The sequence below is a fragment of the Ideonella sp. BN130291 genome (assembly GCF_036231905.1).
In the GTDB taxonomy this organism is placed as follows: domain Bacteria; phylum Pseudomonadota; class Gammaproteobacteria; order Burkholderiales; family Burkholderiaceae_C; genus CAMLIZ01.
Map to the genome: position 1 here is coordinate 173,015 of NZ_JAZARE010000010.1, position 56,665 is coordinate 229,679.

Here is a 56,665-nt window from a genome sequence, read left to right on the forward strand (position 1 = left end):
TGGCCTTGCAGGTACGCCGGATAAACGGCCGAGCCGTCCATGCCCAGCTTGCCGGGAAACCCGCACAGCTTGGCCATGGCGTCCAGCGGTGCATTGGCGCGCGGCTGGTACATCGCCAGCACGTCCATCAGGTCCAGGTGCCGCATGTGGTAGCGGCCGATGTAGTTGTTCCACTTGAACTCGCGGTCGTCCTCGCCGAGGTCCCAGTACTTGTTGGCCACCACGCCATGGCGCAGGCCGCGGTAGTGCAGCACCGGCAGGTCGAAGCCGCCGCCGTTCCAGCTGACCAGCTGGGGCACGTGCTTTTCCACGCTGTTGAAGAAGGTCTGGATCAGCTTGCCTTCCTGGCTGATGCCCTCGGGCTCGCGGTCGACGAAGGAATGCACCCGCAGGCCGTCCGCATTGCGGAACACGCAGGAGATGACGAGCACGCGCTGCAGGTAGTGCGGCATGAAGTCGCTCTTGCCGCCTTCGGCGCGCTCGGCGAGTTCGCGCGCATACACCTCGGCGTCGGTGAGTCCGTCGTCCGCGCCGCCACGCAGGGCGCGCAGGCCCGCCACGTCGGGAATCGTCTCGATGTCGAACACCAGGACCGGCCAGGCCATCAAAAGATCGAGTCCCGGTCGATGCCCTGGCGCAGCATGCGGCGCTTGAGCTTGAGCAGCGCTTCCTGCTGAATCTGCCGGATGCGCTCCCGCGTGAGCCCCATGCGCTCGGCCAGCACCTCCAGCGTTTCCGGCTCGCGGTCGCGCAGGCCATAGCGGCCGGCCAGCACTTCGCGCTCACGCTCGTTCAGCTCGGACAGGCCATTGGCCAGCAACTGCTCCACCTCGTGGTTCAGGGTCTGGCCCAGCGGGTCCATGGCCTGGTCGTCCGCCACGGTGTCAAGCATGGATTCGCCGGCTTCGGCGCTGCGCTCCAACGGCGCATCCAGCGACGCCGGCTGCTCGGCAAAACGCAACAGGTCGGCCACTTCCTGTACCGGGCGGCCCAAGACGGCGGCAATCTCGTCCACGCTCACCGGCCGGTCGCCCTGCACACCGCGCGCACTGTCGGCTTCGAGGGCGCGGCGCGCCTTCAGCACATGGTTGAGCTCACGCACCACATGCACCGGCAGGCGCACCAGGCGCGCCTGGTGCATGATCGCGCGCTCGATGTTCTGCCGGATCCACCACGACGCGTAGGTGGAGAAGCGGAAACCACGCTCCGGCTCGAACTTGCCGATGGCATGCATCAGCCCGAGGTTGCCTTCCTCGATCAGGTCGGTCATCGGCAGCCCGCGGCCGAGGTAGTTCTTGGCGATGCTCACCACCAGCCGCAGGTTGCGTTCGATCATGGCCTGCCGGGCTGCGAAGTCGCCAGCGCGCGCCTTGGTCGCGGTGTCGTATTCCTCCTCGGGGCTCAGCAAGGGCGCGCGGCGGATCTCACGCAGGTAGGTCTGCAGCGTGTTCCCGATGTCCGGCTCGCCCGCCGGCAGGTCGGCCATGGCACGCACGGGCTCCTGCTCATCGAGCGGCATGCCGGCGAAGTCCGGCGAGCCCGCGTCGGGTGTCAGCGACGGCAATGGCACGGCGCCTGCATGCCCGTTTCGCGTCTCGCGTTTTTTGGTCATGCATGCGCCTCGTGGATGGGCCGCCTGGTCAGCGTTGCGGCAGGAGCTTGGCCGGGTCGATCGGCTTGCCTTGTTTGCGGATCTCGAAATGCAGCTGCACGCGCTCGGCGTCGCTGGAGCCCATCTCGGCGATCTTCTGGCCGCGCTTGACCACCTGCTCTTCCTTCACCAGCAAGGTCTGGTTGTGGGCGTAGGCAGTGAGGTAGGTGTTGTTGTGCTTGACGATGACCAGGTTGCCATAGCCGCGCAGTCCGGAGCCGGCATACACCACGCGGCCGTCGGCGGCCGCATACACCGGGTCGCCCGCCTTGCCGGCGATGGCCAGGCCCTTGCTGCCGGAATCATCAAAGCGCGCCACCACCGGGCCGCTGGCCGGCCAGGCCCAGTTGAGGTCGTCTTCCGGCTCACGCGGCGTGGCGAGCGGGGCCACGATCTGCCCCACCGAAGGCGGGGCCGAAGCGGTCGCTGCAGGCGCGGAGGCTGCACTGGCCGGCGCGGACGCGGACAAGGGACGCGTTTCCACCTTGGGCGGCGTGACACCGCGCGCGGACGCCATCGTGGGGTCGGTGCCCGGCGCGACCACGCGCAGCACCTGCCCGACTTCGATCACGTTGGGGTTCTCGATGTTGTTCCACTTGGCGATGTCGCGCCAGTTCTGGCCGGTCTCCAGCCCGATGCGGATCATGGTGTCGCCCGGCTTGACCGCGTAGTAGCCCGGCTTGCCCAGGTTCTCGATGCCCGGCGGCGGCGGCTTCACCGGCTCGGCAGGGGCGGAAGCGGCGGCGGCCGGCGCACGGACCACGGCCGAGCGTTCTTCCACCGGCGCACGGCGGCTCGGCGATGCGCATGCCGCAAGCAACGCGGCCAGCATCAGGCAGGCCACGATGCGCAGAGCGCGCAAGGGTTGCACTCCCATCAGTTCTTCACCTTGTAGTTGAGTTCGCCCTCTGTCAGGCAACACCCGATTTTAAAGGGACGAAATGCACCGCCTCATGAACCTTTCGTATCCACTCCGACTCGGTGCGGTCCACCACCATGAGCACCTGGCCGCGCCCGCCCGCCGCCTGCATCGGCGCCACCAGCCGGCCGCCGACGGCCAGCTGCTCCAGCCAAGCCGCGGGCAGGTCGCCCCCGCCGGCGGCGGCGATGATGCTGTCGTAAGGCGCATTGGGCGGATGGCCAACCCGGCCGTCGCCATAGACCAGGCGCAGGTTGTTCCGGCGCAGCGGTGCCAGCAGGGTGCGGGCCTTGTCGTGCAGCGGCTTGAGCCGCTCGATGGACACCACCTGGTCGCCCAGTTGCGACAGCAAGGCCGCCTGGTAGCCGCAGCCGGTGCCCACCTCCAGCACGCGCCCCAGGCGCCCGGGCGCACGCCCCGGCGCGGCCAGCAGCAGCTCGATCATGCGGCCCACCACCGACGGCTTGGAGATGGTCTGGCCCAGCCCGATCGGCAGGCTGGTGTCTTCATACGCCTGGGCGATGAGCGCCGTGTCCACGAAGGCGTGGCGCGGCACGCTGGCCAGCGCTGCGAGCACCGCCTCGCTGCGCAGCCCGTCGGCGCGCAGGCGGGCCACCATGCGCTCGCGCACACCCGCGGAATCGAGGCCCAGCCCGGTGGGTGCGGCGCGGCGCTGTGCGTCGGCGGCGGCCTCGTGCACCGGGCGCTGCGGGCGCAGGGTCGCAGCACGCGCCGTGCGGACCACCGGCGCCAGGCGGTCCAGCGCGAGCGGGAACTTGGGCGGACGCTGCCCGCTGCCGCTCAAGGCGCGTTCCCCAGGCGCTGGGCCCAGCCGCTCAAGCCGGCATGGTCGGTGAGGTCGACCTGCAGCGGCGTGATGGAGACGGCGCCATTGGCCGTGGCATGGAAGTCGGTGCCCTCACCGCCTTCACGCGCATCGCCGGCGGGTCCGATCCAGTAGATCGGCTCGCCGCGCGGGTTGGCCTGGCGGATCACCGGCTCGCTGGCGTGCCGCCGGCCCAGCCGGGTGATGCGCCGCGGCAGGCGGTCGGCATCCGGCCGATTCGGGATGTTGACGTTCAGCAGCCACGGTGCGGCGGGCGGCCGCGCGGCGAGCACCTGCTCCACCAGCTCGCGCGCCAGGCGCGCCGCGGCATCCAGGTGGGCCCAGCCCTTTTCCACCTGCGAAAACGCGATCGCGGGAATGCCGAAGAGGTAACCCTCCATCGCGGCAGCCACGGTGCCCGAATAGAGCGTGTCGTCGCCCATGTTGGCGCCGTTGTTGATGCCGGAGAGCACCAAGTCGGGCCGGCGCTCCAGCAGGCCGGTGAGCGCCACATGCACGCAGTCCGACGGCGTGCCGTTGACATAGCGGTAGCCGTTGGCCGCTTCGTACACCGACAGCGGCCGGTTCAGCGTCAGCGCATTCGAGGTGCCGCTGGCGTTCTGCTCGGGTGCGATGACTTCGATGTCGCCCAGGCCCTGGCAGGCTTGCACCAGCGCCTGCAGCCCGGGAGCCAGGTAGCCGTCGTCGTTGGCGATGAGGATTCGCATCGGCGCGATTGTAGGGAGTCGTCACCTGTGTGACGCGATGTCGAGCACCCGCTGCCTATCATGCAGACCGATCGCGAGACATTGAGCTCGCACAAGGAGATGCGATGAAAGCCTGGCTGTGCGAAAACCCGATCGGCCCTGAAGCATTGCAGTGGCGCGAGCTGCCCACGCCCCAGCCCCAGCCCGGTGAAGTGCGCATCGCGGTGCGCGCGGCGAGCCTGAATTTCCCGGACCTGCTGGTGGTGCAGAACAAGTACCAGGTGAAGCCGCCGCTGCCCTTCGTGCCCGGAGCGGAGTTCTCCGGCACGGTGGACGCGCTGGGCGAAGGCGTCAGCCACCTCAAGGTGGGCGACCCGGTGGCCGCCATCGGGGTGGCCGGCGGATTTGCCACCCATGCCTGCGTGAACGCCAGCCAGGTGATGCCGCTGCCCGCCGGGTTCGACCTGGAGGACGGCGCCGCCTTTGCCTTCACCTACGGCACCTCCCACCACGCGCTGATCGACCGGGGGCAGCTGAAGGCCGGCGAAACGGTGCTGGTGCTGGGCGCGGCCGGTGGCGTCGGCACGGCGGCAGTGCAGATCGCCAAGGCGGCGGGCGCGCGTGTGATCGCCGGCGTGTCCAGTGAGGAAAAGGCGCAGCTGTGCCGCCAGATCGGCGCCGACGAGACGCTGAACTACGCCACCGAGAACATCCGTGAGCGCCTGAAGGAGCTCACCGCCGGCAAGGGCCCCGACGTGGTGTACGACGCCGTGGGCGGCGACCTCGCCGAACCGGTGTTCCGCTCCATCGCCTGGCGCGGCCGCTACCTGGTGATCGGCTTCGCAGGCGGCGGCATTCCCGCCCTGCCCTGGAACTTGGCGCTGCTCAAGGGCGCCTCGGTGGTCGGTGTGTTCTGGGGCGATTTCGTTCGCCGCGAACCCAAGGCCAATGCCAAGGCGCTCGCCGAGCTGGCCGGCTGGTACGCCCAGGGCAAGGTCAAGCCGGTGATCGACACCCGCCTGCCGATGAGCGCGCTGATGGACGCCTATGCCCGCATGGGCACGCGTCAGGTCAAGGGCAAGCTGCTGCTCGTCAACGAGTAGGGCGCCCGGCAACCACCCCTGCGCAAACGAGGGGGGCAGGCCCGAGGCGCGCCGGCTATGCGCTACGATGCGACCCCGCATGTCGGTACCGTTCCCAGGCATCGGCATACGAGGGGAGAACACATCATGGCCGTCAAGGTCCTCATCCTGGAAGACAACCCTGTCGCGCGCAGCTTCCTGTGCCGCGTCGTGCGGGAAAGTTTCAGCGATGCCATCGTCATCACCGAAGCCGGTGATCTGGAAAGTGCACGCCGGCACATCAGCCTGACCGGCGGGCCCCGTGGCCTGCATGGGGTGGACCCGTTCAAGCTGATCCTGGTGGACCTGGAGCTGCCCGACGGCAACGGCATGGAGCTGCTTACCGAGCTGGCCCACTACCCGGCCACCAAGATCGTCACCACGCTCTATTCCGACGACGACCACCTGTTCCCGGCGCTGCAGCGGGGCGCCGACGGCTACCTGCTGAAGGAAGACCGCTTCGAGGTGCTGGTGGAGGAGCTGCAGAAGATCGTGCGCGGCCAGCCGCCCTTGTCGCCAGCCATCGCGCGCCGCCTGCTCACCCACTTCCGCAGCGGCTCCGGCGGTGAGGCGCAGGCGCCGGACTCCGGCTTTGCGTCGTTGCAGGGCTTCCAGACCAGCCGTCCGGTGCCGATGGAAAAGCCGCTCGACCACGAACGCCTGACACCGCGCGAGAGCGAGGTGCTCACCTACCTGAGCAAGGGCTTCACGATCAAGGAGATCGCGAGCCTGATGGGCATCAAGTGGTTCACCGTCAACGACCACATCAAGTCCATCTACAAGAAGCTGAACGTCTCCAGCCGCGCGGAAGCGGCGGTGCTCGCCAGCAAACAAGGCCTGGTCTAAGGCGACGCACCGGCGCAGCGCGACGCCGTTTCCGCCATGGCCGCGCATCCGTCCCCCGCCAGCGAATTCGCCTCCACCGGCGCGGATTCCGTCTTCGATGCCAGCACGCTGGAGCGCACGCTGGGGCAGCGCCTGCATCCCGCGCGCTGGATCGGCTGGCGCCTGCGGCTGCTGCTGGCCGCTGCGCTGCTTGGTTCCGTCGGGCTGTTCCTGCTGATCCGTGATCTCACGGCAATCGCCCATGTGGACGCGGTGTGGCGCGCCAACTCCCAGGGCCAGCTCGAACTGGTGGCGTCCAACGACCCGCGGCTGCAGGCGCTGGAAGGGCATCAGCTGCTCGGGATCGCCGGTGCCGATGGCGCCGTGCTGGTGGTGGATTCCCTTGCACTGCAGCGCTCGCCGCGCTGGCTGATCGACGACGCACAGCGGGTGCGCCATGCCCAGCTGCAGGATCGCCTGGCGCAGCTGTTCAGCCAACCCGAGGTGCGCCTGTTCTTCCGTGACGGCGCCATGGTGGAGATGAAGCCGCAAGCCCGCGGCGCCGGTGGCCTGGGGGCGCTGTTCTGGCTGCTGTGCGCGCTGGCGCTGGTGCTGTACCTGATCGGCATGGTGGTGGTGCTGGCACGGCCCACCGTGCGCAATCTGATCTATGCGCTGATGGCGCTGTGCCAGTGCGGCAACCTGTTGTTCATCGCGATCGAGTCCGCGCCCGGCCTCGGCATGCCGGCGGGCTTTGCGCGCTGGGACCTGCTGGCGCGCATTGCGTTCGACCTCGTCACCGGAGCGGCGCTGGTGCATGCCACTTCCGTGCACCCCCGTGTGCTGCCCGGCCGCCGCATCGTCAGCGGGCTGGCCTGGCTGGTGGCCCTGGTGCTCATCAGCGCCACCGCGGCCGGCGTGGTGCCGCAGCTGTGGTGGCAGGTGCAGGGCGCCACCATCGGCTACGGCGTGGCCGCCATCATCCTGCTCAGCTGGTCGTACCGCATCGAGCCGAATCCCTTCGCCATCGTGTTGCGGCGCTTTGGCGTGGTGGGCCTGGGCACGCTGATGCTGCTCACGGTGGCGATCTGGGTGGCCGACCGCCAGCCGGGCATGCAGTTCAACATCGCAGCGGTCGGCTCGGTGATCTGGTACGTGTTCCTCGCGTCGCTGCTGCTGCTGGTGCCCTTCCTGTCGCGCTCGCAGCAGGTGATGCGGGAGTTCTCGATGCTGGCGGGCATCAGCACGGTGGCCACCTCGCTGGACCTGCTGTTCGTCGCCGTGTTCTCGCTCGGCCAGTTCGCCTCGCTCACGCTGTCGCTGTTCCTGTCGCTGGGTGTGTATGCCGGCGCGCGGCAGTGGATCCTGAACCAGATGCTCGGCAACCACATGCTCACCACCGAGCGCATGTTCGAACAGCTGTACCGCATCGCGCGCGAGGTGGAGGCCCATCCCGAGAAGACCGGCGAGCTGCTCTCACGCCTGCTGCGCGAGCTGTTCGAGCCGCTGGAGGTGATGCAGATCGAGCGCTTCTCGCGCCACACCCGGGTGGTGGGCGACGGCTCCACCATGCTGGTACCGGTGCCCGCGCTGGCAGAAGACGCGGACACCCAGCCGCGCGCGGTGGTGCTGCGCTTTGCGCACCGCGGCAAGCGCATGTTCACGCTGGAGGACGCACGGCTCACCGACCGCATCGTGGAGCAGCTGCGCCGCGCCGTGGCCTTTGACAAGGCGGTGGAACAAGGCCGCAGCGAAGAGCGGGCGCGCATCGCGCAGGACCTGCACGACGACATCGGTGCCCGCCTGCTGACGCTGATGTACAAGGCCTCCAATCCGGAGATGGAGGATTACGTCCGCCACACGCTGCAGGACCTGAAGACGCTGACGCGGGGGCTGGCTGCGTCCAGCCACCGGCTCACGCACGCGGCGGCTGAGTGGAAGGCCGACATCACGCAGCGGCTGTCGGCCGCGCACTGCGACCTGCACTGGTCCTTCAGCTGCGACCGCGACCTGGTGCTCACCGTGGTGCAGTGGTCGGCGCTCACGCGCATGCTGCGCGAGCTGGTGAGCAACACGATCTCGCATTCGCAGGCCAGCCAGGTGGACATCGACATCCTGTTCGAGGGCGACGTTTTCACCCTGCGCGTCAGTGATGACGGCATCGGCCGCAATCCGCAGAGCTGGTCGCACGGACTGGGCCTGGGTGGCGTGCGCAAACGCGTGAAGCTGCTGGGCGGCGAGGTGGAATGGCGCGACAACCAGCCGCGCGGCATCTGCTGCTCGGTGCGCATCCGCGAGCTGTCGGCGCAGAAATGACAACGCGCCCGGGAGGGCGCGTCGTCAAGGGTGTTCGGTGGGGTGGCTGATGGGACTCGAACCCACGACGACCAGAATCACAATCTGGGACTCTACCAACTGAGCTACAGCCACCGCAGCGGAGTCCGCGATTATAGCCTCGGATTGGCCCGGTTTGTCGTGTTGCGTTGCGATGCTGGCGCCCGGCCATCGCGCACGCCGATTGCCGAGGGAAGGCAAGCCCCGCCACTGATGGAGTTCACCATGCCTTCCCCGTCCCGCGATCCGGCCCGGTGCCGGCAAGGAGGCCGACGATGGCGCAGATGATGCCTTCCCTGCCCCGCACACCGTGGATCAACCTGTGCGCGCTGCAGCTGATCCGCTTGCGGCCGGACGTGCCCCCCGAGACCTTGCTGCTCGTCGCCACGCTGCTGTGGAACGAATCGCCCGAGCTGCCGCCGCAGGAGGCGGCTCTGCAGGAAGCCCGGGAGTGGACTGCCCTGCACTGAGGAAGGTGGACGCCGCGGCGTAGCGCGGCGCACCGGTCAGCGCAGCGCGTCAGCGTGATGCTGCGGATGCGGCGCTGTCCGCCGAGCCGGCCTTGGCCGTGTCAGCCTTGATCTCCGTCTTGTAGCGCGCCTTTAGCGCGGCCAGGTAGGCTTGCGTTTCCGCGTTGGCCCAGGCTTGCGCGTAACGAGGCTGCAAACCTTTCAGCTCTTCCGACGCCGCGTCAGGCGCCTGCACCTTGTTGAGCCGCACCACCGCATAACCCTGGTCCCCCAGGTCCACGCCCAGCGGCGCAGGCAGCTTGGCCGCATCGGCCTTCATCACCGCGTCCACCACCGGGCGGGGCAGGTTCTCGGGCTTGATGCGCGACACGGCCACCGGCTGGCCCAGGCCTGCCGTATCGCTGCCTTGCTTGAGCTGCGCCAGGCGTGCCTCGCCGTCCTTGCGCGCCAGGGCGGCGGCTTGGGCTGCGGCCACGCGTTCACGCACCCGGTCCTTCACCTCGGCCAGCGGCAGCACGTGTGCCGCGGTGTACTGCACCACCCGCGCCGCCGCCAGCTGGTTGGGCCCCACCTCCACCGCCTGGGTGTTGCGCTTGTTGCGCAGCGCGTCGGCACTGAACACCGCCTCCACGAACTTGTCCGAGGACAGCGGGCCGTTGCCAGGCGGCAAGGTGGCATGCTGGATGGTGGCGGTCTTCTTCTCGAGCTTGAGCTTGTCGATCACCGGCTGCAGGGTGTCGGGCTGCTCGTACACGGTGTTGGTGAACTGCTCCGCGGCTTCGGCGTACTTGCGCTGCGCGAGCTGCTTCTTCACCTCGTCCTCGATGCTGGCTCGCACGGCCTCCAACGGCTTCTTGTCGCCGCCGCGCACTTCCTCGAGCTTGATGATGTGGAAGCCGAAGTCGCTTTCAACCACGTTGCTGATGTCGCCCGGCTTGAGCGCAAAGGCCGCATCGGAGAACGGCTTGACCATGGCTTCGTGGTTGAAGAAACCGAGCTCGCCGCCCTGCTCCCTGGAGCCCGGGTCTTCCGAATTCTTCTTCGCCACGTCCGCGAATGCAGCCGGGTTCTTGCGCACTTCAGCGAGCAGGCTTTCGGCCTTCGCCTTGGCCTTCGCGCGGTCGGCGGCAGGCATGTCCTTGTCCGCCTTGATCAGGATGTGTGCCGCGCGGCGCTCTTCCGGCACGGCATAGCGCTTCTCGTTCTGCTGGTAGTAGTCCTGCAGCTCCTTGTCGGAGACCGTGACGCCCTTCTTCAGCGCTTCCAGGTCCAGCACCACATATTCGATGGCGGCCTGCTCCGGCGCGCGGAACTGCTCCTGGTTCGCCGGGTTCTTGTAGTAGGCCTCGATGTCCGCATCAGTGGGGTTCACCTTGGCCAGGTAGTCCTTGGTGTCGAAGCGCTGCACCTGCACCTCGCGCTGCTGCAGCAGGGCATCCAGGCCGGTCTTGGAGACGCTGGAGGGCGCGAGCACCGTGGCGCCGATGCCATCGATCACCTGGCGCAAAGCGAGGTCTTGCCGCATGCGCGACTCGAAGATCGCGGGTGTCATGCCCTGTGCGTTCAACAGCTGTTCGTAGCGCGCCTTGTCGATCGAACCGTCCGGGTTGCGCAGCGGTGCCAGCTCCGGCATGGTGCGCAGCGCGTGCAACAGGCGCTGGTCGGTGGTGGCCAGGTGCAGGTCGTTCGCCGCCGTGGCCAGCACACGCTCGCGCACCAGCTGCTCCAGCGTCTGCTGCTTCATCTCCGGCGTGTCGAACATCTTCACGTCCAGGGTGGGCATCTGCGCGCGCATGCGCTCGATCTGGCGCTGGTGGGCCGCGTCCCATTCGGTCTGCGTGATGGCCTGGCCGTTCACCTTGGCCACCGTGGCGTTGCCGCTTTCGGTGAAACGGTTGTAGCCCTGGACGCCGAAACCGATGACGAAGGAGGGAACAATCACCAGCAGCAGCAGGAACTGCAGCAGCTTGGTGTGCGTGCGAACGAATTCGAACATGGAGACCTCAGATGCGACAAAGGCGAACCAGGGTTCGCCTTGTGTCTTTGATGGGGCTGCAAGAGTGCCCCGTTGGCGCGTCGGCCGCGGATTCTAGCGGAGCGACGGCCGGCTGCGAGGGGGGTTCGGGTGGTGGGTGCTGACGGGTTCGAACCGCCGACCTACGCCTTGTAAGGGCGCCGCTCTACCAGCTGAGCTAAGCACCCGTGTGTCGATTCCAGAGAATGGAAGCGCCGGGTACCCGAGTGCGCTTACTTGAGCGCGTCCTTCAGCGCCTTGCCGGCGCGGAACTTGGGCACCTTGGCGGCCTTGATCTTGATGGTGTCGCCGGTGCGCGGATTGCGGCCGCTGCGGGCCGCACGCTTGGTGACGGAGAAGGTGCCGAAACCGACCAGCGACACGGAGTTGCCTTTTTTCAGCGTCGCTTTCACACCGCCGATGACGGCTTCCAAGGCGCGGCCAGCCGCTGCTTTGGAGATGTCCGCCTGCATCGCGATGTGGTCAATCAGTTCACTCTTGTTCACGTAGGTACCCCCTCTCAAGGTGTCTCGACGAAGTGTTCGGTGGAGTGCCGGATGGCGCGGTGCCGCGGGGCAGTTCTGCTCGATTCATTACAGCGGCGCGTCCTGGCAGTGTCAAGCGCGGAAGCGGATTCTATGCGGATTCACCACCCCCTCCGGGGGGCAAAAGTGCACGCGTTATCTCGCTTGACAGCCTGCAGGGCGTGGGCTGCTTTGCGGCACCGATACGCTGTTGCGCAGCGACGCCCTCATGGGCCTGCGGGTGCCGATGACGTCGCCGCCGGCTCGCGCACGACCAGGGCCACGCCGATCGCGGTGAGCGCAAGCCCCGCAAGCACCGGCGCCGACAGGGCTTCGCCGAACAGCCACCAGGCCTGCAGCGCGGTGCAGGGTGGCACGAGGTACAGCAGGCTGGTCACGCGCGTGGCCGCGCCGCGCTGGATGAGCAGGAACAGCAGCGAACTGCCGCCCAGCGTGAGGCACAGCACCGACCATGCCAGCGCACCCACCAGCTCGGGATGCCAGCGCATCGGCTCGTCCTCCAGCAGCGCCAGCGGTGCTGTCACCGCCAGTGCGGCGACGAGCTGCACGAGGGTCGCAGTGCGCACGTCGTTGCTGCGTACAAAGCGCTTCTGGTACAGCGTGCCGACCGTGATGCTCACCAGCGCAAACACCGCCAGCATGAGGTTGCCTCCGGTCACCTCGCCGGCACCGAGCTTGCGCCACACCACCAGCAGCAATCCGGAAAGGCCAAGCAGCAGCCCCAGCCATTGCACCGGCCGCACGCGCTGCTCCTGCCCGGTCCAGGACACCCACAGCGCGGTGAGCACCGGCTGCAAGCCGACCACCAGCGCCACCGTGCCCGCCGACAGGCCAGCCTTCACCGCCGCCCACACGCCACCGAGGTAACCAGCGTGGATGAGCATGCCGGTCACCGCCAGGTGCAGCCATTGCGTCGCACCGCGCGGCCACGTGGGGCGGCTGAACGCCACCCATACCAGGAACACCAGCACCGACAGCGCATAACGCAGGCTGAGAAACCCCAGGGGCGGCGCATGCGGCATGCCGTATCGCGCCACAATGAAGCCGGTGCTCCAGATGAGCACGAACACAGCCGGCATGGCGCCCAGCAGGCGGGCGCGCGGGCTGGCCTGCGCCACCTACCTGGCCTTGGCCCGGATCTCGGGCAGCGCCTTGCGCAGGTAGTACACCATCGACCAGATGGTGAGCACGGCGGCGATGTAGATCAGCACGGTGCCCCACATGCGGGTGTCGATGAGGCCCAGCACGGTGCGGTCCAGTAGCAGGAAGGGGATAGCGATCATCTGCACCGTGGTCTTCACCTTGCCCAGCATGTGCACCGCCACGCTGCGCGAGGCGCCGATCTGGGCCATCCATTCGCGCAGCGCGGAGATGGCGATCTCCCGGCCGATGATCACCAGTGCCACCAGCGCGTCCACCCGCTGCAGGTGCACCAGCACGAGCAGGGTCGAACAGACCAGGAACTTGTCGGCCACCGGGTCCAGGAAGGCACCGAAGGACGAGGTCTGGTTGAGCTTGCGCGCCAGGTAGCCGTCCAGCCAATCGGTGAGCGCGAACACGACGAACAGCACCGTCGCAATGAGGTTGCGCATGCCGGGCCCCAAGCTGTCGAGGGGCAGGTCGTACACCCCGACAATCAGGGGAATGCAGACGATGCGGGCCCAGGTGAGCAGGGTCGGGACGGTGAAGAACATCGGCCGATTATGGGGTGGCTTCACTCGTCCAGCGTTCGGGGCTTGAAGCGCCGGTCTTCGTCGAACAGGAACACCTCGGCAAACTTCCACGGTTTTTTCAGGTGCCGCATGTCGCCATACGGTGCGGCCCGGCGCACGGCATCGATGGCGATCTGCGTGGTGTCCTTGGCCTGGCGGGGCTGGCGCAGCACATGGATGTTGCGCACGCTGCCGTCGCTGTTGAGCTCGATCTCCAGCACCGGGATCGCCAGCAGCGGATCCGGTGCCGCCGTGGTGTAAGTGATGCCCGGGTTGGCGGCCACCATGCGCACCGCGGCCTGGCGCCTGAACTCGTCCCAGTTGCGCGCGGCCACCGGAGAGGCCAGTGCCACCGTAGCAGCTGTGCCGGACGACGACGGTGCAGCGTTCACCGGGGCCTGCGGCGCGTCCATCGGCGGCAGCGGCGAGGAGCCACAACCGGCCAGGAGCGCGGCGGCGGCCACCACCATGCCGGCCAGGCGAAGTTCAGTGAAGCGCACGATAGATCTCCTCGGCCAGTTCACGCGAGATGCCGTCGACGCCGGCCAGGTCGTCGACGCCCGCATTGGTGACACCCCGCACGCCGCCAAAACGCTGCAGCAGGCGTGCACGCTTCTTCGGGCCCACGCCGGGAATGTCCTCGAGGCGGCTGCCGCCGGTGCGTACCTTGGCGCGGCGCGCGCGCATGCCGGTGATGGCGAAACGATGTGCCTCGTCACGGATCTGCGCCACCAGCATGAGCGCCGCGGAGTCATGGCCCAGGTACACCTTGGGCCGGCCATCCGCGAAAACAAGCTCCTCCAGCCCCACCTTGCGGCCCTCGCCTTTTTCCACGCCCACGATGAGTGAGAGGTCCAGGCCGAGCTCCTCGAACACCTCGCGTGCCATGGACACCTGACCGCGGCCGCCATCCACCAGCACCAGGTCCGGCATGCGCGCCGACCCCGTGGCCACGCCCTCGGCCAGCTTGGCATAACGGCGCGTGAGCACCTGGCGCATGGCGGCATAGTCATCGCCGCCGGTGATGCCGTCGATGTTGTAGCGCCGGTACTGCGAGCTCTGCATCTGGTGGTTCTCGAACACCACGCAGGACGCCTGAGTGGATTCCCCGGCGGTGTGGCTGATGTCGAAGCACTCGATGCGGAAGGCGTCCATGTCCTCGGGCGCCAGGTCCAGCGCCTCCACCAGCGCGCGGGTGCGTTCGCGCTGAGAGCCTTCTTCGGCCAGCAGGCGGGCCAGCGCGAGCTCGGCGCCCTTGATCGCCATGTCCTGCCAGATGCGGCGCTGCTCGCGCGGCTGGTGCTGCGCCGTGACCTTCACGCCGCTGTGCACGCACAGCGCGTCGATCAGCGCCTTGTCCACCGGATGGCTCAACACCAGTTGCGGCGGCACGGGGCTGTCCAGGTAGTGCTGGGCGATGAAAGCCTCCAGCACCTGCACCTCCGGCGAGACCTCGTCCGCACGTTCCTGGACCTGCTCCGCGCTGAGCGCCGTGGCTTCCTCCACATGGGTGGGAAAGTAGGCGCGGTCGCCCAGGTGCCGGCCGCCGCGCACCATGGCCAGGTTCACGCAGGCGCGGCCGCCCTGCACGCGCACGGCCAGGATGTCGACGTCCTTGTCTGTCGCGCTGAGCGAGCTGGCATCCACCGACTGCTGGTGCAGCACGCGCGACAGCGCGGCGATCTGGTTGCGCGTATCCGCGGCGCGCTCGAACTCCAGCGCTTCCGAATAGGCGAGCATCTGCGCCTGCAGGCCGTCGATCACCTCCTGCTGCTCGCCGAGCAGGAAGCGTTCGGTGTTGGCCACGTCGCGCTGGTAGTCCTCCGCCGAGATGAGGCCTACGCAGGGCCCCGAGCAGCGGCGGATCTGGTACAGCAGGCAGGGGCGGGTTCGGTTGTTGAACACGGTGTCCTCGCAGGTGCGCAGGCGGAACACCTTCTGGATCAGCTGGATGGTCTCCTTCACCGCCCAGGCGCCCGGGTAGGGGCCAAAGTAGCGGTGCTTCTTGTCCACCGAGCCGCGGTAGTAGGCCACCCGTGGGAAGCCATGCGACACCAGCTTGAGGTAGGGGTAGCTCTTGTCGTCCCGGAACAGGATGTTGAACTTCGGGTTCAACGTCTTGATCAGGTTGTTCTCGAGCAGCAGCGCCTCGGCTTCGGTGCGCACCACCGTCGTTTCCATGCGCGCGATGCGGCCCACCATGTGGCCGATGCGAGTGCCGCCATGGTCCTTGTGGAAGTAGCTGGATACGCGCTTTTTCAGGCTGCGTGCCTTGCCCACGTAGAGCACGCCGCCGGCCGCGTCGTAGTAGCGGTACACACCCGGCAGGCTCGGCAAGGCGGCCACCTCGGCCAGCAGGCGCTCGCGGGTGGCGTCGACCGGCGTGTCGGGCACGTCGGGGGCGGTGGACAGGGGCGTGTCGTTCATCTCGCTTCAATTGTGCCGCGCGGGCCCAAAACATAATCGCGGCATGCGCTGGGACCTCTTCTGCCGCGTGATCGACAACTACGGCGACATCGGCGTGTGCTGGCGCCTGGCCGCCGACCTGGGCGCACGTGGCGAAACAGTGCGTCTCTGGGTGGACGACCCCTCCGCCCTGGCATGGATGGCGCCGCAGGGCGCGGCCGGTGTGGAGCTGGTGAACTGGACCGCCGAGCCGCCGGGGCTGGTGCCCGGCGAGGTGGTGGTGGAAGCCTTCGGCTGCGACCCGCCGGCGGCGTTCGTGGCCCGCATGGCGCTGCAGCGCCCACCGGTGTGGGTGAACCTGGAATACCTGAGCGCGGAGGACTACGTGGAGCGCAGCCATGGCCTGCCTTCGCCGCAGCGCAATGGCCTGACCAAGTGGTTCTTCTATCCTGGGTTCACGCGACGCACCGGCGGCCTGCTGCGGGAGCCCGGGCTGATGGCGGCGCAGGCGGCCTTCGACCGCACCGCGTGGCTGCATGAGCACGGCATCCATCCCACTGCTGGCGAGCGGCTGGTCAGCGTGTTCTGCTACGACGACCCGGCGCTACCGCAGCTGCTGCAGGCGCTGGGGCAGGAGCCCACCCTGGTGCTGCTGGCGCCGGGCGCGGCGCAACGTGGCGCGGCGGGGATGCCGGCCCTCACAGGCGTGCGCATGCAGGCGTTGCCGTGGCTGACGCAAGCGGACTTCGACCGCCTGCTCTGGAGCTGCGATGTCAACTTCGTGCGCGGCGAAGACTCTTTCGTTCGCGCCCAGTGGGCGGGCGCACCCTTCGTCTGGCACATCTACCCGCAACGCGACGGCGCCCATGCGGCCAAGCTGGAAGCCTTCATCGACCATCTGCAACCGGATGCCGCGGTGCGCCAGCTATGGCACGCCTGGAACGGGCTGGCGCCATGGCCGGCGAAATTGCCGGCCGTGCAGGACTGGGCCTCGGTCTGCCTGGCCTGGCGTGACACCCTGCTCGCGCAGCCGGACCTTGCCACGCAGTTACTGAGCTTCGTCCAGCAAAAAGGTTAAAATCAGCGGCTTTGCGCATTCGCGCCGGCACGGTCCAACCAGTCGGTCGACGGAACGCGCACCCTCCCACGCGTTCCAGAACGCTCATCCTTTCGACATCCCGTTATGAAACTCGCTCAGGAAATCCGCGCCGGCAACGTGATCATGCAGGGCAAGGACCCGATGGTCGTGCTCAAGACCGAATACAGCCGCGGCGGCCGCGGCGCCGCCACCGTGCGCATGAAGATGAAGAACCTGCTCAACGGCGCCGGCGCCGAAGTGGTGTTCAAGGCCGACGACAAGATGGACCAGATCGTGCTCGATAAGAAGGAGTGCACGTACACCTACTTCGCCGACCCGATGTACGTCTTCATGGACAGCGAATACAACCAGTTCGAGGTGGAAGCCGAGAACATGGGTGACGCCATCAGCTACCTCGAGGACAACATGTCCGTCGAAGTGGTGTTCTACGACGGCAAGGCCATCTCGGTCGAACTGCCCACCACCGTGGTGCGCGAGATCGAGACCGAGCCCGCCGTCAAGGGCGACACCTCCGGCAAGGTGATGAAGCCCGCCCGCCTGGTGGGCACCGGCTTCGAGATCGCCGTGCCGCTGTTCGTGGAAAACGGCGACAAGGTCGAAATCGACACCCGCACCCACGAATACAAAAAACGCGTCTGATCCTTCAGGCGCCAACCGCAAAGGGCACTTCGGTGCCCTTTTGCCTTATGGTCGGCACGCCATGAAAACCGAAGCCATCCGGCCCGCGCGCATTGACTTCAGCGACGGCGCTGCGCCGGTGTCGATGGACTTCGGCGACGTGTATCACACGCGCACCGGCGCCCTCCCCCAGGCCCGGCATGTCTTTCTCGGTGGCAACGGGCTGCCGGAGCGCTGGCGCGGGCGGCGGCGCTTCGTGATCCTGGAAACCGGCTTCGGGCTGGGCAACAACTTCCTGGCCACCTGGCAGGCCTGGCGCGAGGACGTTCAGCGCTGTGGCCAGTTGGTGTTCCTCTCGATCGAGAAGCACCCGCCCACGCGGGACGACCTGCGGCGCGCGCACGCGCACTCGCCGTTGCAGGCACAGGCCGACGCGCTGGTTTCGGCCTGGCCCGCCCTCACCCCCAACCTGCACAGCCTGGATTTCGAGGGCGGCCAGGTGCGCCTGCTGCTCGCCCTGGGCGACGTGGCCGACTGGCTGCGCGAGCTGGTGGCCAGCGTGGACGCCTTCTACCTGGATGGCTTTGCGCCGGCGAAGAACCCCGCCATGTGGGACCGGCGCCTCTTCAAGGCCTTGGCCCGCCTGGCGGCGCCCGAGGCGACCGCCGCCAGCTGGACCATCGCGCGCCCCGTGCGTGATGGGCTCCACGAGGCCGGCTTCGTCGTGAATCTGGCGCCCGGCCTGCCGCCCAAGCCGGAGATGACGGTGGCGCGTTATGCGCCGGCCTTCACGCCGCGGCGCGCGCCCTCGCGCCTGACCACCCATGACCCGCCCACCGACGCGCTGGTGGTGGGCGCCGGGCTGGCCGGCGCCTGGGCCGCTCATGCGCTCGCCCGTGAAGGCGTGGCCTGTACGGTGATCGATCGCCACGCCAGCCCGGGCGCGGAAACGTCCGGCAATCCGGCCGGCCTGTTCCACGGGGTGGTGACGCCCGACGATGGCGCCCATGCGCGCTTCAACCGTGCGGCGGCGCTGTTCGCACAAAGGGCGCTGGCGCCGCTGATGGACAGCGTGCCCGGCCGCATGGAGGGCCTGCTGCGCCTGCATCCCGAAGGCGGCGGCGTCGCGGCCATGCAGGCGCAGCTGGCGCGGCTGGGGCTGCCGGCAGAGCATGTTCAGGCGCTGGACGCGGCCGCCGCCAGCACTCTCGCCGGGGTGCCGCTCGGCTCGCCGGCCTGGTTCTACCCTGGCGGTGGCTGGATCTCCCCGGCCGCCCTCACGCAAGCCCTTTTGCAGGGCATTCCGCTCGCCGCGCCGCACCAGGTGCAGGCCTTGCGGCCGCACGGGCTGCGCTGGCAGGCGCTGGACGAACGGGGCCACGTGATCGCCGAAGCGGCGGTGGTGGTGCTGGCCAACGCGGCCGACGCCCTGCGGCTGCTGGACCATCCCGCCTGGCCGGTGCAGCGCATCCGCGGCCAGATCACGCTGCTGCACACCGACGCGCCGCTGCCCCGGCTGCCGCTGGCCGGCGCCGGTTACGCCATCGCGCTCGGCCAGGAGCGGCTGCTCTGCGGTGCCACCAACCAGCCGGAGGATGCCGAGCCCCTGGTGCGCGAGGCGGACCACCGCAGCAACCTGGCGCAGCTGGCCCGCCTGCTCGGCACCGAGATCACACCGCGCGGCGAGCTCACCGGCCGCGTGGGCTGGCGTTTTTCTGCCGGCGACCGCCTGCCGGTGCTGGGGCCGGTGCCTGCAACCTTGCCGGAGAACACCCGGCTCGACCAGCCGCGCTTCGTGCCACGCCGGCCCGGGCTGTACACGCTCACCGCCCTGGGCTCGCGGGGCATCACCTGGGCGCCGCTGGCGGCGCAGGCGCTGGCCGCCTGGATCACCGGTGCGCCGATTCCGCTGGAGGCCACCCTGCTCGACGTGGTGGACGTCGCCCGGTTCACCAGCCGGGCGGCGCGCCGCTCAGCGGGCGGGCGCTGAGCCGGCAGCCGCCCAGCCACCACCGAGCGAGCGGTACACCGCCACCCGGTTCTGGATCAGCGCCAGCTGGCTCTGAAGCACCGCCTGCTGCGCCGCGAACAGCGAACGCTGGGCGTCCAGCAGTTCCAGGGAGCTTGCCACACCGTTCTCGAAGCGCAAGGTCGACAGTCGGTAGCGCACCGCCTCGGCGTCCGCCTGCGCCTGCTGCGCGCGCAGCTGCTCCTGCAGCGTGGCACGACCGGCCAGCGCATCGGCCACGTCGCGAAACGCCGCCTGGATGGCACGTTCGTACTGCGCCACCGCGATGTCGCGTGCCGCTTCGCTGCCTTGCAGGTTGGCGCGGTTGCGGCCGGCATCGAACAGCGGCATGAGCAGTTGCGGCGCGAAGGTCCAGGCGGTGCCATGGAACAGGCCGCTGAGCTCGTTGCTCGCGGTGCCGATGCTGCCGGTGAGCGAGATGCGCGGCCAGAACGCCGCCCGGGCCGCGCCGATGTTGGCGTTGGCGGCGATGAGCTGCTGTTCGGCCTGGCGCACATCGGGCCGCTGAAGCAAGACCTCGGACGGCAGGCCGGCGGGCAGGTCGGGCAGGCTGGTCGCGCTCCATGCCGCGGCCGGCGGCAGGCCGGCCGGCAGCGGCTGGCCCAGCAGCAGCTCCAGCGCGTTCTGGTCCAGCGCGCGCTGGCGCCGCTGCTGCACCAGGGCCACCCGGGCCGCTTCCACCAGGGACTGCGCCAGCTGCAGGTCCAGCTCGGAGATCACGCCGTTGTCAAACCGCAGGCGGGTCAGGCGCAGCGATTCTTCGCGCGTGGCCAGCGTGCGCTCGGTCAGCTGGATCAGCTCGTAATCGCCGGCAATGGCGTAGTACAGGTTGGCCACCGAAGCCACCAGGGCGATCTGCGCGGCCTTGCGCGCCTCTTCGCTGGCCGCCAGCTGGGCCAGCGCCGCATTGCTGAGCGAGCGCACGCGGCCAAACAGGTCCAGCTCGAAAGCGGCCACGGCAAAACCCGCGGTATAGGTGGTGCTGATGCTGCCGTTGGCTGCCGGCTGGCGCGTGGCTCCGGCGGCGAGGTTCACCGTGGGCCACTCGTCGGCGCGCCGCACGCCGGCCTGGGCGCGCGCAGCTTCGATGTTGAGCACCGCCACGCGCAGGTCGCGGTTGTTCGACAAGGCGGTGCTGATCAGCCGCTGCAGGCGCGCATCGGCAAAGAAGGCCTGCCACTCGCGTTGTGCGGCAGGTGTGCCACCGGCCGCTGCATCGGCGAACGGGAACTGCGCGGCCACCGGCGCAGCGGGCCGCTCGTAGGTTGGCGCCAGGCTCATGCAGCCCGCCAGCGCCGCCGCGCACGCCACGGAAAGAAGACGCGCGGTCATGCTTCGCCCTCCCCGCCCGTGGGTTTGCCGTTGCCGTTCAGCTCATGTGCGTACAGCTTGCGTTGGCGCTCGCTGCCGTGGAAGAACTTGCGCACCACCACGAAGAACACCGGCACGAACAGCACCGCCAGCAAGGTGGCCGTCAGCATGCCGCCCATCACGCCGGTGCCGATCGCGCGCTGGCTGGCAGAGCCGGCACCACTGGCCACGAAGAGCGGCAGCACGCCCAGCATGAACGCCATCGACGTCATCAGGATCGGCCGGAAGCGCAGGTGAGCCGCCTGCAGCACCGCCTCCACCGCGCCCTTGCCCTGGGCCTGCAGGTCCTTGGCGAACTCGATGATCAGCACCGCGTTCTTGGCCGACAGGCCGATGATGGTGATGAGGCCGACCTTGAAGTACACGTCGTTGCTGAAGCCGCGCAGGCTGGTGCCCAGCACCACGCCCAGCACACCCAGCGGCACCACCAGGATCACCGCCAGCGGGATCGACCAGCTCTCGTACAGCGCCGCCAGGCACAGGAACACCGCCAGCAGCGAGAAACCGAACAGCAGGAAGGCGGTGGAGCCCGACAGCTTTTCCTCGCGCGACTGGCCGGTCCACTCGAAGGCAAAGCCGGCGGGCAGCTGCGCGGCCAGGCGCTCCATCTCGTCCATCGCCTCGCCGGTGCTGCGGCCGGGCGCGGCGTCCCCCGAAATGCGCATCGCCGGATAGCCGTTGAAGCGCACCGACTGCATCGGGCCGGTGATCCAGCGCGTGGTGGCAAAGGCCGACAGCGGCACCGGCTGGCCGCGGGTGTTCACCGCGTTCAGGCGCAGCAGGTCGTCTGGCTGCATGCGGGCCGGCGCATCGGCCTGCACCACCACCCGCTGCAGACGGCCACGGTTGGGGAAGTCGTTCACATAGGTGGAGCCCAGCGCGGTGGAGATGGTGGCGTTGATCGCGTCAAAGCTCACGCCCAGGCTGCTGGCCTTGTCGCGGTCGATCTCCAGCTGCAGCTGCGATGCGTCCTCCAGGCCGTCGGGCCGCACGCCGGCCAGCACCTTGCTTTGCGCCGCCATGCCCAGCAGCTGGTTGCGCGCGGCAACCAACGCGTCGTGGCCGTTGCCGCCGCGGTCCTGCAGGCGGAAAGCGAAACCGGAGGCCGAGCCCAGCTCCGGAATCGGCGGCGGGCTCAAGGGGAAGATGAACGCATCGCGCACGCGCGACAGCGCACCGAAGGCGCGGCCGGCGACCGAGGCGGCGGAATGGTCGGCGCCCTTGCGCTCGTCCCAGGGCTTCAGGGTGACAAAGGCCAGGCCGGCGTTCTGCCCCTGGCCGGAGAAGCTGAAGCCCAGCACGCCCACCATGCTCTGCACTTCCGGCTGCTTGAGGATGAAACCTTCCACCTGCTGCATCACCTGCAGCGTGCGGTTGATGGTGGCACCCGGCGGCAGCTGCACGTTGACGATCAGGTAGCCCTGGTCCTCACCGGGCAGGAAGGACGACGGCAGGCGCGTGAACAGCAGCACCACCGCGCCGATGATGGCGGCATACACCACCAGCATGCGGCCGGTGCGCTGGAGGATACGTGCCACCGTGCCTTCGTAGCGCTTGGCGGTGCGGCTGAAGCCGCGGTTGAACCAGCCGAAGAAGCCGCGCTTCTCGTGGTGGTGGCCGGCTTCCACGGGTTTCAGCAAGGTGGCGCACAGGGCGGGCGTGAGCGACAGCGCCATGAAGGCCGAAAAGCCGATCGAGGCCACCATCACGGCAGAGAACTGGCGGTAGATGTTGCCCACCGAACCGGCAAAGAAGGCGAGCGGCACGAACACCGAGATCAGCACCACGGTCACGCCGACGATCGCACCCTGGATCTGCCCCATCGCCTTGCGCGTGGCGGCGCGCGGCGGCAGGCCCTCCTCGCTCATGATGCGTTCGACGTTTTCCACCACCACGATCGCGTCGTCCACGACGATGCCGATCACCAGCACCATGCCGAACATGGTGAGCACGTTGATCGAGAAGCCCAGCGCGTACAGCACGCCGAAGGTGCCCAGCAGCGCCACCGGCACCACGATGGTGGGAATCACCGTGTAGCGCCAGTTCTGCAGGAACAGGAACATCACCAGGAACACCAGCACCACCGCCTCGATCAGCGTCTCGGCCACCTGCTGGATGGAGATGCGCACGAAGCGCGAGCTGTCGTAGGGGATGCTGTACTTCACGCCCTGCGGAAAGTAGCGCGCCAGTTCGTCCATGCGCGTGCGGATGGCGGTGGCGGTGGCCAGCGCATTGCCGCTGGGCGACAGCTGTACGCCGATGCCGGCGGACGGCTTGCCGTTCAGCCGCGCCGAGGTGGCGTAGTTCTGCGCGCCCAGCTCGATGCGCGCCACGTCACGCAGGCGCACGGTGGAGCCGTCGGGGTTGGCGCGCAGCACCACGTTGCCGAACTGCTCCGGATTGGCCAGCTGGCCGTTGACCACCACGGTGGCAAAGATGCTCTGGCCGGGCACGTTGGGCAGGTCGCCGATGGTGCCGGACGACACCTGCGCGTTCTGCGCCCGGATGGCGGCGGTCACGTCGTTGGCCGACAGGTTGAAGCCCACCAGCCTGGCCGGGTCCAGCCAGATGCGCATCGCCCGCTCGGTGCCGAACAGCTGCGCCTGGCCCACGCCGGGGATGCGCTGGATTTCCGGCAGCACGTTGCGCGAGGCGTAGTCGCCCAGCGCGATCGGGTCGTAGGCCGGGTTGTCCGACGAGAGGATGGTGAAGAGCAGGAAGTTCGAACGCGCCTTGTCCACTCGCACGCCCTGCTGCGTCACCGCGGCGGGTAGGCGCGGCGCGGCGCGGCTGAGGCGGTTCTGCACGTCCACCTGCGCCAGGTCGGGGCTGGTGCCCGGCGCAAAGCTCAGCGTGATGGCGCCCGAGCCGTTGGCCTGGGTCACCGATTCCATGTACAGCAGGCCGGGCGAGCCGTTCATCTCCTGCTCGATGACGCTGATGACCGCGTCTTCCATGGTCTGGGCGGAGGCACCGGGGTAGAAGGCACTCACCACGATGGAGGGCGGCGCCACCGGCGGGTACTGCGACACCGGCAGCTGGGTGATGGCGACACTGCCGGCCACCAGCACGAACAGCGCGATCACCCAGGCGAAGATCGGGCGGTCGATGAAGAACTTCGACATCGTGGCGCTCGTTCAGCGGCTGGCGGCCGATGGGGGAGCCGACGCCGGCGCGGCGGCGGAAGCAGCGCCGCTCCACGGCACCGGCTTCACCGGCGCGCCCGGCCGCATCTTCTGGAAGCCGTCCACGATCACCTGCTCGCCCGGCTTCAGCCCTTCCAGCACCAGCCACTGGCCGCCCTGCGCGCCGCCCAGCTTCACCGGCCGCGGCGCCGGCTTGTTGTCCGCACCCACCACCATCACGGTGTCGCCCTGCGCGGTGCGGGTGACCGCCTGCTGCGGCAGCAGCATCGCCTGTTCCACCTGCGCCTGCGCCACCCGGCCCCGCACATACATGCCGGGCAACAGCTGGCCATCGGGGTTGGGCACCTCGGCGCGCAAGGTCACCTGGCCGGAAGTGGGGTCCACCGACAGGTCGGAGAACAGCAGCTTGCCGTTCTGGCGCAGCTCGGTGCCGTCGTCCAGCACGATGCGCACCGGCAGCGTCTTGCCCAACGCCTCCGCCTGGCCGCTCGCCATGGCACGGCGCAGCCGGCTCAGCTCGGTCACCGGCTGGGTGAAGTTGACGTACACCGGGTTGATCTGCTGCACCACCGCCAGCTGGGTGGCCTCGGCCTGCGACACCAGCGCGCCCTCGGTCACCAGCGCGCGGCCGATGCGCCCGGCGATCGGCGCGGTGACGGTGGCGTAACTGAGGTTGAGCTGCGCCGTCTGCAGCGCGGCCTTGGCGCCGGCCACGTCGGCTTCGGCCTGCGCCTGTGCCGCCTGCGCGTAAACGTAGTCCTGCTGGCTGATCGCATTCGCTTCGCGCAGCGGCTTGTAGCGCGCTGCCAGCGCTGCGGCCTGCGACAGGTTGGCCTGCGCCTTGGCCAGCACCGCGCGGGCGCTGTCGGCCGCGGCCCGGTAGGGTGCGGGGTCGATCTGGAACAGCGCCTGGCCGGCCTTCACGTCCGAGCCTTCGGTGAACAGCCGCTTCTGCACGATGCCGGTCACGCGGGCCCTCACCTGCGCAGCGCGCGACGCCTCGATGCGGCCGGGCAGCTCGGTGGCCATCGGCAGCGTGCCCGCCGTGACGGTGACGACGCCCACCTCCGGCGGCGGTGGCGCCGCGCCTGGGGGTGCGCCGGCTGGTGCCTTGTTGTCACCACCGCCACAGGCCGCGAGGCCCACGGCGATTGCACAGGCGGCCAGCGCACGGGCCGGAACGGGAAAGGCGGAGGCTTGCGGCACGTCGGGGTCCTCGTGGACGCGCCGGCTCGCGGCGCGGTCAAGCGCCGCAGTATTGCAAAGATCAGAAATCGATGCGGCGCACGCCCTGGGCGGTGCCCAGCAGGCAGACCTTGGCCTTGTGGCGGCCGAAGAGGCCCACCGTCACCACCCCCGGCCACTGGTTCACCTCGGCCTCCATGCCCAGCGGATCGCTGATCTGCAAGCCGCGCACATCGAGGATCTGGTTGCCGTTGTCGGTGATGACGCCGGCGCGCAGCTGCGCCTCGCCACCCAGCGCCTTGAAGCGCCGCGTGATCTGCGCGGCCGCCATCGGGATCACCTCCACCGGCAGCGGAAAGCGCCCGAGCACCTGCACCAGCTTCGATTCATCGGCGATGCAGACAAAACGCTCGGCCAGGTCGGCCACGATCTTCTCGCGCGTGAGCGCGGCACCACCGCCCTTGATCATGAAACCGGCATGGTCGATCTCGTCGGCACCGTCGATGTAGACGGGGATGCGTTCGACCGTGTTGCTGTCCAGCACCGGGATGCCCGCGGCCTGCAGCCGCTCGGTGCTTTTCACCGAGCTGGACACCGCGCCGGCGATCCGGTCCTTCATCGTCGCCAGCGCGTCGATGAAGCAGTTGACGGTGGAGCCGGTGCCCACGCCCACCACCGATCCGGGCACCACATGGTCCAAAGCGGCCCGTCCGACCAGCACTTTCAGTTCGTCTTGCGTCATTGTTCACTCCTGGGCCGGGCATTATCGGCAATGGGTGCCTGACAATTCACGGATGTCCATCGTCCCCTACGCGCTTGCCCGCCCCTTTCTCTTCGGCCTTGATCCGGAGCAGGCCCATGAGCTGACGCTGAACGCGATCGCGGGGCTGCAGAACACGCCGGCGCAGTGCCTGTGGTCGCAGGCGCGGGTGGACGATCCGGTCAGCGTGGCGGGCCTGAAGTTTCCCAACCGGGTGGGCCTGGCGGCCGGGCTGGACAAGAACGGGCGCTGCATCGACGGCCTGGGCGCCATGGGCTTCGGCTTCATCGAGGTGGGCACGGTCACGCCGAAGGCGCAGCCCGGCAACCCCAAGCCGCGCATGTTCCGCCTGAAGGAAGCCAACGCGCTCATCAACCGCCTGGGCTTCAACAACGAAGGACTGGACGCCTTCCTCGCCAACGTGCAGCGCGCGCGCAGCTTCCGCGCCGCCGGTGGCGTGCTGGGCCTGAACATCGGCAAGAACGCCGCCACGCCGATCGAGAACGCGGTGGACGACTACCTGATCGGCCTCGCCGGCGTGTACCCGCATGCCGACTATGTGACGGTGAACATCTCCAGCCCCAACACCAAGAACCTGCGTGCGCTGCAAAGCGACGAAGCACTGGATGCGCTGCTCTCCGCGCTGCAGCAGCGCAAGCAGCAATTGCAGACGGAGCACCGCCGCAACGTGCCGATGTTCGTGAAGATCGCGCCGGACCTGGATGAAAGCCAGGTGGCGGTGATCGCCACCACGTTGAAAAAGAATGGCATCGACGGCGTGATTGCCACCAACACCACGATCTCACGGGAGGCGGTGCAGGGCCAGCCCCATGCCGAAGAGACCGGCGGCCTGAGCGGTACGCCGGTGTTCGAAGCCAGCAACCGCGTGATCCGCCAGCTGCGCGCCGAGCTGGGCAGCGGCTACCCGATCATCGGCGTCGGCGGCGTGATGAGCGGCGCGGCCGCACGCGCCAAGCGCGACGCCGGCGCGGACCTGGTGCAGATCTACACCGGGCTCATCTACCGCGGCGCCCCGCTGGTGCGCGAAGCGGCCCTGGCGCTCAAGGCGCCGCGTTGAGCGCAGCACCCTGACGATGGAACAAGCCGACTTCATCCACCTCGTGCGCCTGTCGGAGCAGGCCTGCGAGAGCGACGCCAAGAGTTACCGCCGCAGCGTCTGGCTGTTCGCTGTGCTGGGATATGCGTTCATCGTCGGGCTGGCGGCGGTTGCCGCGGCCCTGCTCGGCTTCGTGTGGTCCACCTACCACCAGCATGGCTTCCGGGCCGGGCTGGCCTGGATGGCGTTTGCGGCGGCGGCCTTGCTGTGGGTGTGCGTGCGCGCCCTGGTGACCCGCTTCGACGAGCCGGAGGGTTTCAGGCTGGACCGCAATGACGCGCCGGAGCTCTTCAAGGCCATCTCGCGCATCCGCCGGGCGGTGAAGGGTCCCAAGATCGACGTGGTGCTGATCGACGACCGCTTCAATGCGTCCATCATGCAGCGCCCCCGCTTCGGGCTGTTCGGCCACACCAGCTACCTCACCATCGGCTGGCCGATGCTGTGCGCGCTGGAGCCGCGCCGCCTGCTGGCGGTGATCGCGCATGAATACGGCCACCTGCGCGGCGACCACGGCAAGTTCTCCGCCTGGGTGTACCGCACCCGCATGGCCTGGTGGCGGGTGTACACCGCCTACCACGGTGACCAGAGCCCGGTGTCCTGGCTGCTGCGCCGCTTCTTCGACTGGTACATCCCGCGCTTCAACGCCCGCACCTTCGCGCTGGCGCGCGAGGACGAATACGAAGCCGACCGCATCGCGGCCAAGCTGTGCTCGCCCGAGATCGTGGGCCAGGCCTGGAACGAGATCGAGGTCAAGACGCGCTGGCACGACGAGGAATACTGGAAGGACGTGTGGCGCCGCGCCTTCAAGCAGGAGAAGCCCGAGCCCATGCCGCATGCCGACATGCGGCGCAAGCTCAAGCGCCAGCCCGACGAGGCGTTTGCCCAGGAAGCCATGCGCCTGGCGCTGCAGCGCCTGCCGAGCTACGACGACACCCACCCGGTGGCGCGCGACCGCCTGGCGGCCCTGGGCGTGAAGCCCGGCATCCCGCAGTGGTCCACCCGCTCATCGGTGCAACTGCTGGGCGACACCGCCAAGCGCGTGGCGGCGCACTTCGACGGCCTCTGGTGGGAACGTGTGCGGCGCGACTGGGGCCGCCATCGTGAGCACCTGCAACGCTGCATGGAGCGCATCCAGGCGCTCAAGGCCCGCTCATCCCAGCTGTCCGCCGACGAATGGGTGGACTGGGCCGATTGTTTCGAGGCCCTGAGCAGCGACGACAGCACCCTGCTCTACGAACACGCGCTCAACGTGGACCCCAACCACGCCCTGGCGCTGCGCCGGCTGGGCGAGGCGCGCGCCCGCAGCCTGCATCCCCAGGCGCTCGACACGCTGGACCGCCTGCAGGCCCACCATCCGCAGCATGGCTACGCCGCCTGCAGCATCGCGCTGGAGCTGCTGGACCGGCTGCAGCATGCGGGGCAGGACATCACCACGCCGGTGCGGCGCCACTGGCGCGAACGGCGCGAACACTTCGACAAGCTGGAGCAGCAGGCCTGGCAGGCGTTCCTCCAGGAAGACCCCTGCGAGCACACCACCGCGCCGCAATGGAGCGATGCCGAACGCCGCCGCATCGTGGACGAGCTGATCCGCACGCCGGAGGTCAAGGCTGCATGGATCAGCGGCAAGAACCTGTCGGCCATGCCGCACCGGCCTTACCTGGTGCTCTTCGTGGAGCTCGCCAAGCGCGACGAATCGTTGGCGCGCGAAGTGAGCGAGCGCCTGATGCAGCGCCTGTCCTCGTTCAACGGCCGCCTGCTGGTGACGGTGGCGGGCGTGTTCGTGAAGGAACGCGACCTGGATGCCACCGGCGCACAAAGCATCTATCGGCGCCAGGGCAAATAAAGTCGCGCACCAGCAGCAAAAAGGCGTGCACGAGGCACGCCTTTTTTGTGGGATGGCAGCAGACTCAGCTGAGCAGCTTCACGCCGGTCTTGTTCTGCAGCTCGTCGAAGTTGACGCCGGGCGCCAGCTCCACCACCTTCAGGCCTTGCGGGGTCACGTCCATCACGGCCAGGTCGGTGATGATGCGGTTGACCACGCCCACGCCGGTGAGCGGCAGGGTGCACTGCGGCAGGATCTTCAGGTCGGTGCTGCCATCCTTCTTCTTGGCCACGTGCTCCATCACCACGATGCAGCGCTCCACGCCGGCCACCAGGTCCATGGCACCGCCCATGCCCTTGACCATCTTGCCGGGGATCATCCAGTTGGCGAGGTCGCCCTTCTCGCTCACCTGCATGGCGCCCAGGATGGACAGGTTGATCTTGCCGCCGCGGATCATCGCGAAGGAGTCATGCGAGCCGAAGATGGACGAGCCGGGGATGGTGGTCACCGTCTGCTTGCCTGCATTGATGAGGTCCGCGTCCACCTCGTCTTCCGTCGGGAACGGGCCGATGCCCAGCATGCCGTTCTCGCTTTGCAGCCAGACCTCGATGTCCTTCGGCACGAAGTTGGCCACCAGCGTCGGGATGCCGATGCCGAGGTTGACGTAGTAGCCGTCCTTGAGCTCGGCGGCGGCCTTGCTCGCCATTTGGTCTTGAGTCCAGGGCATGTCGTGTCTCCTTAAGCCGCCGTACGGATGGTGCGTTTTTCGATGCGCTTTTCAGGATGCGCGTTCACCACGATGCGGTGCACGTAGATGCCCGGCAGGTGCACGGCGTCGGGGTCGATCTCGCCCACCTCCACCAGCTGCTCCACTTCCACCACGGTGGTCTTGCCGGCCATGGCGGCGGCGGGGTTGAAGTTGCGCGCGGTGCGGCGGAACACCAGGTTGCCACTCTTGTCGGCCTTCCAGGCCTTGACCAGCGCCACCTCGGGCACCAGCGCCCGTTCCATCACGTACACGTGGCCGTCGAACTCCCGCGTTTCCTTGCCTTCGGCGACGATGGTGCCCACGCCGGTGCGGGTGTAGAAGGCTGGAATGCCGGCGCCGCCGGCACGCAGCTTCTCGGCCAGCGTGCCTTGCGGCGTGAATTCGAGCTCCAGTTCGCCGGCCAGGTACTGGCGCTCGAATTCCTTGTTCTCGCCCACGTAGCTGGAGATCATCTTCTTGATCTGCCGCGTTTCCAGCAGCTTGCCCAGGCCGAAGCCGTCCACGCCGGCGTTGTTGGAAATGACGGTGAGGTTCTTGACGCCCGACTCCTTCAGCGCGTCGATCAGCGCCTCGGGAATGCCGCAGAGGCCAAAACCGCCCACGGCGAGCAGTTGCCCGTCCTTCACGATGCCCTTGAGCGCGTCGGCCGCGCTGGGGTAAACCTTGTTCATGCGCTTGTCTCCTGCTGCTGGTCATTCAGCGAACGCCGAAGCGTACTACGTAACGCATTACGTAGTCGTTACGTAGAATTGACTAAGGCAGCGACGAGGAGACAAAACCATGACCGATGTTCACGCCCTTCAGCGGGCGATCAGCGAGATCTTTGCGCCCTGGGTGCAGCGGCTCAACCTGCGCGTGCTGGCGGCGCAGCCCGGAGAGATCGAGCTTGCACTCCCGGTGGGCGCCGAGCATGTGCATGCCGGTGGCGTGATGTGCGGCCAGACGCTGATGTCGGCTGCGGACACGGCCATGGTGCTGGCCATCATGACCCAGCTGGGCGAGTTCAAACCCATGACGACGGTGCAGCTGCAAACGAGCTTCTTGCGGCCGATTGCCGCCGGCACCGACTACGCCAAGGTGGTTGCCCGTGTGCTGCGCAGGGGCCGGAACCTGGTATTCGGCGAGATCGAGGTGAGTGATGCCACAGGCAAGCTCGCCGCCCACGCCACCACCACCTACGCCCTGTTGTGAAGCCGGCCACTGCCGAGAAGGCTGTCACGCTGGACTACCAGACCGCCTTCGACCTCGCACCCATCGGCCTGGTGCTGTCGCGCAACCGCCTGATCGTGGATTGCAACCGGCAGCTGCTGGCGATGTTCGGCGCGTCGCGCGAGGCGCTGGTGGGCCGCTCCTTCGAGGCGCTGTATCCCACGCACGACGAGTTCGAGCGCACCGGCCATCGCATCGTCGCCAGCCTGGACAAACAAGGTTTTTACGCCGACGAACGGGTGATGAAACGCGTGGGCGGGCCGAAACAGGGCGAGCTGTTCTGGTGCCATGTGTCGGGCCGCGCGCTGGACCCGGCGCAGCCGCACGCCGCCGGCATCTGGTGCTTCGAGGACCTGTCCTCGCGCCGCCAGCTCAAGGCGGAACTGACCGCGCGCGAGCGCGAGATCGCCGCCCTGCTGATCGATGGCCTGACCAGCAAGCTGATCGGCAAGCGCCTGGAAATCAGCCCGCGCACGGTAGACGTGTACCGCGCGCGCCTGATGAAGAAGTTCGGCGCAGCCACCACGCCGGACCTGGTGCACAAGCTGTTGGCTGGGTAGCTTCAGGCGTCAACCAGCTCGCGCAGCCACTGCGGCAGCGGCATCGACTTCTGCGCCTTGAAGTCCACCCACACCGTCTTGGCCCCGCCGGATGCATACACCACGCCCGGGTCGTCGGTACGCTCGAGCGTGATGTAGGTGTCGAAGCTGCTGCGCCCGGGGTTGGCCACGTAGTGCTTGGCCAGCACGTCGCCCGGGAACTCCAGCTGCTTGATGAAGTTGCAGAAGGCATTCACGATCACCGGCCCCTCGCCGTTGGGGTCTGGCGGCCCGCCGATCGCATGCATCCATTCGATGCGGATGGTTTCGAAATAGCGAAAGTACACCGTGTTGTTGACATGGCCCATGGCGTCCATGTCGCCCCAGCGGATGGGGATCACCATCTCGTGCACCAGCTTCTTTTCTTCCGGGATGTCGAAGCGCATGGCATCTCCTTGTTCGCGCTCAGTGACTGGACCGCGCTTGGCGTTTGACGACACGGCTGGAGCGCGCCAAGGCCAGCGGGTGGCCGACTTCGCTCATGTCCCCCGGCCCGGGCTTCGCCCGAGCCTCCTCCTTTACTTCGCTACGTCGGCCACCCGCCGTCCTTGGCAGAACACGTTGCTGGTTCGCATCTGTCGAACAGCCACGGCGGTGGAGGATCGGGACGGCGGGGTGTTCTGCGGAGCGAAGTAAAGGAGGAGGCGCTGGCCGCAGGCCGGCGCCGGGGGACATGAGCGCAGCAGAGCACCCCGGCGGCCCGATCAGCGCGCCAACCGGCGAGCGCTGGCACACGCTCAAGGCTCTGAGATACCGAGTTCCCGGGCCATGCGCTGCACCAAGCTGCGCAACTCCGCGAGTTCAGCCGCCATCCGAGCCTGCTCTGCCTTCAGCGCCTCGAACTCACTTGGCGCCACTGAATCAGCCGTTCCCCCAGCGGCAGCCGGCATCGCCACCTCTCCGCACAGCAAATGCGCCCAGCGCGATTCGCGTTCACCCGGCCGGCGCTGCAGCTTCACCACGAAGGGTGGCTCGTGCGCGGCCATCTCGTCGAGGAAGGCTTCTACGGAAGAGATGTCGGCGAACCGGTGCAGGCGTTCCGTGGTCAGGCGCAGCTCGGCGGCCGTCTGCGGCCCGCGCAGGATCAGCAAGGTCAGCAGCGCGGCCGACTGGCTGGGCACACCGATCGCGCGCGCCGCGTTGTGCTCGAAGCGCACCACACGGCTGCCGCTCACCTCGTTGACCAGCGACTGCTCCTTCAGCCCATCGATCGCCTGCAGCACCTCGGCTTCGCTGGCATTCATCACCGGGTCGCGCGCGGTCTTCTGGTTGCAGCCGAGGGTGAGCGCATTGAGCGACAGCGGGTAGCTGTCAGGCACGGTGTGCTGTTTTTCGACCAGCACGCCGAGGACCCGCGCCTCCAAGGGCGTAAGTTGACGCTTCAACGGCACGCGGTACCCCAGCCCAGCCCAGCGGCCACCGTGGAACCGGCTTCGCCGGGCCACTGGTGGCGCCCCCTTGAGGGGGAGAGGGCGAAGCCCGAGGGGGCACCGCCGAAGGCGCTTCGGGGGTGGGTCATCACACCCCGAAGCCGTCGTCGGCCTGGATGACCGCGCCGTTGACGAAGTGGCTTTCGTTGGCGCACAGCATCAGCAGGGTGGTGTCCAGGTCCTGCGGCTTGCCGATGCGCTTGCGCGGCAGCATCTGCACCAGCTTCTGGCCCTGGTCGGTGTCCCAGTGGTGGTGGTTGATCTCGGTGTCGATGTAGCCGGGGCAGATCGCGTTCACATTGATGTTGTAGCGGCCCCATTCGAGCGCCATCGCGCGGGTCATGTGGATCACCGCCGCCTTGCTCATGGCGTACACGCCGATCTGGCTCAGCACGCGCAGGCCGGCCATGGACGCGATGTTGACGATGCGCCCGCCGGTGAAGGTGCCGGGGGCCGCGCCCTTGGCGCGCGCCAGCATGCGCTTGCCCACTTCCTGCGCCACGAAAAAGGCACCCTTGGTGTTGGTGTCCATCACGTAGTCGTAGTCCTCGGGGGACACGTCGGTGAGCTTCTGCGTGGTGCTGACGCCGGAGTTGTTCACCAGGATGTCGATGGTGCCCATCTCGGTTTCGGCGTGGGCCACGGCGGCCTTGATGCTGTCGTGGTCGGTCACGTCCATGCCCACCACGTGCGCGTCGCCATCGTTGGCTTCCAGCTCGGCGCGCAAGGTCTTCAGGCGTTCGACCCGGCGGCCCGCCAGCACCACCGCCGCGCCGGCGCTGGACAAGGTGCGGGCGAACTGCGCGCCCAGGCCGCTGGACGCGCCGGTAACCAGGGCCACGCGGCCGGACAGGTCGATGCTGTAGCTCATTGTTGGAACTCCTCTTGTGTGGCCGAAACGATAGCACGCACCCCTGGGCCCGCCTGTCACGGAACCGACATCGGCCCGGGCCCATGGAGAGTACGCTCCAGAAAATCGAACGATCGTTCGATTTCATTCATCGCGCCCGTAGAATGCGCGCCAGTTTTCCCATCCCCCAAGGACGCCACGATGACACCTCAGGAGATCCTCGAACAGTTCGGCCCGCGTGAATCGATGGAGTACGACGTGGTCATCGTCGGTGGTGGCCCCGCCGGCCTGGCCACCGCCATCCGGCTCAAGCAGATCAACGCCGATCTGTCGGTGGTGGTGCTGGAAAAAGGCTCCGAGCCGGGCGCGCACATCCTCTCCGGCGCGGTGATGGATCCGCGGGCGCTCAACGAGCTGCTGCCCGACTGGAAGGAGCGCGGTGCGCCGCTGAAGCAGGCCGTCAGCGGCGACGACGTGCTCACCCTCACCGAGACCGGCTCCTCGCGCATTCCGGACTTCTGGGTGCCGCGCAACTTCCACAACCACGGCTGCTACGTGGTGCAGCTGGGCTACGTGGTGAAGTGGCTGGCCGAGCAGGCCGAAGCACTCGGCGTGGAGATCTTCCCCGGCTTCCCAGCCGCCGAAGTGCTGTACGACGAGCAGGGCCGTGTCAAGGGCGTGGCCACCGGCAACCTGGGCCTGGGCAAGGACGGCGAGCCCACCGACCACTTCCAGCTCGGCATGGAGCTGCTGGGCAAGTACACCGTGTTCGCCGAAGGTGCGCGCGGCAACCTCGGCAAGCAGCTGATCGCCAAGTACAAGCTCAACGAAGGCAAGGACGTGCAGACCTTCGCCATCGGTGTGAAGGAGCTGTGGGAAGTGCCGGCCGACAAGGCCAAGCCCGGCCTGGTGGTGCACACCGCCGGCTGGCCGATGGACGACGACACCTTCGGCGGCGGCTTCCTCTACCACCTGGAGGACAACAAGGTGACGCTGGGCTTCGTGGTCGGGCTGGATTACCAGAACCCGTACATGAGCCCGTTCGAGGAAATGCAGCGCTGGAAGACGCACCCCGCGATCCGCGCCCACATCGAAGGCGGCAAGCGCATCGGCTACGGTGCCCGCGCCATCAACAACGGCACGCCGCAGGCGCTGCCCAAGACCGTGTTCCCCGGCGGCGCGCTGGTGGGCTGCGACGCCGGCTACCTGAACGCCGCGCGCATCAAGGGCAGCCATGCGGCGATCAAGAGCGGGATGATGTGCGCCGAGGCGATCGCCGATGCAGTCAAAGCCGGCCGCTCGCTCGACGAGCTCGCCGCCTACCCGGAGGCCTTCGAGAAGAGCTGGCTCAACGAGGAGCTGCAGCAGACGCGGAACTTCAAGCACTGGTTCAAGAAGCCGCCGCTGGTCGCCAAGCTGATGACCGGCATCGAACAATGGTTCCTGCCGAAGATCGGCGTCAGCACGCCGCCCTGGACCCTGCATCGCACCAAGCCCGACCACGAGTACCTGAAGCCCGCGGCCGAGTGCAAGCCGATCGCCTATCCCAAGCCGGACGGCAAGCTCACCTTCGACAAGCTCTCGTCGGTGTTCATCAGCAACACCAACCATGAAGAGAACCAGCCGGCCCACCTGACGCTGAAGAACGCTGCCGTGCCGGTGCAGGTGAACCTGGCGAAGTACGCCGGCCCCGAGAGCCGCTACTGCCCGGCGGGTGTGTACGAGTTCGTGAAGGACGAGGCCACCAACGCCGAGCGCCTGCAGATCAACGCGCAGAACTGCGTGCACTGCAAGACCTGCGACATCAAGGACCCGACGCAGAACATCGTGTGGGTCACGCCGGAAGGCGGCGGCGGACCGAACTACGCGGGCATGTGAACTTCGTCAGGGCGCTTCGGCGCCCTTTTTCATGGGCCGGTGAATCAGGGCATCAGCGTGGGGCGCGGCAGCGACGGCGGCACGGCGCGTGGCGCGGCCCGGCCGGCTGCGATCGCACCCTGGTAGCGGCGGACCGCGCCCTCCGGATCCGGGGCTCCCACGATGCCGCTCAGCACCGCCACGCCATCGGCACCACAGCGCGCCGCCTCGCCGGCGCGCTGCGCATCCAGTCCCCCGATGGCCACCACCGGCGCGGGCAGCAGCGCGCTCCAGTAAGCCAGGTTGCCCTTGCCCTGCGGCAGCCAGGGCATGGCCTTGGTGCGGGTGGCGTGCACCGGCCCGCAGGCGTAGTAGCTCGGCTGCAAGGCATGGGCACGTGCCACCTCCCAGGGCGCATGCGTGCTCACGCCCAGGCGCAGGCCGGCGCCTGCCAGCGCCGCCAGGTCGGCACCCGCCAGGTCCTGCTGGCCCAGGTGTACACCATAGGCACGGTGCTGGAGCGCCAGCTGCCAGTGGTCGTTGACGAACAGCCGCAGGCGATGCCGGTCGGCCACCGCCACTGCGGCGCGCACCTGCGCTTCCAGCTCGGCGGCCGGCGCGGCCTTGATGCGCAGCTGCACGGTGGTGACCCCAGCATGGGCCATGCGCTCCACCCATGCTGCACTGTCCACCACCGGGTACATGCCCAGCGGTTGCGTGCCGGTGGACGCAAAACCCGGCAGGCGCTCAGCCGGCACGCCAGCCGACGCTCCGCTTTGCACATCCACCGGCTGCAGACCCGGCAACAAGTCGGTCTCATGCCCGAAGCCCGTGCGCGGGCGCACCGGGCCAGCGCCCGCACCGGCCGCGTGGCCCAGGCGCAGCGCCTGGGCCGTGGCCATCTTGGCGAACACCGCCGCGTCCGCATCGCAATGGCCGAGCGCCATCGCGGCCGCCATCGAGGATGCAAAGGTGCAGCCGGTGCCGTGCGTGTGCGCCGTGGCCTGGCGCGGCAGGCTGAGCCAGCCCTCGGCCTGCGGGCTGAGCAGGAAGTCCCTCGCGCGGTCACCCGCCACATCGCCGCCGGTGATGAGCACGGTGCGCGGGCCGCGGCCGCGCAGCGCACGCGCAGCCGCCACCACGTCGGCATCGCTGAAGAGCGGCTCGCCGCCGAGCAGCCACTCGGCCTCGCGCCGGTTCGGCGTGATCACGGTGGCCAGCGGCAGCAGCTGCTCGCACAAGGCCTGGCGCATGCCCGTGTCTGCCAGCGCGGCGCCCGAGCTGGCACGCCACACCGGGTCCACCACCAGCGCGAGCGGCGCCCGTTCGCGCAGCCGGCGCACCCAGCGCGCCAGCACCTCCAGGTTGGCCACGCTGCCGAGCAAGCCGGTCTTGATGACCGCAGGCGGCATGTCGTCTGCCAGCGCGGCAAGCTGCGCGTCCAGCAACTGCGCCGACACGGCCTGCACCTCGCGCACCGCCACCGAGTTCTGCGCCGTGATGGCCGCCAGCGCGGTGCAGCCATGCACCTCGAAGGCCTCGAACGCGCGCAGGTCGGCCTGGATGCCGGCCCCGCCACCCGAGTCGGAGCCGGCCACGCTCCACACCACCGGCCGATCGTCTGCTGCCATCAAGCCCCCACCAGGAACGGCCGGCCGGTGACCGGCGTGCTGGGCACCGCCATGTCCTGCGGCGTGAGCAAACCCGCCTCATGGCCCAGCCGCCCCGCTTCGATGGCGAGGCGGAACGCCCGCGCCATGCTCACCGGGTCCACCGCCTGCGCCACGGCCGAGTTCAGCAGCACCGCGTCGAAGCCCAGCTCCATCGCCTGCGCCGCATGCGAGGGCGCCCCCAGGCCGGCGTCCACGATCAGCGGCACGCCGGGCAGGCGCGCACGCAGGGTGCGCAGCCCCAGCGGGTGGGCCAGGCCCTGCCCCGACCCGATGGGCGCGCCCCAGGGCATCAGCACCCGGCAGCCCGCATCCAGCAGGCGGCGGCAGGTCACCAGGTCCTCGGTGCAGTAGGGGAAGACCTCGAAGCCGTCCTTCACCAGCTGCGTGGCCGCGGCCACCAGCTCGAAGGGGTCGGGTGCCAGCGTGTGCTCGTCGCCCACCACCTCGAGCTTGAGCCAGCAGGTGCCGAGCAGCTCGCGCGCCATGTGGGCCAGGGTGATGGCCTCGCGCGCACTGCTGCAGCCGGCGGTGTTGGGCAGCAGGCGGCAGCCGCTGGCGCGGATGGCCTCGATGAAGCCGTTGTCGCCCCCGCCGGCCAGCTGCCGGCGCAAGCCGACGGTCACGATCTCGGCGCCCGAAGCGGCGATCGCACGCTGCAGCACCTCGGGCGACGGATAGCCCGCGGTGCCCAGCAGAAAGCGGCTTTGCACGCCCACGCCCGCAAGTTCGAAGCCCATGCGTCAGCCTCCCACGATCGGCTGGAAACAGGTGACCGCATCACCGCGCTGCAGCAGCAAAGTGGCGCGCTGGGCCCTCGGCACGAAGTCGCCGTTGAGCGCCGTGCCCACGTCCGAGGGCGCGATGTGGTGGCGCCGCAGCAGCGCCTCGATGGTGCAGCCGGCAGGCACCAGCTCCGGGTTGCCGTTCAGCGTGATGGGGATCAGCGCCGCAGTCAGGTCCGATGTCATGTCATCTCTCCAATCGCTTGTTGCACCAGGGCCGGTGCCAGCAGCCAGCCATGGCGGTACAGGCCGTTGATGCGCGTGAGGCCGGGCTCCTTGTGCACCCGCGGCAGGTGGTCCGGCAGCGCCGGCCGCAGGTTGGTTTCGCTGTGCACGATGCGGGCCTCGGCCAGCGCCGGCAGCACGCTGTGGGCCGCGCTCAGCAGCTCCAGGGTGCTGCGCAGGCTCACCGGCGAACGGTCCTCGCTTTCGATCTCGCTCGCACCCACCACCACGATGTCGCGCGGCCGCGGCACCAGGTAGACGCGGTGGCGCGGATGCAGCAGCCGCAACGGATGCACCAGCGCGACACCGGGCGCATGCAGCCAGAAGATCTCGCCGCGCACGCCGCGCACCGGCAGCGCGGGGCGGGCGCCGACGCCGCGCACATCGAACACATGGTCGAAACGTTGGCCGTCCAGCTGGCCGGGCGTCACCTGCTGCACCGTGTGCTGACATTGCCAGCGCACGCCGGCCTCGTCGCCCGCTGACGCCAGCGCGTCCATCGCCTGCACCGGGTGGATGGCCGCCTCGCCCGCGAGATGCCAGCCCAGCAGCCCGCTGGCCACTGCGGGCTCCAGCGCCAGCAGCTCGCTCGCCTGCAGCGGCCGCGGTGCCTCGCGCGGCGACTGCGCCTGCACGCGCGCCAGCCATCGCATCGCGCTCGGCCGGTCGCCCGCATGGGCGAGCACCAGGCTGCCGCGCTGCGCGTAGTGCACCGGACGCTGCAGCTCGGCGAGCCAGCGCGGCCACAGCTGCAGGGACTGCCAGCCGAGCGTGCCAATGAGCGGGGAGGCTCCATCCAGCTCGGCCGTCGGGCTCAGCATGCCGGCCGCGCTGAAGCCGGCCGCGGGCTGCAGGCCGCGTTCGGGCCCGGCCGCCGGGTCGAACACGGTCACCCGATGGCGTGCCCGCGCAAGACGCCACGCGAGCAGCCGGCCCAGCAGGCCCGCGCCAGCAATGCCGATGTCCATCCTCAAGCGCCAGCGCGAGGGACAGGCACGTAGATCTCGCTGCCGGCGGCGCGGAACTCGGCGCTCTTGGCCGCCATGCCCTGCTGCGCGGCGGCGAAGTCGCGCACCTCCTGCGTGATCTTCATCGAGCAGAACTTCGGCCCGCACATGGAGCAGAAGTGCGCCACCTTGCTGCTGTCCTTGGGCAGGGTCTCGTCGTGGAATGCGCGCGCGGTGTCCGGGTCCAGGCCGAGGTTGAACTGGTCCTGCCAGCGGAATTCGAAGCGCGCCTTGCTGATGGCGTCGTCGCGCGCCCGCGCTCCCGGGTGGCCCTTGGCGATGTCGGCCGCATGCGCCGCGATCTTGTAGGCGATGAGGCCCTGCTTCACGTCGTCACGGTCCGGCAGGCCCAGGTGCTCCTTGGGGGTCACGTAGCACAGCATCGCGGTGCCGAACCAGCCGATCATGGCCGCGCCGATGGCGCTGGCGATGTGGTCGTAGCCCGGCGCGCAGTCGATGGTGAGCGGGCCCAGCGTGTAGAACGGAGCCTCGCCGCAGTGCTTGAGCTGCTCCTCCATGTTGGCCTGGATCAGGTGCAGGGGCACATGGCCCGGGCCTTCGATCATGGTCTGCACGTCGTGCCGCCATGCGGTCTGCGTCAGCTCGCCCAGGGTGCGCAGCTCGGCGAACTGGGCCTCGTCGTTGGCGTCGGCGGCCGAGCCCGGGCGCAGGCCGTCGCCCAACGAGAAGCTGACGTCGTACGCCTTCATGATCTCGCAGATCTCTTCGAAGTGCGTGTAGAGAAAGTTCTCCTGGTGGTGGGCGATGCACCACTTGGCGAGGATGGAGCCACCGCGCGACACGATGCCAGCGCGGCGCTGCGCCGTCATCGGTATGAAGGGCAGGCGCACACCGGCGTGGATGGTGAAGTAGTCCACCCCCTGCTCCGCCTGCTCGATGAGCGTGTCGCGGAAGACCGCCCAGCTCAGGTCCTCCGCCACGCCACCCACCTTCTCCAGCGCCTGGTAGATGGGCACCGTGCCGATGGGCACCGGCGAGTTGCGGATGATCCAGTCGCGCGTGGTGTGGATGTTGCGGCCGGTGGACAGGTCCATCACCGTGTCCGCACCCCAGCGGATGGCCCACACCAGCTTCTCCACCTCCTCCTCGATGCCGGAGGTCACGGCCGAGTTGCCGATGTTGGCGTTGACCTTCACCCCGAAGTTGCGGCCGATCGCCATCGGCTCGATTTCCGGGTGGTTGATGTTGGCCGGGATGATGGCGCGGCCGCGCGCCACCTCGTCGCGCACGAACTCCGGCGTGATGCGGTCCGGCAGATGGGCGCCGAGTGCATTGCCGCGCAGGCGCTGCTCGCGTGCAGCATCGCCCAGGTACTCGGCCATCCATTCGCGCTGGCCGTTCTCCCGCAACGCCACGTACTCCATCTCCGGCGTGACGATGCCGCGCCGGGCGTAATGCATCTGCGTCACGTTGGCGCCCGGCCGGGCGCGGCGCGGCCGGCGCTGCAGCGCGGCGGACTCCTCGCGCAGCGCCTGCAGGCGCTCGGTATCGCGCGCGCCGTCGTCCACCGCCAGCGGCGCGCGGCCGGTGTAGCGCTCGGTGTCGGCACGGTCGGTGATCCACGGCGCACGCATCGGGGCGAGGCCGCGCCGCACGTCGATGCGGGCATCGGGGTCGGAATACGGCCCGGAGGTGTCGTACAGCACCACCGCTTCGCCATTGCTCAGGTGCACCTCGCGCATCGGCACCTGGATGTCCGGCCGCGAGCCGGTGACATACAGCTTGCGGGACGCGGGGAAAGGCTCGCGCGACTGCGCAAGCCGCTGCTCGAATGGGGTGGTGGTTGGCATCGCAGGCTCCTTCGGGGGTGTGTGCTCCGGAAGGACGCCTGGTGCAGGCACACGCGCGAACGGCGGCCCAGGACCATGACAACGACTCTCCTTACGCCGGTACGAACCGGTTCAAGTTCTCGGGTTTGGCGCAGTTCGCCATCTCAGCCCCTGCAACAAAAGCAGGCGCACCCCGGAGCGTGGGCGCGAGTATAGGGGCCGATGCCATGCCGGTGAAGCCCGGCCGCCGCGCGCACGACACATCGCCTGCGTGCAAGCATCACGGCAGGGTGCGCATCCCCGGGTGCGCGCTGCCACCGGTTCTGTTAGCTTCGAATCGCAACGCTGTTCTCTGCATGTCCACCACCCACAAAGCGCCTCCCGGCCCCGCCGGCGACCCGCCCTGCCCCACCGCGCAAACGCAGCTGGCCGAGCACCTGTGGCGGCTGGGCCGCTTCGAGGAATCGGTGACCGCCGGCCGCGCCGCCGTGGCGCTGTGGGAGGGCACGCCCGGCCCGGAGCATCCGCAGGCCTTGTGCACGGTGGCGCTGGCGCTCACCGAACTCGGCCTGCACGAAGAGGCGCTCAAGGCGGCGACGTCCGCCTTCGACCATGCAAAGGCGGGCGGGCATGCACTGGTGCAGGTGCTGGCGCTCAACCGCATCGGCACCTGCTACGCCAAGCTCGGCGATCCGGACCAGAGCGAACGCTTCCAGCTGCAGGCGCTGGAGCAGGCACAGGCGCTCGGCTCGCGCGACGAGATCATGCGCGCGTACAACAACCTCAGCGCCACCACGATCGCGGCGTTCTACCAGTACCGGCAGGCCGGCATGCAGGAGCAGGCCACGCAGGCACTGCAGCGGGCGCGCCACTACGGCAGCACCGCGCTGGACATGATCCGCCAGGGCGCTGACGACTACCGGCTGGCCATCTGCCAGGGCAACGTGGCCGAGGCGCTCGGCCTGGCCGGCGACTACGAAGCGTCGCACCGGATGAACAGCGAAACCGTGGCGCTGTGCCGTGCGCGCGGCTATCGCGCCCCGGAGCTGCGCACCTGCCAGAACATGGGCGAGATCCTGCTGCAGCAAGGCCGGTTGGAGGAAGCGATCGCGATGCTGGAATCGACCCTCGCGGCGATGAAGCCCGACGACCAGGAGGACACCCACCTGCGTGTGCAGTCGGCGCTGTATCGCGCCTACAAGGCCGCCGGGCGCTATGACGCTTCATTGCGGCATTGCGAGGCCTACTACGCGATGGAACTGCGCCGCGCCATCCAGCAGCGCGAGGCGCAGACCCGGCTCACGGTCAACCGCATCGAGGTGGAGCTGGTGCGCAGCGAGAGCGAACGTGCCCGCCTGGAAGCCGAGGTGGAGCGGCTGCACCGGCACGAGCTGGAGGTGCAGAAGCAGGCACTCGAACTGCGCGCCGCCGCCCTGGAACGGGACAGCCGCGAGGACCAGCTCACCCGCCTGGGCAACCGGCGCCGGGTGGACGACGACCTGCCGCGGCTGCTGGAGCGCGCCCGCCACAGCGGCCACACGCTGTGCCTGGCGGTGGCGGACATCGACCTCTTCAAGCAGGTCAACGACCGCTTCGGCCACGGCATGGGCGACGAGGTGCTGCGCGGGGTGGCCGCGGAATTCCGCGAGCGCACCCGCACCGGCGACCTGGTGGCGCGCATCGGCGGAGAGGAGTTCCTGATCGTGTTCTGCAACACGCCCGTTCCCACCGCCCTGGCGATCTGCGAGCGCCTGCGCAAGGCGGTGGCGGCGCGGGCCTGGGGCGGCCTGCATGCCGAGCTGAAGATCACCATCAGCATCGGCCTGTCGGCGCTGCGCGAGACCGACACGCCCCGCACGCTGCTGGACCGTAGCGACGCCTGTCTCTACGAGGCCAAGCGCGCCGGCCGCAACCAGGTGCGTTGCGACAGCTGAGCGCTTGCGCCGCGCGCGCTCGGCCGCGCTGGGCGCGCCAGCGCGATGTCAGGCCACCGGCGTGGCGCCTGCGCCCAGCAGCACGCGGCCCAGCGCCTCGGCCACCTCGATGCCGTCCACCCCGGCGGACATGATGCCGCCGGCATAACCCGCGCCCTCGCCGGCCGGGTACAGGCCCTGCACGTTCAGGCTCTGGTAGTCGCGGCCACGGGTGAGGCGCAGCGGCGACGAGGTGCGTGTTTCCACGCCGGTGAGCACCGCGTCGGGCATCGAGAAGCCCTTGATCTGGCGCTCGAACGCGGGCAGCGCCTCGCGGATCGCGTCCAGCGCGTAGTCGGGCAGGCTGCCGTTGCCCTCTTGCTGCAGGTCGGTGAGGTGCACCCCCGGCTTGTAGGAGGGGAGCACGGTGCCGAACTCCCGGCTGCGCTGGCGCTTGATGAAGTCGCCCACCAGGGCGCCCGGCGCGAGGTAGTCGCCGCCACCCAGTTCATAGGCGCGCGACTCCCAGAAGCGCTGGAAGGCGACGCCGTCCAGCGGGTTCACCGGGCCGGTGGCGGCCTTGTCCTGGCGGTAGTCCTCCGGCGTGATGCCGACCACGATGCCCGCGTTGGCGTTGCGCTCGTTGCGCGAGTACTGGCTCATGCCGTTGGTGACCACGCGGTGCGGCTCGGAGGTGGCGGCCACCACCGTGCCGCCGGGGCACATGCAGAAGCTGTACACGGAGCGGCCATTGCGCGCGTGGTGCACCAGCTTGTAGTCGGCCGCGCCGAGGATCGGGTGGCCAGCGCTGGGGCCGAAGCGCGCGCGGTCGATCAGGCTTTGCGGATGCTCGATGCGGTAGCCGATGGAGAACGGCTTGGCCTCCATGTACACGCCGCGCTGCTGCAGCATGGCAAAGGTGTCGCGTGCGCTGTGGCCCAGCGCCAGCACCACCTGGTCGGCGCGCAATTCTTCGCCCGAGGCCAGCGTGAGACCGCGCACCTTGCCGTCCTCGATGAGCAGATCCGTCACTTTCTGCTCGAAGCGGATCTCACCCCCCAGCGCCTCGATGTCGGCGCGCATCTTCTCGATCATGCTCACCAGCCGGAAGGTGCCGATGTGCGGCTTGCTCACGTAGAGGATTTCCTCCGGCGCACCGGCCTTCACGAACTCGGTGAGCACCTTGCGGGTGAGATAGCGCGGGTCGCTGATCTGGCTGTAGAGCTTGCCGTCACTGAAGGTGCCGGCGCCGCCTTCGCCGAACTGCACGTTCGATTCCGGATCGAGCACGCTCTTGCGCCACAGGCCCCAGGTGTCCTTGGTGCGCTGGCGCACCGGCTTGCCGCGCTCCAGCACGATGGGGCGCAGCCCCATCTGCGCCAGGATGAGCGCGGCAAACAAGCCGCAAGGCCCGAAGCCCACGATCACCGGGCGCGGCCGCTCGCTGGCGTGGAAGTCGGCCGGCGCATGGCCGACGAAGCGGTAGCGGGTGTCCGGCGCGGGCCGCACATGCGGGTCGCCGGCAAAACGCGCCAGCACCGCGGCCTCGTCGCGCAGCGCGCAGTCGATCGTGTAGATCAGCTGGATGGCGCTCTTCTTGCGCGCGTCGTAGGCGCGCCGGAACACCGTGAAGGCCGTCAGCTCGCTGTCGCCAACACCCAGGCGCGCCACGATCGCGGGACGCAGCGCGTCCTCGGCGTGGTCGAGCGGCAGACGGAGTTCGGTGAGTCGCAGCATCAATGCAAACGCCGCCTCGAGGGCGGCGCTTCAATGGGCGTCAGGCTGGTAGGCCGTTCAGCCGCCCTTGTGCGGGCGCTTGCCCGGGTTCTTCTTGCTGCGGGTGTGCGAACCGCGCTCCAGGCTGCGCTTCTGGCCCTTGCCGGCGGTGAAGGTGACGCCACCGGGGGCAGCGGGTTTCGGGGAGGCGCGGCGGTCCGCTTCGGTGACGATCTTGTTGCCCATGATGGCTCCGGTCAGGATGGAGGAAAAATCTAACCCTCCATTAGGCCACAAAACCGGAACCGGCCGGTTCGGCGCCATCACGGCGTGATCAGGCACAGGGGCTCGTGCGCGACTTCGAACACGATCGGCGCACGCATCCACAGCACCTCGCCGTCCGCGGCCACCTTGAGCCGCCGGGAGCCGTGGCGCGGGCCCGCGTTCACCACCAGGCGCTCGAATTCAAAGTGCATCACGTCCTCGGCTTCGCCCAGGCGACCGAAGGCGCCGCTGAGCATCAGCCGCAGCAACGCCAGCGTGCCCACCGGCCGCAGCATCACGCCCGCCACCCGCCCCCGCGTCACGCCGCCTGCCTCGGGCAGGCCCACCTGTTCGAGCTGCAGGCGGTTGTTGCCCACGAACAGGCTGGGCGTGATCACACGCATGCCCGGGCGGCCGTCCGCGGGCTGGATCTCCAGGCGCAACTGCCGGGCCTGGCGCGTCAGCGTCCACAGGGCCGACAACAGTGCCACCAGGCGGCTGCGGCCCAGGCGCTGCTTGAAGGCCTCGCGGTCTTCCAGCAACTCCGGATACAGCCCCAGGCTGGCGTTCACCAGGAACAGGCGTTCGTTCACCCGCCCCACCTGCACTGGCCGGGGACGGCCCGCGACCAGCAACTGCGCCGCTTCGGCCGTGCCCTCGGGGATGTGGTGGGTGCGTGCGAAGTAGTTGAACGTGCCCTGCGGCACGACGCCCATGACACAGCGGCTCTCGTGGGCCGCTGCCGCCACCGCATTCACCGTGCCGTCGCCGCCGGCCGCGACGATGGCACCGCCCTGCGCGGCCGCCTCGCGCGCGGCCTGCCGCGCCAGCTCAGCGATGGGCCGGCCGCGCTCCAGGGCCACGAACCGGTGGGGCCGGTCCGCGGCGCGCAGCACACTGGCAATGGCTTCGCGTGCCTCGCCGGCATCCTCGTGGCCCGAGTCGGCATTGAGCAGGACGATGAACGGCGCCTGGGGCGCCAGTGCAGTGGGCAGCATGGGTGGTGGAGCCGGCCGCCGGCAAGGTGCAGCGGGCCGGACACCGGCCACCAGCACGCCGCGTGCCCGTGCGACGCCGCCGCAGCGGCTCCCGCAAGGCGCAGCCGCCCTACCGGGCTTGCAGTGCCCGCGCGATGTGGTCCCGGCGCACCGTGGGCCGCGGCACCTTGCGGCTGAACCAGCGCCGCACGTCCTCCTCCAGCCCGATGCCATGCATGAAGTTGTAGATCGCCTTCTTCAGTGCCTGGCCCAGCTCGTCATGGTCCACGCCGGTGGGGTCCACAAAACCGATGTCGTTCTTGGCAAAACTCACCGGTGGCAGCGGCTGCAGGATCACGCCGTAGTCCTGCGGGTTCTGGCCCACCGGCGAGTGCACGGTGCAGGCAAAGCGGTGGAAGAAGCCGGACTGGATGCAGCCCTGCTCGAACAGCTGGCGCACGTACTCCAGCGCGTCCACCGTGTCCTGCACGGTCTGCGTCGGGAAGCCGTACATCAGATAGGCGTGTACCAGGATGCCGGCGTCCGCAAAGCCGCGTGTCACACGCGCCACCTGCTCCACCGACACGCCCTTCTTCATCAGGTTCAGCAGGCGGTCGGAGGCCACCTCCAGCCCGCCGGAGATGGCGATGCAGCCGCTGTCGGCCAGCAGCTCGCACAGCTCGGGCGTGAAGCTTTTTTCGAAGCGGATGTTGCCCCACCACGAGATGCCCAGGTTGCGGCGCTGCAGCTCGATGGCCAGGGCCTTCAAGGCCTTCGGCGGCGCAGCTTCGTCGACAAAGTGAAAGCCCGTCTGGCCAGTCTCCTGCACGATGGCCTCGATGCGGTCCACCAGGGTGGCCGCCGAAGCGCCTTCATAGCGCGAGATGTAGTCCAGGCTGACGTCGCAGAAGCTGCACTTCTTCCAGTAGCAGCCATGGGCCACCGTGAGCTTGTTCCAGCGCCCGTCGGACCACAGCCGGTTCATCGGGTTGAGCATGTCCAGCAGCGACAGGTACCGGTCCAGCGGCAGGCCGTCCCAGGTGGGCGTGCCCACTTCGGAAAACGGCACGTCGGGCTCGACGAAGTTGATGTAGCGCACCGCCTGCGAGTCCGCCTCGCGCACGAAGCTGCGCACCAGGCGCTGGCGCGAACGCTTGCCCTGCAGGTGCTCGATCAGCGCGAGCAGCGGGCGCTCGCCGGCGTCCAGGGTCACCACATCGAAGAAGTCGAACACGCGTGGCTCATTGAGCTCTCGCAGCTCGGTGTTGACGAAGCCCCCACCCAGCGCCACCGTGATGTCCGGGTGCTCCAGCCTGATGGCCTGCGCCATGCGGAAGGCGGCGTACACGTTGCCCGGGAACGGCGCCGAGATCAGCACCAGCCGCGGTTGATGGCGGGCCACGGCCTGCAGCGTGAGCTCGCGCAGTGTGCGGTCCACCAGGTTCAGCGGCTGCGCCAGCGCCTCGGCCATGGGCTCGAAGCTCGGCTGGCTCTGCGCCAGCTGCTCGGCATACCGCACGAACTCGAAGCGGCTGTCCACCGCATCGCGCAGCACGTCGGCCAGGTCGTTCAGGTACAGCGTGGCCAGGTGGCGCGCCCGGTCCTGCAATCCCAGGGCACCGAAGGCCCAGGCCAGCGGGTCACCGCCCTCCTCGTCGATGAACACCTCCAGCGTCTGGAAGCGCGGGCCCTCGGGCAGGAAGTGGCGGCCGTTGATGCGGTGCGCCAGCGTCGGGTCCTTGCCCTGCAGGAAGGCGATGGTGGGCGTGATGGTGCCGAGGTAGCGATCGAACTGGTCGGCAAACGCGTTCACGGCGGCGCTGCGCTTCTCCATCGGCATGGCCAGCACCCGCTCGTGGATTGCGGCCAGGCCGGCCGGGGAGAACAGCTGCAGCACCAATGCGAGCGCCAGGTCCTCCTGCACCGCGTCCACACCGCGCGAGCGCAGGAAGCCGGTGAGGTAGGCGGTGGACGGGTACGGCGTGTTCAGCTGCGTCATCGGCGGGATGAGCGACAGAACACGGAGGGCAGGAGCGAGCGACATCGATAAAGGCAGCGGGAAGGTCAGCCCGATTGTCCCGCCTGCGCCGCCAGCCAACGCCGCGCGCCCTCACCGGCGGCGCGGCCGGTGGCGAAGCAGGCGGTCAGCAGGTAACCCCCGGTGGGGGCTTCCCAGTCCAGCATCTCGCCGGCGCAGAACACACCCGGCAGCGCCTGCAGCATCAGGCCGTCGTCCAGGGCCTCGAAACGCACGCCGCCCGCGGTGCTGATCGCCTCGTCCACCGGCCGCGGCGCCCGCAGCGTGAGCGGGAGGGCCTTGAGCGCATGCGCCAGCTGCTGTGGGTCGGCCAGTTGTTCCGGGCGCAGCAGTTCATGCAGCAGGGCCATCTTGATGCCCTGCACGCCGAGCCGGCTCTTCAGGTGCGTGGACAGGCTGCGCGGTCCGCGCGGCCGGCGGGTTTCGGCCAGCACCTGCTCGAAGCTGTGGTCGGGCAGCAGGTCCAGCCACCAGGTGGCGCTGCCCTGCGCTTCGATGGCATTGCGCAGGCGAGCACTGAACGCATAGACCAGGCTGCCTTCGACGCCGGTGTCCGTGATGACGAACTCACCCTGCTGGCGCGCGCCGCCGGCGGCCGCATCCCCGAACGCCGCAGCCACGGGCTTGACCGGCTGGCCGGCAAAACGCTGGCGCAGGTGCTCGCTCCAGCCCTCGCGCCCCGCAGCGGTGGGCGCCACGTCGAAGCCGCAGTTCGCGGGCTTCAGCGGCGCGATGTCGACGCTGCGCGAGCGCAGCCACGGCACCCAGGCGCCATCGGAGCCCAGGCGCGCCCAGCTGGCACCACCCAGCGCGAGCACGGTGGCGTCGGCGCGCTGTTGCACCTCGCCCGTGGGCGCCTGGAAGCGCAGCGCGCCATCGGCCGACCATCCCAGCCAGCGATGGCGGGTGTGCAAGTGCAGCCCGCTGGCGCGCAGCCGCTGCAGCCAGGCGCGCAGCAAGGGTGCGGCCTTCATGTCGGTGGGAAACACACGCCCCGACGTGCCCACGAAAGTGGCGATGCCCAGCGCTGCCGCCCACTGGCGCAGCGCATCGGCACCGAAGCGCCGCACCCAGGGCGCCAGCGCCTCGCGCCGCTCGGCATAACGCCCGAGGAAGGGCTCGATCGGTTCAGAATGCGTGAGGTTGAGCCCACCGCGGCCGGCGAGCAGGAACTTGCGCCCCACCGACGGCATGGCATCGAACAGGTCCACCTGCACCCCGCCCTGCAACAGCACTTCGGCCGCCATCAGGCCGGCCGGGCCGCCGCCGATCACAGCCACTCGAGGGGCAGAAGTGGACGTCGGCGGTGCGGGCACTGGGCTCATGGGCACAGTCTATCGGCGCAGGTGTCCACATCCCCTGCATGCACCGCAGCGCGCTTGCAGCCGGAATGTCCGTGAAATAGGCCCGGGGCCCACCGCCACATCGGCTGATCGAAGCGTGCCCGCCGCCGATATGCTGCTTTGAGTGGCCGGCATGTGCCCGCCGATGGAACTTCTTCACAACATGACCGAAATCCTCCTGTGGCTGATGTTGGCCGGCGCTGTGGTGGTGCTGGCCGGCGTGGCATGGCGCCGGCGTGCGCAGATGCGTCACCGTGCGCGCGCCCGCGCCGAGGCCGCGCTGATGGCCGCCGAGACGGCACGCGCGCAAGCCCGCCAGCGGGCAGAGGAGCAGGCGAAGGCGCAGGCCAGCCTCGCGGCCGAAGAGGCCGCACGCGCGCAGGCGCAACGGCAGGCCGAAGCAGAAGCGGCTGCCCTGCGGCAACGCGAAGCCGACGAAGCCGCCCGCGTGCAGGCGCTGCGCGCCGCCGAGGAAGCGGCCCGTGCACAGGCCAGGCGCGACGCCGAACAGGCCGCCCAGGAGCAGGCACAGCGCATCGCCGCCGAGCAGGCCGAACGTGAAGCGGCCCGCGCCGAAGCCGAGCGCCTGGCGAACGAGCAGGCCCAGCGCGCCGCCCAAGCGGCCCGGCTGGAGGCCCAACGCGCGGCAGAAGAAGCCGAGCGCCGCGCCACGGCCGAAGCTGCACGGCAGGCTTTCGAGCGGGCCGCCGCACGCGAAGCGGCGCGCCGGGAAGCCGAACGGGCCGCTGCAGAAGCCGAAGCCCGTCTGCAGGCCGAACGAGCAGCCGAGGCACAAGCCGCACGCGAAGCGGCTGCGCGCGCCGAAGCGGCCCGCATCGAAGCCGCTCGCCTGGCAGCGGAGCGTGCGCGCCAGCAGGCCGAACGCGAAGCCGCCCAGGTCATGGCCGCCGCGGCCCGCAAGCCGCGCGAGCAGACGCTGGTGATGGTGGCCGACGATTCCAAGATCGTTCGCGTCAAGACCGGCCGGCTGCTCACCCAGCACCAGTACCAGGTGTGTTTTGCCGAAGACGGCCTGGACGCCGCGCGCCAGATCGCCGAACGCCAGCCCGACGTGCTGATCACCGACGTCGAGATGCCGGGCATGGACGGCTTCCAGCTCACCGAGCATGTGCGCCAGAACCCGCGCACCGCCAACATCCCGGTGATCATGATCACCGCCGCCGATGAGCGCCATCGCGACGATGCGGCGCGTGCGGGCGTGAGCGTGCTGCTGGGCAAGCCGTATCCGGAAGACGAGCTGATCGCCCGCATCGAGGCCAGCCTGCGGGCCGGCGACGCCGCCACGCGGCCGATGGAACTGGCTTAAGCCCCGGCGGGCACCGCCCGCACTGGAATGCGCACCCGCGTGCCCAGCTCGCGGGCGCGCAACTGGCCGCAGCCGCCGTCCACGTCCTGCCCCGCGCTCTGGCGCAGCTTGGTCAGCACGCCGCGCCGATGCAGGCTGCGCGCGATTTCCGCCGCGCGGGCCCACGAAGGCCGCTTGAACGCCAGCCCGTCCACCGTGTTGTACGGGATCATGTTCATGATCGCGTACTTGCCCTGCAGCAGGCGCACGATGCCGTCGATCTCGTCGTCGCCGTCGTTGATGCCTTCGAGCAGGGTCCACTGGTACTGGATCGGGTAGCCGGTCGCGCGCGCATAGGCTTCGCCCAGCGCCACCAGTTCGGCCGGCTCGATGCGCGGTGCGCGCGGCATCAGGCTGGCGCGCAGATCGGCCTTGGTGGAATGCAGGCTCAACGCCAGCGCCGGCTTCACCGGGCCCGCCGGCAGGCGTTCGAACACCCGCGGATCGCCCACCGTCGAGAACACCAGGTTCTTGTGGCCGATGCCGCCGGCCGTGCCCAGCAGCTCGATGGCTTCCAGCACGTTGTCCAGGTTGTGGGCCGGTTCGCCCATGCCCATGAACACCACCTTCTTCACCGGCCGCTGGCGGCGCGCCAGCACCACCTGGCCCACGATCTCCGCGCTGCCCAGCTGGCGCAGAAGGCCGTCGCGCCCGGTCATGCAGAAGACGCAGCCGACGGCGCAGCCGGCCTGGGTGGACACGCACACGCCGTCGCGCGGCAGCAGCACGCTCTCCACCGTCTGGCCATCGGCCAGCTGCACCAGCAGGCGTGCCGATCCATCCTCGCCGGGGTGTTCGGAGTGCAGGCGCGCCAGCCGGTCCAGATCGGCCTCCAGCGCGGGCAGCGCCTCGCGCAGCTGGCGGGGCAGAAAGTCCTCCGGCCGCCGCTTGCCGCTGGATTGCGGCAGGGCCTGCGCCCACAGGCGAAGCACCCGCTGTTCATGCGGCGGCGCTGCGCCGCCGGCGCGCAGGCGGTCGCGGATGTCCTGCACACGCATGAGGGCCGTCGTCTCCATCCAGGCATGGTAGCGGCGGCCCGGCGCGTCACTTCAACGGCAGGTAGATGTCCGTGCGGAGTTGCTCGGCCGGCGTGCTGTCGGGGTCGTCCACATAGTGCTCGAAGGGCGGGGTGTCGCGCAGCGCATAGCCGGTGGCGGGCAGCCAGTCGTGGTAGACGCGCTGCCAGGTGGTGTGCAGGTCCTCGTAAGGCCCCACGTGGCGGAACACCGCGAAGCGGCCACCCGGCAGCTCGTGCCATTGCAGCGTGCCAGTGAGGGGGATGTCCGGCTTCGTGCACTGGCCGCTGCGGGTGGCGAGGTCGTAGTCGAACACCGTGGCGCACCACATGCGCGCGTTCTGGTCGTCCGGGCCTTCGGGGTCGTCCGGCATCACGGCGATGCAGCTGCCCATGCGCTGCTGCAGGCCGGCCGCCTGCACCGCGGGCATCAGCTCGCCGAAGCCCTGCTGGGCGGCGCGCGTCATGTCGCCATTGCTCATGCCGCGGCCGGTGGCGGCGAGGAAGGTCAGCGTGGGGATCTCGATCAATTGCGGTTGCAGCATGGGATGGGCTCCTGTGGCGGGGGGGATGGACAAGGGGCTGCGGCGGTCGAACAGCCGCTGCCAGTGGGGCTGGGTACCGGCACGCACCGCCGTCGGCGTGGTGTCGAGCTCGCGGCGCATCGCCTTGGCCAGCGCCTGCGCGGATTCGTAGCCCACCGCCAGGGCCACCTCGATGACCGGCAGCTCGCCCTGGCCCAGCAGCTCGCAGGCACGCTGCAGGCGCCGCCAGGTGACGTAGCCCGCCACCGTGGTGCCGAAGTACGCGCGGAACATGCGCTGGAAGTGGTGCGGCGACATGGCCGCGCGGCGGGCCAGCGTGTCGGTGTCCAGCCGGTCGGCCAGGTGCGCGTCGGCATGCTCCACTGCACGCGACAGCAGCTCGAGGTAGCGCACCGGCGGGTGGGTGGGAGGGGCGTCTTTGGAAGGCATGGCTGCATTCTGGCCAGCGGCGTGGCCGCCCGCGTGTCCCATCGTGCTGGATCGGGTGGGCTAGAGTCCACACCGCACCGACCCTGCCCGCATGCCCACTTCCAGTCCAAACAGCCCTGCCTTGCCCGACCCCCGGCACCTCAGCCGCGTGCCTGCCCACCTGACGCCCGAGCAGGTGGAGCGCATCCGCAAGGCGGCCTACAACCTGCCGCAGGTGAACAAACCGGCCGACTTTGCGGCCGGCCATGGCGAGCCCAGCGACGAGCACCTGCACCACCTGGGACTGATCCTGCTGCAAAAGGGCGTGGCGGGGTCGAGGCCCAGCCGCTGGATCGCTCCCGCCTGCATGGACGCGGCCCTCACCCATCTCGACGAGCTCGGCTCGGGCGGCGCGTTGCGTGCGGCACTGAACGAGCGCAGCGCCCAGCTGGAGTCCATGGGCATCACGCGGCATGGCACCGGCTGGCATCGGCAGTACAGCCAGCCCTTGAAGCTGTCCGAAGCCAGCTGGCGCCTGACGCTGGCCTACCAGGCGCCGGTGAACACCGAGGCGGTGTGGGCCTTCTTCCGCGGTGGCGACAAGGCCGCTTTGCGCCAGGCGCTGGGGCCCCAACCGCCCTGGCCCGACACGCCCGCGCTCACGGCCCACATCGACCGCCTGCTGCGCCGCAGCGAGGCCTACGCCGCCCGGCAGATCGACCAGTTGCTGCCGCGCCTGCAGGCGGAGCTGGCGCAGCCGCGGCCGCTGGCCGAACTGGAAGCGGCCTGCACGCGGGTGCAGGACCGCTGGGAACACCGTGTCGCCGAGCAGAACACACTGCACAGCCTGAACAGCGAGCTCGCCTTCCAGGGCTACCCCGACACCTTCGACAAGGCCCGCCGGCTGCAGCGCAGCGTCACCCTGTTCGTGGGCCCGCCCAACAGCGGCAAGACCCACGCCGCCTTCGAGCGCCTGGCCAAGGCGCATGACGGCTGCTACCTGGCACCACTGCGCCTGCTGGCGCTGGAAGGCCGCGACCGGCTGGTGGGCCGGGGCGTGGCCTGCTCGCTGCTCACTGGGGAGGAGAACGTGCCGGCAGAAGGCGCGCGCGTGGTGTCCAGCACCATCGAGATGCTGTCCACCAGCAAGCCGGTGGAAGTGGCGGTGATCGACGAAGCGCAGATGATCTTCGACGCCTCGCGCGGCTGGGCCTGGACCCAGGCGATCGTGGGCGTGCCGGCCAACGAGGTGCTGATCATCTGCTCGGCCTATGCGGTGCCCGCCATCGAGAACCTGCTGCGCCTGTGCGGCGAAAGCTGCACCGTGCGCCATTTCGAGCGCAAGCAGCATGTGCAGCTGCTGCCCACGCCGGTGGCGCTGCCCTCGCTGAAGAAGGGCGATGCGGTGGTGGCCTTCAGCCGGCGTGACGTGCTGATGCTGCGCGACCAGATCGCGGCCAACGGCCATCCGGTGTCGGTGATCTATGGCGCCCTGCCGCCGGAGGTGCGGCGGCGCGAGGCGGAGCGCTTTGCGCAAGGCGAGTCGCACATCCTGGTGGCCACCGATGCGATCGGCATGGGCCTGAACCTGCCGATCCGCCGCGTGGTGTTCAGCACCATGACCAAGTTCGACGGCCAGAGCGACCGGCCGCTCACCGAGTCGGAAGTGCACCAGATCGCCGGCCGCGCCGGGCGCTTCGGCATGCACGAGGAAGGTTTTGCCGGCGTGCTGAAGGAGGCAGAGCCCACCGCCATGCGCGCGCTCGGCGACCTGCTGCACAAGCCTCCGCGTGCGCCGCAGCCCTTCAAGGCCCCGGTGGCGCCCAACTGGTGGCATGTGGACACCATCGCCTCGCGGCTGCACCTGCGCCGCCTGCACGACGTGCTGCGCATCTTCATGGACCAGCTCAAGCTGGACAGCGCGCACTTCCAGGTGGCCGAGCTGGAGCAGATGCTGGAACTGGCCGAGGAGCTGGACCGGGTGGCCGGCAAGCTGCCGCTGAAGGAACGTTTCATCTACGCGCAGGCCCCGGTGGACACCCGCACCGAAGGCCAGGTGCAGGAGTTCCTCAACTGGACCAGCAACCATGCACTCTCCGGCAAGGCGGGCGACCCCTGGTTCCTGGACGAGGTGGACGAACACAGCCGGCTGGACCGCATGGAGCAGGCGCTGCGCTCCTGCACGCTGTGGCTGTGGCTGGACCTGCGGTTCCCGCGCGTGTACGGCCACCTGGAAGAGGTGCTGGACCTGCGCTCGCGCCTGAACGACGGCATCGAGCGCCAGCTCAAGGGCAAGCGGCCGCTGGCCCAGATGCGCCGGCGCGTGCGGCGCTGAGGCCACGGCACATCGCCATGAAGGCCACTGCGCGTACCGCCGCCGGCAACACCCGCCCGCGGGCGCCGCGCCCCAAGGAAGACCGCCATTTCGTGGCGGCGCTGGCGCGCGGGCTCGAGGTACTGGCGTGTTTCCGTTCGGGCGACAAGGCACTCGGCAACGGCGAGATCGCCCAGCGTTGCGGCCTGCCCAAGTCCACCGTGTCCCGCCTCACCACCACTTTGGCGCGGCTGGGCTACCTGGCCCCGGTGGAGGACACCGGCAAGTACCGCCTGGGAAGCGCCGTCCTGTCGCTCGGCAGCGCCATGCTGGCCCGCATGGACGTGCGCCAGGTGGCCCGCCCGCTCATGCTGGAGCTGGCCGAACACTCGCGCGCCATGGTGTCGCTGGCCACGCGCGACCGGCTGTCGATGATCTATGTGGAGAACTGCCGCAGCAGCGCCGCGCTCACCTTGTCGCTGGACGTGGGCTCGCGCGTACCGGTGGCCACCTCGGCGATCGGGCGCGCCTACCTGGCCGCCTGCGCAGAGCGCGAGCGGCGCGACGTGATGGAACAGGTGGAGCAGCTGGACCCTGTGGCCTGGCCCGGCATCCGCCGCGGCATCGAGCAGGCGGTGGCGGACCATCAGCAGCTGGGCGTGGCCTGCTCCTTCGGTGACTGGCAGAAGGACGTGAACGCGATCGCGCGTGCGGTGAACCCCGGCGGCGGCATGCCGCTGATGGCCATCAACTGCGGCGGCCCGTCGTTCAACCTGTCGAAGGAATTTCTGCTGAACGAAGCGCGCCCGCGGCTGATCGAGCTGGTGCAGCGCATCGAGGATCAGCTGCTGCGCTGACCATCGGCGCACACCCTGGTTTACAGCGCAGGAAGCGTTCCGATACGATGGATCGGAAGCAAAACCAAATTCTGCAGTGCAGAACACGATTGGAGACGCCTTGAGCCGTGACCTTTCACCCACCCGCCGCAGCCTGCTGACCGCCGCTGCCGCCGCGGCGCTTGTGGCGCCCTGGACCTCGACTTTCGCGGACACCTATCCCAGCCGCCCCATCACCTTGATCGTGCCCTGGCCCGCCGGCGGCTCCACCGACCGACACATGCGCGGCCTGGCGGAGATCGCCAGCAAGCACCTGGGCCAGACCATCGTGGTGGAGAACAAGCCCGGCGCCGGCGGCACCCTGGGCCCCAGCAGCATGGCGATGACCGCCAAGCCGGACGGCTACACCATCGCCCAATACCCCATGGGCATGCTGCGGGTGCCGCACATGCAGAAGACGCCGTGGCATCCGATCAACGACTTCAGCTTCATCCTCGGCGTGTCGGGTTATACCTTCGGCCTGACGGTGCGGGCCGATTCGCCCTTCAAGACCTTCAACGAGTACATCGAGGCCGCGCGCCAGAAGCCCAACACCATCGACTACGGCTCGACCGGCATCGGCACCTCGCCGCACCTGCTGATGGAAGAGCTGGCCGACAACGCCAAGGTGCAACTGGTGCACGTGCCCTTCAAGGGCAACGCCGACATGCAGCAGGCCCTGCTGGGCGGGCATGTCATGGCGCAAAGCGACGCCACCGGCTGGGACAAGTTCGTGGACAGCGGCCAGATGCGCCTGCTGGTCACCTTTGGCGAGAAGCGCACCCGCCGCTGGCCCAACGTGCCCACCGCCAAGGAGCTCGGCTACAACGTGGTGTCCAGCTCACCCTACGGACTGGCGGGCCCCAAGGGCATGGACCCGGCCATCGTGAAGACGCTGCATGACGCGTTCAAGAAGGCGATGGACGACCCCAAGCACCTGGCCCTGCTGGAGCAGCTGAACCAGGACCTCTGGTACCGCAACGGCGATGAATACCGCCAATGGGCCGTCGCCACCTTCGCCAA

49 protein-coding genes, 2 tRNA genes and 1 riboswitch (2 of these 52 cut by a window edge) are annotated in these 56,665 nt (G+C 69.2%); of the genes, 17 read left to right on the top strand and 34 right to left on the bottom strand.

Annotated features, from left to right (window positions below; genetic code table 11):
• The 5 genes from VPH43_RS21045 to surE all read right to left on the bottom strand — a co-directional run.
• Positions 1-605: the 5' portion of a 3'-5' exonuclease gene (locus tag VPH43_RS21045; protein WP_328579716.1), read on the bottom strand. Its footprint begins 187 nt before the window's first position; only the first 605 of its 792 coding nucleotides appear in the window; it begins with the start codon at positions 603-605; its stop codon lies beyond the left edge, outside the window.
• The gene (gene rpoS, locus VPH43_RS21050) at positions 605-1,519 is read right to left on the bottom strand and encodes an RNA polymerase sigma factor RpoS (RefSeq protein ID WP_442909326.1); all 915 of its coding nucleotides are present in this window, start codon (positions 1,517-1,519) and stop codon (positions 605-607) included. The genes VPH43_RS21045 and rpoS overlap by 1 nt, the downstream gene beginning before the upstream one ends.
• A gap of 121 nt (positions 1,520-1,640) precedes the next feature.
• On the bottom strand, positions 1,641-2,528 hold the full coding sequence (locus VPH43_RS21055) for a peptidoglycan DD-metalloendopeptidase family protein (RefSeq protein ID WP_328579718.1): 888 nt from the start codon (positions 2,526-2,528) through the stop codon (positions 1,641-1,643).
• A gap of 34 nt (positions 2,529-2,562) precedes the next feature.
• A complete protein-coding gene (locus tag VPH43_RS21060) occupies positions 2,563-3,375 on the bottom strand; it encodes a protein-L-isoaspartate(D-aspartate) O-methyltransferase (protein ID WP_328579719.1) in 813 nt (270 codons plus the stop codon).
• Positions 3,372-4,124, bottom strand: coding sequence for a 5'/3'-nucleotidase SurE (gene surE / locus VPH43_RS21065; RefSeq protein ID WP_328579720.1), 753 nt, complete (start codon positions 4,122-4,124; stop codon positions 3,372-3,374). Before surE ends, VPH43_RS21060 begins: the two co-directional genes overlap by 4 nt.
• Before the next feature lie 104 nt (positions 4,125-4,228).
• Here surE and VPH43_RS21070 point away from each other — a divergent pair, with 104 nt between their 5' ends.
• The 3 genes from VPH43_RS21070 to VPH43_RS21080 all read left to right on the top strand — a co-directional run bounded on the left by VPH43_RS21070 (position 4,229) and on the right by VPH43_RS21080 (position 8,365).
• Positions 4,229-5,206 carry an NADPH:quinone oxidoreductase family protein gene (locus VPH43_RS21070; RefSeq protein ID WP_328579721.1) on the top strand — a complete coding sequence of 326 codons (978 nt, stop codon included), beginning with the start codon at positions 4,229-4,231 and terminating at the stop codon, positions 5,204-5,206.
• 126 nt (positions 5,207-5,332) lie between these two features.
• Positions 5,333-6,070, top strand: coding sequence for a response regulator transcription factor (locus tag VPH43_RS21075; protein ID WP_328579722.1), 738 nt, complete (start codon positions 5,333-5,335; stop codon positions 6,068-6,070).
• Positions 6,071-6,106: 36 nt separating this feature from the next.
• Entirely contained in the window at positions 6,107-8,365 is a 2,259-nt protein-coding gene (locus VPH43_RS21080) for a sensor histidine kinase (protein WP_328579723.1), read from the top strand.
• A gap of 38 nt (positions 8,366-8,403) precedes the next feature.
• On the opposite strand, the gene VPH43_RS21085 is transcribed toward VPH43_RS21080, so the two are convergent.
• Positions 8,404-8,479, bottom strand: a tRNA-His gene (locus tag VPH43_RS21085).
• Positions 8,480-8,658: 179 nt separating this feature from the next.
• Between VPH43_RS21085 and VPH43_RS21090 the strand changes: the two genes are divergently transcribed.
• Positions 8,659-8,853, top strand: a complete 195-nt coding sequence (locus VPH43_RS21090) for a hypothetical protein (RefSeq protein WP_328579724.1) — start codon at positions 8,659-8,661, stop codon at positions 8,851-8,853.
• A 49-nt stretch (positions 8,854-8,902) separates the two neighbouring features.
• Here the strand turns inward: VPH43_RS21090 and VPH43_RS21095 are convergent, their stop codons facing one another.
• The 7 genes from VPH43_RS21095 to uvrC form a co-directional block, all read right to left on the bottom strand.
• Positions 8,903-10,849 (bottom strand): SurA N-terminal domain-containing protein, encoded by a 1,947-nt coding sequence (locus VPH43_RS21095; RefSeq protein WP_328579725.1) that lies wholly within the window; start codon positions 10,847-10,849, stop codon positions 8,903-8,905.
• Positions 10,850-10,979: 130 nt separating this feature from the next.
• A tRNA-Val gene (locus VPH43_RS21100) sits at positions 10,980-11,055 on the bottom strand.
• Between the two features lie 45 nt (positions 11,056-11,100).
• Entirely contained in the window at positions 11,101-11,373 is a 273-nt protein-coding gene (locus VPH43_RS21105; protein ID WP_328579726.1) for an HU family DNA-binding protein, read from the bottom strand.
• Positions 11,374-11,618: 245 nt separating this feature from the next.
• Entirely contained in the window at positions 11,619-12,530 is a 912-nt protein-coding gene (locus VPH43_RS21110; RefSeq protein ID WP_442909321.1) for a DMT family transporter, read from the bottom strand.
• On the bottom strand, positions 12,531-13,106 hold the full coding sequence (gene pgsA / locus VPH43_RS21115; protein WP_328579727.1) for a CDP-diacylglycerol--glycerol-3-phosphate 3-phosphatidyltransferase: 576 nt from the start codon (positions 13,104-13,106) through the stop codon (positions 12,531-12,533).
• Positions 13,107-13,126: 20 nt separating this feature from the next.
• Entirely contained in the window at positions 13,127-13,624 is a 498-nt protein-coding gene (locus tag VPH43_RS21120) for a hypothetical protein (RefSeq protein ID WP_328579728.1), read from the bottom strand.
• Positions 13,611-15,551 carry an excinuclease ABC subunit UvrC gene (gene uvrC / locus VPH43_RS21125; protein WP_328579729.1) on the bottom strand — a complete coding sequence of 647 codons (1,941 nt, stop codon included), beginning with the start codon at positions 15,549-15,551 and terminating at the stop codon, positions 13,611-13,613. Before uvrC ends, VPH43_RS21120 begins: the two co-directional genes overlap by 14 nt.
• Before the next feature lie 43 nt (positions 15,552-15,594).
• On the opposite strand from uvrC, the gene earP reads away from it, so the two are divergent.
• The 3 genes from earP (at position 15,595) to mnmC (ending at position 19,237) form a co-directional block, all read left to right on the top strand.
• The gene (gene earP, locus VPH43_RS21130) at positions 15,595-16,608 is read left to right on the top strand and encodes an elongation factor P maturation arginine rhamnosyltransferase EarP (protein ID WP_328579730.1); all 1,014 of its coding nucleotides are present in this window, start codon (positions 15,595-15,597) and stop codon (positions 16,606-16,608) included.
• 105 nt (positions 16,609-16,713) lie between these two features.
• Positions 16,714-17,268, top strand: coding sequence for an elongation factor P (gene efp, locus VPH43_RS21135; protein WP_328579731.1), 555 nt, complete (start codon positions 16,714-16,716; stop codon positions 17,266-17,268).
• A gap of 61 nt (positions 17,269-17,329) precedes the next feature.
• Positions 17,330-19,237 carry an FAD-dependent 5-carboxymethylaminomethyl-2-thiouridine(34) oxidoreductase MnmC gene (mnmC, locus tag VPH43_RS21140; RefSeq protein WP_328579732.1) on the top strand — a complete coding sequence of 636 codons (1,908 nt, stop codon included), beginning with the start codon at positions 17,330-17,332 and terminating at the stop codon, positions 19,235-19,237.
• Here the strand turns inward: mnmC and VPH43_RS21145 are convergent.
• The 4 genes from VPH43_RS21145 to rpiA form a co-directional block, all read right to left on the bottom strand.
• Positions 19,220-20,608, bottom strand: a complete 1,389-nt coding sequence (locus VPH43_RS21145; RefSeq protein ID WP_328579733.1) for an efflux transporter outer membrane subunit — start codon at positions 20,606-20,608, stop codon at positions 19,220-19,222. The genes mnmC and VPH43_RS21145 overlap by 18 nt on opposite strands.
• The gene (locus tag VPH43_RS21150) at positions 20,605-23,772 is read right to left on the bottom strand and encodes an efflux RND transporter permease subunit (protein ID WP_328579734.1); all 3,168 of its coding nucleotides are present in this window, start codon (positions 23,770-23,772) and stop codon (positions 20,605-20,607) included. The genes VPH43_RS21145 and VPH43_RS21150 overlap by 4 nt, the downstream gene beginning before the upstream one ends.
• Before the next feature lie 12 nt (positions 23,773-23,784).
• A complete protein-coding gene (locus tag VPH43_RS21155; protein WP_328579735.1) occupies positions 23,785-24,999 on the bottom strand; it encodes an efflux RND transporter periplasmic adaptor subunit in 1,215 nt (404 codons plus the stop codon).
• Positions 25,000-25,060: 61 nt separating this feature from the next.
• Positions 25,061-25,720 carry a ribose-5-phosphate isomerase RpiA gene (gene rpiA, locus VPH43_RS21160; protein WP_328579736.1) on the bottom strand — a complete coding sequence of 220 codons (660 nt, stop codon included), beginning with the start codon at positions 25,718-25,720 and terminating at the stop codon, positions 25,061-25,063.
• A gap of 52 nt (positions 25,721-25,772) precedes the next feature.
• Between rpiA and VPH43_RS21165 the strand changes: the two genes are divergently transcribed.
• Positions 25,773-26,816: a quinone-dependent dihydroorotate dehydrogenase gene (locus VPH43_RS21165; RefSeq protein ID WP_328579737.1), complete on the top strand. Its 1,044-nt coding sequence runs from the start codon at positions 25,773-25,775 to the stop codon at positions 26,814-26,816.
• A 16-nt stretch (positions 26,817-26,832) separates the two neighbouring features.
• A complete protein-coding gene (locus tag VPH43_RS21170) occupies positions 26,833-28,698 on the top strand; it encodes a M48 family metallopeptidase (RefSeq protein WP_328579738.1) in 1,866 nt (621 codons plus the stop codon).
• Positions 28,699-28,762: 64 nt separating this feature from the next.
• On the opposite strand, the gene VPH43_RS21175 is transcribed toward VPH43_RS21170, so the two are convergent.
• Entirely contained in the window at positions 28,763-29,404 is a 642-nt protein-coding gene (locus VPH43_RS21175; protein WP_328579739.1) for a CoA transferase subunit B, read from the bottom strand.
• An 11-nt stretch (positions 29,405-29,415) separates the two neighbouring features.
• Positions 29,416-30,117, bottom strand: coding sequence for a CoA transferase subunit A (locus VPH43_RS21180; protein ID WP_328579740.1), 702 nt, complete (start codon positions 30,115-30,117; stop codon positions 29,416-29,418).
• A 109-nt stretch (positions 30,118-30,226) separates the two neighbouring features.
• Here VPH43_RS21180 and VPH43_RS21185 point away from each other — a divergent pair, with 109 nt between their 5' ends.
• Complete coding sequence (locus VPH43_RS21185) at positions 30,227-30,637, top strand: PaaI family thioesterase (protein ID WP_328579741.1); 411 nt, start codon at positions 30,227-30,229, stop codon at positions 30,635-30,637.
• Positions 30,634-31,215, top strand: coding sequence for a PAS and helix-turn-helix domain-containing protein (locus tag VPH43_RS21190; RefSeq protein WP_328579742.1), 582 nt, complete (start codon positions 30,634-30,636; stop codon positions 31,213-31,215). Before VPH43_RS21185 ends, VPH43_RS21190 begins: the two co-directional genes overlap by 4 nt.
• 2 nt (positions 31,216-31,217) lie before the next feature.
• On the opposite strand, the gene VPH43_RS21195 is transcribed toward VPH43_RS21190, so the two are convergent.
• From VPH43_RS21195 to VPH43_RS21205, 3 genes are all read right to left on the bottom strand, one after another.
• Positions 31,218-31,640: an acyl-CoA thioesterase gene (locus VPH43_RS21195; RefSeq protein ID WP_328579743.1), complete on the bottom strand. Its 423-nt coding sequence runs from the start codon at positions 31,638-31,640 to the stop codon at positions 31,218-31,220.
• A 351-nt stretch (positions 31,641-31,991) separates the two neighbouring features.
• Positions 31,992-32,645, bottom strand: coding sequence for a YceH family protein (locus tag VPH43_RS21200; protein WP_442909322.1), 654 nt, complete (start codon positions 32,643-32,645; stop codon positions 31,992-31,994).
• Positions 32,646-32,772: 127 nt separating this feature from the next.
• Positions 32,773-33,555: an SDR family oxidoreductase gene (locus VPH43_RS21205; RefSeq protein WP_328579745.1), complete on the bottom strand. Its 783-nt coding sequence runs from the start codon at positions 33,553-33,555 to the stop codon at positions 32,773-32,775.
• Between the two features lie 180 nt (positions 33,556-33,735).
• Between VPH43_RS21205 and VPH43_RS21210 the strand changes: the two genes are divergently transcribed.
• Positions 33,736-35,412 carry an electron transfer flavoprotein-ubiquinone oxidoreductase gene (locus VPH43_RS21210; RefSeq protein ID WP_328579746.1) on the top strand — a complete coding sequence of 559 codons (1,677 nt, stop codon included), beginning with the start codon at positions 33,736-33,738 and terminating at the stop codon, positions 35,410-35,412.
• Positions 35,413-35,456: 44 nt separating this feature from the next.
• Here the strand turns inward: VPH43_RS21210 and thiD are convergent, their stop codons facing one another.
• The 5 genes from thiD to thiC are packed head-to-tail and all read right to left on the bottom strand — an operon-like array spanning position 35,457 to position 40,889.
• Positions 35,457-37,022: a bifunctional hydroxymethylpyrimidine kinase/phosphomethylpyrimidine kinase gene (gene thiD, locus VPH43_RS21215; protein ID WP_328579747.1), complete on the bottom strand. Its 1,566-nt coding sequence runs from the start codon at positions 37,020-37,022 to the stop codon at positions 35,457-35,459.
• Entirely contained in the window at positions 37,022-37,801 is a 780-nt protein-coding gene (locus tag VPH43_RS21220) for a thiazole synthase (RefSeq protein WP_328579748.1), read from the bottom strand. The genes thiD and VPH43_RS21220 overlap by 1 nt, the downstream gene beginning before the upstream one ends.
• Before the next feature lie 3 nt (positions 37,802-37,804).
• Complete coding sequence (gene thiS / locus VPH43_RS21225) at positions 37,805-38,032, bottom strand: sulfur carrier protein ThiS (RefSeq protein ID WP_328579749.1); 228 nt, start codon at positions 38,030-38,032, stop codon at positions 37,805-37,807.
• Positions 38,029-39,039 (bottom strand): FAD-dependent oxidoreductase, encoded by a 1,011-nt coding sequence (locus VPH43_RS21230; RefSeq protein WP_328579750.1) that lies wholly within the window; start codon positions 39,037-39,039, stop codon positions 38,029-38,031. The genes thiS and VPH43_RS21230 overlap by 4 nt, the downstream gene beginning before the upstream one ends.
• A 2-nt stretch (positions 39,040-39,041) precedes the next feature.
• Positions 39,042-40,889, bottom strand: a complete 1,848-nt coding sequence (thiC, locus tag VPH43_RS21235; protein ID WP_328579751.1) for a phosphomethylpyrimidine synthase ThiC — start codon at positions 40,887-40,889, stop codon at positions 39,042-39,044.
• Positions 40,890-40,960: 71 nt separating this feature from the next.
• Positions 40,961-41,074, bottom strand: a riboswitch (TPP riboswitch).
• A gap of 150 nt (positions 41,075-41,224) precedes the next feature.
• Here thiC and VPH43_RS21240 point away from each other — a divergent pair.
• Positions 41,225-42,802, top strand: a complete 1,578-nt coding sequence (locus tag VPH43_RS21240; protein WP_328579752.1) for a tetratricopeptide repeat-containing diguanylate cyclase — start codon at positions 41,225-41,227, stop codon at positions 42,800-42,802.
• A gap of 48 nt (positions 42,803-42,850) precedes the next feature.
• Here the strand turns inward: VPH43_RS21240 and VPH43_RS21245 are convergent, their stop codons facing one another.
• From VPH43_RS21245 to VPH43_RS21265, 5 genes are all read right to left on the bottom strand, one after another.
• Positions 42,851-44,518 carry an NAD(P)/FAD-dependent oxidoreductase gene (locus VPH43_RS21245; RefSeq protein WP_328579753.1) on the bottom strand — a complete coding sequence of 556 codons (1,668 nt, stop codon included), beginning with the start codon at positions 44,516-44,518 and terminating at the stop codon, positions 42,851-42,853.
• A gap of 57 nt (positions 44,519-44,575) precedes the next feature.
• The gene (locus VPH43_RS21250) at positions 44,576-44,743 is read right to left on the bottom strand and encodes a hypothetical protein (RefSeq protein WP_328579754.1); all 168 of its coding nucleotides are present in this window, start codon (positions 44,741-44,743) and stop codon (positions 44,576-44,578) included.
• A 77-nt stretch (positions 44,744-44,820) separates the two neighbouring features.
• Positions 44,821-45,759: a diacylglycerol/lipid kinase family protein gene (locus VPH43_RS21255; RefSeq protein WP_328579755.1), complete on the bottom strand. Its 939-nt coding sequence runs from the start codon at positions 45,757-45,759 to the stop codon at positions 44,821-44,823.
• A gap of 109 nt (positions 45,760-45,868) precedes the next feature.
• A complete protein-coding gene (locus tag VPH43_RS21260) occupies positions 45,869-47,782 on the bottom strand; it encodes a B12-binding domain-containing radical SAM protein (protein WP_328579756.1) in 1,914 nt (637 codons plus the stop codon).
• 20 nt (positions 47,783-47,802) lie between these two features.
• Positions 47,803-49,101, bottom strand: coding sequence for a TIGR03862 family flavoprotein (locus tag VPH43_RS21265; protein WP_328579757.1), 1,299 nt, complete (start codon positions 49,099-49,101; stop codon positions 47,803-47,805).
• A gap of 181 nt (positions 49,102-49,282) precedes the next feature.
• On the opposite strand from VPH43_RS21265, the gene VPH43_RS21270 reads away from it, so the two are divergent.
• Positions 49,283-50,446 carry a response regulator gene (locus tag VPH43_RS21270; protein ID WP_328579758.1) on the top strand — a complete coding sequence of 388 codons (1,164 nt, stop codon included), beginning with the start codon at positions 49,283-49,285 and terminating at the stop codon, positions 50,444-50,446.
• Here VPH43_RS21270 and VPH43_RS21275 read toward each other — a convergent pair.
• Both VPH43_RS21275 and VPH43_RS21280 read right to left on the bottom strand, forming a co-directional pair.
• Positions 50,443-51,483 carry an RNA methyltransferase gene (locus tag VPH43_RS21275; RefSeq protein ID WP_328579811.1) on the bottom strand — a complete coding sequence of 347 codons (1,041 nt, stop codon included), beginning with the start codon at positions 51,481-51,483 and terminating at the stop codon, positions 50,443-50,445. The genes VPH43_RS21270 and VPH43_RS21275 overlap by 4 nt on opposite strands.
• A 46-nt stretch (positions 51,484-51,529) precedes the next feature.
• A complete protein-coding gene (locus VPH43_RS21280; protein WP_328579759.1) occupies positions 51,530-52,474 on the bottom strand; it encodes an AraC family transcriptional regulator in 945 nt (314 codons plus the stop codon).
• 91 nt (positions 52,475-52,565) lie between these two features.
• Between VPH43_RS21280 and VPH43_RS21285 the strand changes: the two genes are divergently transcribed.
• The 3 genes from VPH43_RS21285 to VPH43_RS21295 all read left to right on the top strand — a co-directional run.
• A complete protein-coding gene (locus VPH43_RS21285; RefSeq protein WP_328579760.1) occupies positions 52,566-54,788 on the top strand; it encodes a helicase-related protein in 2,223 nt (740 codons plus the stop codon).
• 17 nt (positions 54,789-54,805) lie between these two features.
• Positions 54,806-55,624: an IclR family transcriptional regulator gene (locus tag VPH43_RS21290; protein ID WP_328579761.1), complete on the top strand. Its 819-nt coding sequence runs from the start codon at positions 54,806-54,808 to the stop codon at positions 55,622-55,624.
• A gap of 100 nt (positions 55,625-55,724) precedes the next feature.
• Positions 55,725-56,665: the 5' portion of a tripartite tricarboxylate transporter substrate binding protein gene (locus tag VPH43_RS21295; RefSeq protein WP_442909323.1), read on the top strand. The gene runs 43 nt beyond the window's last position; the window shows 941 of its 984 coding nt (coding positions 1-941); its start codon is at positions 55,725-55,727; its stop codon lies off the right edge, out of view.

Bases quoted from the DNA above. Each gene is read 5' to 3' on its own strand.
- rpoS (WP_442909326.1), bottom strand. From the start codon at position 1,519: ATGCCGCTCGATGAGCAGGAGCCCGTGCGTGCCATGGCCGACCTGCCG.
- VPH43_RS21055 (WP_328579718.1), bottom strand. From the start codon at position 2,528: ATGGGAGTGCAACCCTTGCGCGCTCTGCGCATCGTGGCCTGCCTGATG.
- surE (WP_328579720.1), bottom strand. From the start codon at position 4,124: ATGCGAATCCTCATCGCCAACGACGACGGCTACCTGGCTCCCGGGCTG.
- VPH43_RS21070 (WP_328579721.1), top strand. From the start codon at position 4,229: ATGAAAGCCTGGCTGTGCGAAAACCCGATCGGCCCTGAAGCATTGCAG.
- VPH43_RS21075 (WP_328579722.1), top strand. From the start codon at position 5,333: ATGGCCGTCAAGGTCCTCATCCTGGAAGACAACCCTGTCGCGCGCAGC.
- VPH43_RS21080 (WP_328579723.1), top strand. From the start codon at position 6,107: ATGGCCGCGCATCCGTCCCCCGCCAGCGAATTCGCCTCCACCGGCGCG.
- VPH43_RS21090 (WP_328579724.1), top strand. From the start codon at position 8,659: ATGGCGCAGATGATGCCTTCCCTGCCCCGCACACCGTGGATCAACCTG.
- VPH43_RS21095 (WP_328579725.1), bottom strand. From the start codon at position 10,849: ATGTTCGAATTCGTTCGCACGCACACCAAGCTGCTGCAGTTCCTGCTG.
- pgsA (WP_328579727.1), bottom strand. From the start codon at position 13,106: ATGTTCTTCACCGTCCCGACCCTGCTCACCTGGGCCCGCATCGTCTGC.
- uvrC (WP_328579729.1), bottom strand. From the start codon at position 15,551: ATGAACGACACGCCCCTGTCCACCGCCCCCGACGTGCCCGACACGCCG.
- earP (WP_328579730.1), top strand. From the start codon at position 15,595: ATGCGCTGGGACCTCTTCTGCCGCGTGATCGACAACTACGGCGACATC.
- efp (WP_328579731.1), top strand. From the start codon at position 16,714: ATGAAACTCGCTCAGGAAATCCGCGCCGGCAACGTGATCATGCAGGGC.
- mnmC (WP_328579732.1), top strand. From the start codon at position 17,330: ATGAAAACCGAAGCCATCCGGCCCGCGCGCATTGACTTCAGCGACGGC.
- VPH43_RS21145 (WP_328579733.1), bottom strand. From the start codon at position 20,608: ATGACCGCGCGTCTTCTTTCCGTGGCGTGCGCGGCGGCGCTGGCGGGC.
- VPH43_RS21150 (WP_328579734.1), bottom strand. From the start codon at position 23,772: ATGTCGAAGTTCTTCATCGACCGCCCGATCTTCGCCTGGGTGATCGCG.
- rpiA (WP_328579736.1), bottom strand. From the start codon at position 25,720: ATGACGCAAGACGAACTGAAAGTGCTGGTCGGACGGGCCGCTTTGGAC.
- VPH43_RS21165 (WP_328579737.1), top strand. From the start codon at position 25,773: ATGTCCATCGTCCCCTACGCGCTTGCCCGCCCCTTTCTCTTCGGCCTT.
- VPH43_RS21170 (WP_328579738.1), top strand. From the start codon at position 26,833: ATGGAACAAGCCGACTTCATCCACCTCGTGCGCCTGTCGGAGCAGGCC.
- VPH43_RS21175 (WP_328579739.1), bottom strand. From the start codon at position 29,404: ATGCCCTGGACTCAAGACCAAATGGCGAGCAAGGCCGCCGCCGAGCTC.
- VPH43_RS21180 (WP_328579740.1), bottom strand. From the start codon at position 30,117: ATGAACAAGGTTTACCCCAGCGCGGCCGACGCGCTCAAGGGCATCGTG.
- VPH43_RS21185 (WP_328579741.1), top strand. From the start codon at position 30,227: ATGACCGATGTTCACGCCCTTCAGCGGGCGATCAGCGAGATCTTTGCG.
- VPH43_RS21195 (WP_328579743.1), bottom strand. From the start codon at position 31,640: ATGCGCTTCGACATCCCGGAAGAAAAGAAGCTGGTGCACGAGATGGTG.
- VPH43_RS21205 (WP_328579745.1), bottom strand. From the start codon at position 33,555: ATGAGCTACAGCATCGACCTGTCCGGCCGCGTGGCCCTGGTTACCGGC.
- VPH43_RS21210 (WP_328579746.1), top strand. From the start codon at position 33,736: ATGACACCTCAGGAGATCCTCGAACAGTTCGGCCCGCGTGAATCGATG.
- thiD (WP_328579747.1), bottom strand. From the start codon at position 37,022: ATGGCAGCAGACGATCGGCCGGTGGTGTGGAGCGTGGCCGGCTCCGAC.
- VPH43_RS21220 (WP_328579748.1), bottom strand. From the start codon at position 37,801: ATGGGCTTCGAACTTGCGGGCGTGGGCGTGCAAAGCCGCTTTCTGCTG.
- thiS (WP_328579749.1), bottom strand. From the start codon at position 38,032: ATGACATCGGACCTGACTGCGGCGCTGATCCCCATCACGCTGAACGGC.
- VPH43_RS21230 (WP_328579750.1), bottom strand. From the start codon at position 39,039: ATGGACATCGGCATTGCTGGCGCGGGCCTGCTGGGCCGGCTGCTCGCG.
- thiC (WP_328579751.1), bottom strand. From the start codon at position 40,889: ATGCCAACCACCACCCCATTCGAGCAGCGGCTTGCGCAGTCGCGCGAG.
- VPH43_RS21240 (WP_328579752.1), top strand. From the start codon at position 41,225: ATGTCCACCACCCACAAAGCGCCTCCCGGCCCCGCCGGCGACCCGCCC.
- VPH43_RS21245 (WP_328579753.1), bottom strand. From the start codon at position 44,518: ATGCTGCGACTCACCGAACTCCGTCTGCCGCTCGACCACGCCGAGGAC.
- VPH43_RS21250 (WP_328579754.1), bottom strand. From the start codon at position 44,743: ATGGGCAACAAGATCGTCACCGAAGCGGACCGCCGCGCCTCCCCGAAA.
- VPH43_RS21255 (WP_328579755.1), bottom strand. From the start codon at position 45,759: ATGCTGCCCACTGCACTGGCGCCCCAGGCGCCGTTCATCGTCCTGCTC.
- VPH43_RS21260 (WP_328579756.1), bottom strand. From the start codon at position 47,782: ATGTCGCTCGCTCCTGCCCTCCGTGTTCTGTCGCTCATCCCGCCGATG.
- VPH43_RS21265 (WP_328579757.1), bottom strand. From the start codon at position 49,101: ATGAGCCCAGTGCCCGCACCGCCGACGTCCACTTCTGCCCCTCGAGTG.
- VPH43_RS21270 (WP_328579758.1), top strand. From the start codon at position 49,283: ATGACCGAAATCCTCCTGTGGCTGATGTTGGCCGGCGCTGTGGTGGTG.
- VPH43_RS21275 (WP_328579811.1), bottom strand. From the start codon at position 51,483: ATGCGTGTGCAGGACATCCGCGACCGCCTGCGCGCCGGCGGCGCAGCG.
- VPH43_RS21280 (WP_328579759.1), bottom strand. From the start codon at position 52,474: ATGCCTTCCAAAGACGCCCCTCCCACCCACCCGCCGGTGCGCTACCTC.
- VPH43_RS21285 (WP_328579760.1), top strand. From the start codon at position 52,566: ATGCCCACTTCCAGTCCAAACAGCCCTGCCTTGCCCGACCCCCGGCAC.
- VPH43_RS21290 (WP_328579761.1), top strand. From the start codon at position 54,806: ATGAAGGCCACTGCGCGTACCGCCGCCGGCAACACCCGCCCGCGGGCG.